This window comes from Thermomonas flagellata, assembly GCF_022419185.1.
Taxonomy (GTDB): domain Bacteria; phylum Pseudomonadota; class Gammaproteobacteria; order Xanthomonadales; family Xanthomonadaceae; genus Thermomonas; species Thermomonas flagellata.
In genome coordinates this window covers 111,300-153,669 of sequence record NZ_JAJOZK010000008.1, presented here as the reverse complement: position 1 = coordinate 153,669, position 42,370 = coordinate 111,300, and the positions used below count along the sequence as shown (strand labels likewise).

Here is a 42,370-nt window from a genome sequence, read left to right as displayed (position 1 = left end):
AGAAGGTTGCCCTCGTGGCTTGCATGCGCAAGCTGCTGACCGTGCTCAATGCCATTGCAAGGCACCGCTCCAGCTGGGACTTGACTCTTCATCACGCTTGACTGCCAAGACGGTTGCTCAGCCGCGCGCCGGCAGCGCGGCGTCGAGCGCGGCCCAGAACCCGGCCGGCAGGCGCGCTTCGACCGGCACCGCGTACCAGTCGGCCGCCGCCAGCGGCGCGCACTTGACCGCATCCTTCTCGGTCATCAGCACCGGCAAGGCGCTGGCGAAGGCGAAGTCCTCGCGCCGGTAGGCATGGTGGTCGGGGAAGGCATGCGGGACCACCAGGATCCCGAGCGCGCGCAGGGCGGCGAAGAACCGCTCGGGGTCGCCGATCCCGGCCACCGCGTGCACCCGCCGCCCGGCGAACGCGGCCAGCGGCAGCGCGCGCCCGCCCGCCAGCGGCAGCGCGTCGCCCAGCACGAGCTCCATCGGCCATTCCTGGCCGGCGCCCGCCGGGATCGCCGGCAGCGGCTCGGTGCCGACGTTCACCACCCGCAACGTGCAGTCCGCAGCGCGCTCGAGTGGCTCGCGCAGAGGCCCGGCCGGCAGCAGGCGGCCATTGCCGTAGCGGCGACGGGCGTCCACCACCTCGATCTCGAGGTCGCGCGCCAGCCGGTAGTGCTGCAGGCCGTCGTCGCACAGCACGATGTCGCAGCCGGCCGCCGCCAGCGCGGCGGCGGCGGCGGCGCGGTCGCGGTCCACCCGCACCGGCATCCCGGTGCGGCGCGCCAGCAGCAGTGGCTCGTCGCCGACCAGGGCGGGATCCGCCTCGGGCGTGACCCAGCGCGCGATCCCGGGCTCACGCCGGCCGTGGCCGCGGCTGGCGATCCCCGGGCGCCAGCCGGCGTCGCGCAGGTGCGCAGCGATCGCCGCCACCAGCGGGGTCTTGCCGCTGCCGCCGGCGACCAGGTTGCCGACCACCAGCACCGGCACGCCGGGATGCCGGACGCGCCGCCAGCCGCGGCGGTAGGCGGCGCGCCGCAACGCCACCAACGCGCCATACAGCGGCGCCAGCAGCCGCGCCCAGCGCGGCACCGGCGCCTCCCCGTACCACCAGGCCGGCGCCTGCGCGAGGCGGCGGCCTGCGCTCATGCCGGCTCCCGGAACTGCATCGCATGCAGGTGCGCATACACCCCGCCGCGCGCCAGCAGCTCGGCATGTGTGCCTTGCTCGACCAGCCGGCCCTCGTCCAGCACCAGCACCTGGTCGGCATGCTCGATGGTGGACAGCCGATGCGCGATGATCAGGGTCGTGCGGTGCGGGATCAGGCGCGCCAGCGCCTCCTGCACCAGCCGCTCGGAGGCATTGTCGAGCGCCGCGGTGGCCTCGTCGAGGATCAGGATCGGCGCATCCTTGAGCATCGCGCGCGCGATCGCCAGGCGCTGGCGCTGGCCGCCGGAGAGCTTGCCGCCCTTGGCCCCGATGTGGCCGTGCAGGCCGCCGGGCAGGCCGGCCACGAACTCGGCGGCGTTGGCGTCCTGCACCGCGGCGGCGATCCGCGCCTCGTCGCTGCCTTCCAGCTCGCCGTAGGCCACGTTCTGCGCCACGCTGCCGTCGAACAGCAGCACGTGCTGGCCGACCATCGCGATCTGCCGGCGCAGATCCGCCAGCGGGTAGTCGGTGAGCGGGTGCCCGTCGAGCAGGATCTGCCCAGCCGCCGGCTCGTAGAAGCGCGGGATCAGCCGCGCCAGGGTGGACTTGCCGCTGCCGGAGCGGCCGACGACCGCGGTCACCGTGCCCGGGCGCGCGACGAAGCTGACGTCGCGCAGCGCCGGCGTCGCGCTGCCCTCGTAGCGCGCGTCCACGTGGCGGAACTCGATCAGCCCCTGCGCGCGCGCCAGCGGGCGGGTGCCGGCGTCGCGCTCGGGCTCGGCGTCGAGCACCGCGAACACGCGGTCGGCCGAGCTGATGCCCCGCTGCAGCATGCTCTGCACGTTGGTCAGCTGGCGCAGCGCCGGCACCAGGCTGACCATCGCGGTCATCAGGGTCATGAAGTCGCCGGCGGTCAGGCGGCCGTGCTGCGCCTCGCGCCCGGCCACCACCAGCATCACCGCCACCCCGATCGCGCCGAGCACCTGCACCAGCATCGACAGGGTGCCACGGGTGACCTCGATCTTCAGCGCCAGCCGCAGGTTGCGCCAGGTCTCCGCGGCGTAGCGCGCCAGCTCCGCCGCCTGCGCGCCGTAGGCCTTGACGTCCTGCTGCGCGTGCAGGGCCTGGTCCGCGCCCTGCAGCATGCGCGCCGATGACTCCTGGATCTCGTGGTTGAGCATGCGGTAGCGCTGCCCCACCCGGCTCATCATCCACGCCAGCGCCGGCGCCAGCAGCAGCAGCACCAGCGATACCCGCCAGCTGGTCCAGACCATCACCGCGAGGGTGGCGAGGATGCCCAGCACGTTGCTGACCATCACCTTGAGCGCGTCCACCGCGGCCTGCGCGACCTGCTCGCTGTCGGTGCCGAGCCGGGTCAGCATCGACGGCACCGGCTCGGCGTCGAAGCGCGCGCCCGGCAGGCGCAGGTACTGCGCCATCAGGCGCAGGCGCAGGTCGCGCGCAACCCCGCGCCCGGCGCGCGCGATGGTGTAGTCCGAGACCAGCCCGAACAACCCGCGCGCCAGCAGCAGCAGCACCAGCCCGCCCGGCAGCCAGTAGCTGAACACGTGACGGACGAAGATGTCGTCCACGATCGGCCCGAGCAGCTTCAGGGTGCCGGCGCTGGCGCCCGCCTCCAGCGCCATCGCCAGCATGCCGGCAGCGATCAGCCCCCAATACGGGCGTGCGTAGCCGCGCAGGCGGCGGTAGGTGGCGGACGGTGCGGCGCTGCTCACGGCGCGGCGGCATCCCGCGGCGACGGCGCGGTCGCGATCGCGACCTCGCGGAAGCCGAGCTGGCCGAGTGCCTCCAGCGCGGTGACCACCGCCTGGTGCGGGGTGCGCGCGTCCGCGCGCAGCAGTACCGGGCGCGCGCGGTCGTCGCCGGCGACCTCCTGCAGGGTGGCCTTGAGCGAGGCCAGGTCGGGCCGCAGCGCCTCGCGGTCGCTGACGAAGTAGCGGCCCTGCGCGTTGACCAGCACGCTCAGCGGCTGCACCTTCGGCTCCGCCGGCTGGCCGTCGGCACGCGGCAGCTCCAGCTTGAGCACCGAGCGCGCGTCGAAGGTGGTGGTGACCACGAAGAAGATCAGCAGGCACAGCATCACGTCGATCAACGGCACCAGGTTGATGTCCGGCACGTCGTCCTGGCGGAAGTCCTGGATGCGCATGCGCGCCGCCTCAGCCCGCCCGCGGCGCGCGCGCGGCCAGCACGTCGGACAGGCGCATCGCCTCGTGCTCCATGTCGACGATGTAGGCCGCGATGCGGCCGCGGAAGTAGCGGTGGAAGATCAGCGCCGGCACCGCCACCACCATCCCGGTGGCGGTGCAGATCAGCGCCTTGCCGATCCCGCCGGCGAGCTGGCTGGCGTCGCCGATGCCGTGGTCGAGGATGCCGAGGAACATCTCGATCATGCCGACCACGGTGCCGAACAGGCCGAGCAGCGGGCCGACCGCGGCGATCGTACCGAGGGTGTTGAGGTAGCGCTCCATGCGGTGCACCAGGTGGCGGCCGACGTCCTCCACCCGCTCGCGGATCACCTCGCGGCCGCGGTCGCGCACGTCCAGTTCCGCCGCCAGCAGCGCCCCGAGCGGAGAGTTGGCGCGCAGGGTCTCGATGTGCGCCGGCTCCAGCGCGTCGCCGCGCGCGGCCACCCACTCGCGCACTTCCTGCCCCAGCCCGGGCGGGAGCACGCGGTCGCGGCGCAGGCTCCAGAAGCGTTCGACGATGATCGCCAGGGCCACCGCCGACAGCAGCAGCAGCGGGATCATGGGCCAACCGCCGGCCCGCACCAGTTCCAGCACTTCGATCCTCCGGCCCGGCGGGCCGTGGCCAATCCGGCGCGTAGCATAGCCCAGCCTCCCTGCCGCGACGGCGCACGCCATCCCACAACCGCGGCTGCGCCATGCGTTGCTCGCGCACGTGCACCCCGCCGGCATCCAGCCACACCCGCAGCGCGCCGCTGCGCGCGGTGTCCAGCACCTCCGCGCCGGCCGCGCACCAGCGCGCGACCACGGCCGGGCGCGGATGCCCGAAGCGGTTGCCGGCACCGGAGGACACCAGCGCCAGGCGCGCGCCGGTGGCGGCGACGAACGCCGGGTCGGAGGAGCCGGCGCTGCCGTGGTGCGGCACCAGCACTACGTCGCTGCGCAGCACACGCGGATCGGTCCGCAGCAGGCGGCGCTCCACGTACTGGCCGATGTCCCCGCTCAGCAGCGCGCTGGCGCGGGCCGTCTCGATCCGCAGCACGCAGCCGGCCTCGTTGCCGAGATAGGGGAAGTCCGGCGGCGGATGCAGCAGGCGGAACACCACCCCGTCCCAGCGCCACGCCTGCCCGACGCGGCAATCCTGCAGCCCCGGAGCCGGGCTCCCGGCCGGCGCCAGCAGCGCCAGCACCGGCACGGCGCGCGCGACCGCGGCGAACCCGCCGGCATGGTCGCCGTCGCCGTGGCTGAGCACCACCGCGTCCAGGCGGCCGATGCCGAGCGCGCGCAGCACCGGCAACACCGCGCGCGCGCCTGCGTCGTAGCCGTCCGCCTGCGCCGGCCCGGCATCGAACAGCAGCACGTGGCGGGCAGTGCGCACCACCACCGCCAGGCCCTGGCCGACGTCCACCACGACCAGTTCCGCCGCGCCCACCGCCGGCGCCGCGCGCGCCGGGTGCAGCAGCGGCAGCCACAGGCACAGCGCAAGCGAACGCCCGGGAATCCCGCGCGGCAGTAGCAGCCAGACCGTGCCGGCCAGCGCCAGCGGCAGCGCGTACCAGGCCGGCTGCGGGAGCCAGACCATGGCCAGCGGGCCGTCGGCCAGCCGCTCCAGCAGCGGCCACGCCAGATCGAACGCGCGCGCCGCCAGCCACCATGGCCAGGCGCCGGCGCCCGGCCACAGGGTCTCGGCCAGCACCCCAAGCAGCGCCAGCGGGATCACCACCAGGCTCCACCACGGCACCGCCAGCAGATTGGCCAGCGGCCCCACCAGCGAAGCCTGGCCGAACAGGACCACGGTCAGCGGCAGCAGGCCGAGGCTGGCCACTGCCTGCGCCGCGAGGAAGCCGTGCAGCCAGCCCCACGGCCCGGGCCAGCGCACGGGCAGGCTCCACAGCAGCCAGGCCACGCCGGCAAAGCTCAGCCAGAACCCCGCGCCGAGCAGCGCCAGCGGATCCAGCAGCACCAGCACGATCGCCCCCAGCGCGAGCGCGTCCCAGCGCCGCAGGTGGCGGCGCAGCACCCGCGCCAGCGCGACCACCGCGATCATCAGCGCGGTGCGCACGGTCGGCACCGCCCAGCCGGTGATGGCCGCGTAGGCGAAGCCACCCGCGGCGGCGGCCAGCGCGACCGCGAACGGCCGCGGCCAGCGCCGCGCCAGGCCAGGCAGCCACCACCACAACGCGCCCGCCAGCAGCGCGAAGAAGCCGGCCACCAGCCCGACATGGAACCCGGAGATCGCCACCAGATGGGTCAGGCCGGCCGCGCGCAGGCGCGCCCAGTCGGCCTCCTCGAGGCCGCGGGTGTCGCCGAGCGCCAGCGCCCGCACGAAGCGCGCCGACGGCCCAGCGACCGCGGCGGCGATCCGTGCCGACATCCGTTCGCGCCAGGCCTGCACGCCGGTCGCGGGTGCCAGTGGCCGCGCCAGCGCCGGCGCCGCGACATGGCCGCTCGCCGCGATGCGGTCGAGCAGGGCGTGCTTCTCGCCGTCGATCCCGCCGGGATTGCGCAGCCCGCGCGGCGCCTGCAGCCGCACCGGCAGGCGCCAGCGGCTGCCGGCCGCCAGTGGCGGCGTCTGTTCGCCGGGAGCGAGGTACCAGGCCAGGCGCAGGCGCCGACCGCGCAGGGCCGGGTTCTGCGTTGCGCCGGCATCGACCTGCAGGTCGAAGCGGATCCGCCGCGGTTCGCGCCGCGGCAGGTCGAGCACCCGCCCGTCCACCCACAGCGTGCGCCCGGCCAGCGCCGGCGGCAGTTGCGCCTCCAGCGCGGACTGTGCCTGCGCCGACGCCAGCGCCGCGCCCAGCAGCACGATCCCCGCCCAGCGCCAGCGCCAACTGCGCGCCAGCAGGCACAGCCCGAGCAGCCCGGCACCGCCCCACAGCGCGGTCGGCGGCAGCCGCGGCAGCGCGAGCAGGCCACCGGCACCGGCCAGCAGGCAAACCGCGGCCAACGGGCCAAACAGCGGTCGCGGCGCTGGCGGGTCGGTGGTCACCGGCGCAGGCTGCGCCGGCGGCGCACGGCCTCCGATCGGCGGTGCGCGCTGCGCGGGGTCGGGGAATCCCGCGTCCGGCCTCAGCCGCGCAGCAGGGCCTCGCCGCGCCGGCGCAGGGTGTCGGCCTTGGCCTCGTCCACCGTCAGCCGCACCACCGAGACGGTCTTGGCCAGCGCTGCGGCAATCTCGCCGGGGGTATCGCCGGCGGTCAGCAGGCGGCGGCCGGCCGCTTCGGCCTGGGCATCGCCGAGCACCTCGCGGCACAGATCGAACAAGGCCTGGCGCAGCGCGGCCGGCCCGGCCGGCCCGGCGGGCCCGGCCTGCGCGCCGCTGGTCACGGCCGCGGGGGCCGGTGCCGCCGCGGGCGCCGGGACGGCGGGCGCGGCGCCGGCGATCGCGATCAAGCCCTCCGCCAGCAAGCGCTCCAGCGACTCGTCGAGGTCGCGGTAGGGCGCACGCGCACGCAGGGCCGCGCCGTCGGAGCGTCCGTCGACCAGGATCAGCACCCGCCGCAGCGCCAGCGACAGGCGATGGTCGTGCTGCGCGAGCGCTGCCTCCCCGGCCGCCGTGCGCAGGAACACGGTGCGCTCGAACATGCCGCCCCCGTCAGTCCGACAGCGCGCGGATGATGGTGTGGATCAGGCGGATGGTGATCACCACGTAGATCGCGCCGCCGAGGAAGATCGCCACCACCACCAGGCGCAGGGTCTCGATCGGCATGCGCCCGAAGAACGGGATCGCGGCATAGCCGACCGCGAACAGCAGCACCAGCCAGGTGAGGATCTTCCATTGCCGGCCGACCACCCCGCCCGGCACCTGCCGCCGCAGCGAGATCGCCTGCCAGAGCCCGTACAGGATGCTCAGGATCGCGAGGATCCCGATGCCGTAGAACAGCGTTTCGTTGCCCATGCCCCCTCCACATGCCTTGCAAGCGCCGACGACGCGTGACGCGCGTCACGATTTTTCTGGCTGATCAGTGGCTTGCACCACCATCCCGGACGGTACGGCGGCGGTCGCCATAGCGTCAAGCCGGCGTCATGCGCGCGTCATCGCGACTTACGGCGCGGGCGGCACGGACCGGCCAGCACGCGGCAGCCCTCCGCGCCCGCGAGGCACACGGCCCGGCTTGCAGGCAGGCATGCGACGCCCGGCGGGGAGCGGCCATGTACGCCGGTGGCCGCGACGCGCGGACCGGCTTACGGATCGAGGCAGGGCCGCAGGCCGCCCTCGTGCAGCTCCAGCACGCGGTCGAGGCGGCGCGCCAGGCCGCGGTCGTGGGTCACCAGCACCAGGCTGGTGCCGTGCGCGCGATTGAGCTGCAGCATCTGCTCGAACACCTGCGCCGCGGTCTTCTCGTCGAGGTTGCCGGTGGGCTCGTCGCCGAGCACGCAGGCCGGGCGGTTGACCAGTGCGCGCGCGACCGCGGTGCGCTGGCGCTCGCCGCCGGACAGTTCGCCCGGCTTGTGGCGCAGGCGGTGGCCGAGGCCGACCGCCTCCAGCAGTGTGCGCGCGCGGTCGCGTGCCTCGTCCACCGCCGCCCCGGCCAGCAGCACCGGCATCATCACGTTCTCCAGCGCGGTGAACTCCGGCAACAGGTGGTGGAACTGGTAGACGAAGCCGAGCGCGCGGTTGCGCAGGCGGCCGCGCGCGGCGTCCGACAGCGCGCTCATCTTCTGCCCGGCCACGTACACCTCGCCGGTGGTCGGCACGTCCAGCCCGCCCAGCAGGTGCAGCAGGGTGCTCTTGCCGGCGCCGGAGGCGCCGAGGATGGCCACCGTCTCGCCGGGCGCGACCGCGAACTCCAGCCCGCCGAACACCGGCGTGCGCAGGCGCCCTTCGGCGTAGGTCTTGCCCAGGTTCTCGGCGCGGATCACCGCGTCGGCCGCGTCATTCATAGCGCAGCGCCTCCGCCGGCGCGGTGCGCGCGGCGCGCCAGGCCGGGTACAGGGTGGCGAGGAACGCCATCGCCAGCGCGACCAGCGCGATCGCAAGCACATCGTGCGCGCGCAGGTCGGTGGGCAGGCCGGTGATGTAGTAGACGTCCTCCGGCAGCAGCTGCACGCCCAGCAGCGCCTCGATCCCGCGCAGGATCGCGTCCAGGTTGAGGGTGAGCAGGATGCCGCCGGCGACCCCGGCGAGGGTGCCGATCACCCCGATCAGGCTGCCCTGGACCATGAACACCTGCATCACCTGGCGCGGGGTCAGCCCGAGCGTGCGCAGGATGGCGATGTCGGCCTGCTTGTCGGTCACCAGCATCACCTGCGAGGACACCAGGTTGAACGCGCCCATTGCGATGATCAGCGACAGCAGGATCGCCATCACCGTCTTCTCCATCTTCAGCGCGCGGAACAGGTTGGCGTTCTCCTGGGTCCAGTCGCTGACCCGGTACGGGCCGCCGAGGCGCAGGGCGAGGTCGCGCGCGACCGCGAACGCCTGGTCCATGTCGTGCAGGCGCAGGCGCACCCCGGTCACGCCCTCGCCCATCCGCAGCAGGCGCTGCAGGTCCTGCAGGTTGACCACCGCCAGGCCCTTGTCGAACTCGTTGTAGCCGGCCTCGAAGATGCCGCTGACGCGGAACCGCTTCATGGTGCCGATCCCGCCGCTGAGCGGGTTGCTGCGCAGGTCGGCCAGGGTCACCACCACGTCGTCGCCGACCCCGACCCCGAGCCACATCGCCAGCTCGCGCCCGAGCACGATGTTGAAGCGCCCGGGCGCGAGGTCCTGCAGCCGGCCCTGCACCATCTTCGCGCCGAGCACCGAGACCTTGCCCTCCTGCGCCGGGTCCACCCCGCGCAGCATCGCCGGCTGGTTGTTGGCGCCGGAGATCAGCGCCTCCTTCTCGATGTAGGGCGCGGCGCCCGCCACCCGCGGGTCGGCCATCGCCACCCGCACCGCGCGCGGCCAGTCCTGCAACGGCGCGTCGTAGCCGCTGACGGTGGCGTGCGCGGCCATCTGCAGCAGGCGGTCGCGGATCTCGCGCTGGAACCCGCTCATCACCGCCAGGGTGGTGATCAGCGCGGTGACCCCGAGCGCGATCCCGAGGATCGACGCCAGCGAGATGAAGGAGATGAAGCCGTTGCGGCGCTTGGCGCGCAGGTAGCGCAGGCCGATGGCGACGGGGACGGGCTTGAACATGCAGGCCGCTCGCGGAGGGAGCGCCATCCTGCCATCGCCGGCCGCGGCGCGACAGCCTCGCCGCGCAGTAGCGCCAGCTTGAGTTCACGCCGTGCCGGCGGCGGCAGGGTGTCCGGCCACCAGGCCAGCGCGACCCGGGCGCCGTCCGGCATGCGCCCGCGCAGGACCGCCAGCGGTCCGCGCCAAGCCAGCGTCGGCGCCTGCAGCGGCTCACCGTCGATCCGCAGCGGCCCGCCGGGCGACCATTGCACCCGGCGCGGCGGCATGCACCGGTGGCGCCGCCACAGGCGCAGGCCGTGGCCGAACGCGAGCAGCGACAACGGCCAGGCGAGCGCGCGCGGCAGGCCGGAGCCCAGCACTGCTGCCGGCGCGAACACGGCCAGCAGCGCGAGCGCGGCCGCGTGCCAGCGCGAGGGCCGCCAACGCAGGTCCAGTTCAGCCGGGAGGCAGGGCGCGGATGGCGTGGACGAGCGCGGCGAGGTCGGCATCGGCGGGCGTCTCGTGGTCGAGGAACCAGCGCCATAGCCTGTCGTCCTCGCAGTCCAGCAGGCGCAGGAAAACCGCGCGCTCGCTGCTCGGACTTTGCCGCCAGCAGCGGTCGAGCCAGCGTTCCAGCAGTTGGTCGAGCTCGCGCATGCCGCGCCGGCAGCGCCAGCGCAGGCGGCGCAGCTCGGCACCGTCGTCCGCCGGCCGATCATCCATCGATGCCACCGCCGTCACCCGCCGCGGTTCACAGCCCGGCGTCGCCCTGCTTGATGCGGTAGTGCAGGCCGAGCGCGATCAGCGTGCTCACCGCCCCGGACAGCACGTAGGCGCCGAGGAAGGCCAGCCCGAAGTTGGCGCACAGCCACAGCGCCACCAGCGGCGCGAACGCGGCGCCGATCAGCCATGCCAGGTCGGTGGTCAGCGCCGCGCCGGTGTAGCGGTAGCGGTTGCCGAAGTTGCGGGTGACCGCGCCGGAGGCCTGCCCGTAGGACAGCCCCAGCAGCAAGAAGCCCAGCAGCAGGAACACGTCCTGCGCCAGCTCGCCGCCGCCGAGCAGGGTCGGCGCGAAGCCGCTGAACATTGCGATCGCCAGCGCCAGCCCGCCCAGGGTGCGCATCCGCCCGTAGCGGTCGGCGATCACGCCGGAGGCCAGCACCCCGCCGATCGCGAGGAAGCCGCCGACCACCTGCACCCACAGCAGGCCGACGATCGACTGGTCGCTGTAGAGCAGCAGCCACGACAGCGGGAAGATGGTGACGATGTGGAACAGGGCGTAGCTGGCCAGCGGCGCGAACGCCCCGATCACCACGTGCTTGCCCTTGACCTGGACCAGCTCGCGCAGCGGGACCGGCTCCAGCTCGCGCTGGCGCAGTTCGGTCTCGTATTCCTGGGTCACCACTAGGCGCAGGCGCGCGAACAGGGCGACCACGTTGATCGCGAAGGCGACGTAGAACGGGTAGCGCCAGCCCCAGTCGTAGAAATCCTCGGACGACAGGTTGGCGATCAGGTAGGCGAACAGCGCGGCGGCGACGATGAAGCCGACCGGCGCGCCGAGCTGGCCGAGCATCGCGTACCAGCCGCGCTTCTCCTTGGGGGCATTGATCGCCAGCAGCGAGGGCAAGCCGTCCCAGGAGCCGCCAACCGCCGCTCCCTGCAGCAGGCGGAACGCCGCCAGCAGCCAGATCGCGCCCGCACCGAGCACTTCGTAGCCGGGCAGGAACGCGATCCCGGCGGTGGCGATGCCGAGCATGAACAGGGCGACTGTGAGCTTGGTCCCCCGCCCCCAGCGGCGCTGCACCTGCATCGACAGCATGGTGCCGAACGGCCGGGTGAGGAACGCCAGGGCGAAGATGGCGAACGAATACAGCGCGCCGGTCAGCGGATCGGCGAACGGGAAGAACACCCGCGGGAACACCAGCGCCGAGGCGATGCCGTAGACGAAGAAATCGAAGTTCTCCGAGGCGCGCCCGATCACCACGCCGACCGCGATCTCGCCCGGGGCGACCTCGTGGCTGGCCTTGCGGCCATGGTCGTGGGACGTCGCGGCGGCGGGGATCTGGGCGGACATCGGTGGCTCCGGGGGTGCGGCCGCGTATGGAGTGCGGCGATTGCAGCATAGTCCAGCCCCGGCCGCCTTGCGATAGGACAAAACGTCCAATCGCCGGGCGCGGCCCGCGGGCGTACCCTATGCGCATTCCCCCGCGTTCCCGATGCCCATGCCCAAGCTCCCACGCCTCACGTGGCTGCTGCCCGCGCTGCTCTTGACCGGCTGCGACCGGCTGGTCGTGCTCGATCCCAGCGGCGACATCGCCCGCCAGCAGGGCCACCTGATCGTGATCGCCACCGTGCTGATGCTGCTGGTGATCGTGCCGGTGATCGCCCTGACCCTGTACTTCGCCTGGCGCTACCGCGCCTCCAACCGGGCGGCCAGGTACACCCCGGACTGGGACCACTCGACCCAGCTGGAGCTGGTGATCTGGGGCGGCCCGCTGCTGATCATCCTGGCCCTGGGGGCGATCACCTGGATCACCACCCACACCCTGGACCCCTACCGCCCGCTCGACCGCATCGCCCCCGGCAAGCCGGTGCCGGCCGGGGTCAAACCGCTCGAGGTGCAGGTCGTCTCGCTGGACTGGAAGTGGCTGTTCATCTACCCCGAGCAGGGCGTGGCCACGGTCAACGAACTGGCCCTGCCGGTGGACCGCCCGGTCCGCTTCAAGCTCACCTCCTCGAACGTGATGAATGCGTTCTACGTGCCGGAGCTGGCCGGGATGATCTACACCATGCCCGGCATGCAGACCGAGCTGAACGCGGTCGCCAACGCGCCCGGCCGCTTCCGCGGCAAGTCCTCCAACTACAGCGGCGCCGGCTTCTCGTGGATGCAGTTCGACGTGCTGGCGCTGGACGAGCCGGGCTTCGAACGCTGGGTCGCGCAGACCCGCGCGGCCGGCGGCGAGCTGTCGCGCAGCGCCTACCTCGCCCTGGAGCAGCCGAGCCGGCAGGTGCCGGTGCAACGCTACGGCCGGGTCGATCCCGGCCTGTACGACGCCGTGCTCAACCGCTGCGTGGACCCGCGCCGGATGTGCATGCACCACATGATGGCGATCGACGCCGCCGGCGGCCGCAGCGCCGCCCGGGCGGGCCTGGCCAGCCTGCAGCCGCGCACCCGCGGCGACCTGCGCGGGCGGCCGTACGTGCCCGACGATGCCACCTGCACCACCGAACCGGCCCCGGCCGTGTTCGACCTGGCGCGCCGCGCGCCGTGACCTGACGTTCCCGGACCGCCCATGATCTCCGCCCTCTCCCCCGATTCCGGCGCCTACGCGCACTGGTCGCCCTGGCTGGGCAAGCTCAGCCTGGCCGTCATCCCCTACCACGAGCCGATCCTGGTCGGCACCTTCATCGGCGTGGCCGTGATCGGCCTGGCGGTGCTGGCGCTGGTCACCAAGTACCGCCTGTGGGGCCCGTTCTGGCGCGACTGGGCCACCAGCATCGACCACAAGAGGATCGGCATCATGTACATGGTGCTGGGGCTGGTGATGCTGCTGCGCGGCTTCGCCGACGCGATCATGATGCGTTCGCAGCAGGCCATCGCCTTCGGCGACAACATGGGCTACCTGCCGCCGCACCACTACGACCAGATCTTCACCGCGCACGGCGTGATCATGATCTTCTTCGTGGCCATGCCGTTCATCACCGGGCTGATGAACTACGTGGTGCCGATGCAGATCGGCGCGCGCGACGTCGCCTTCCCGTTCCTCAACAACTTCAGCTTCTGGATGACGACCGCCGGGGCCATGCTGATCATGGTCTCGCTGTTCGTGGGCGAGTTCTCCAAGGCGGGCTGGCTGGCGATGGCGCCGCTGTCGGGGATCGACTACAGCCCGGACGTGGGGGTGGACTACTACATCTGGGGGCTGCAGATCGCAGGCGTCGGCACCACGCTCTCAGGCATCAACCTGATCGTGACCATCATCAAGATGCGCGCGCCGGGCATGAGCCTGATGAAGATGCCGGTGTTCACCTGGACCGCGCTGTGCTCGAACATCCTGATCGTGGCCAGCTTCCCGGTGTTCACCGCGGTGCTGGCGATGCTGGCGATGGACCGCTACCTGGGCACCAACTTCTTCACCAACGACCTCGGGGGCAACCCGATGTTGTACGTGAACCTGATCTGGATCTGGGGCCACCCGGAGGTGTACATCCTGATCCTGCCGTTGTTCGGGGTGTTCTCGGAGGTGGTGTCCACCTTCAGCGGCAAGCGCCTGTTCGGCTACACCTCGATGGTGTACGCCACCGTGTGCATCACCATCCTGTCCTACCTGGTGTGGCTGCACCACTTCTTCACCATGGGCTCGGGCGCCAGCGTGAACTCGTTCTTCGGGATCACCACGATGATCATCTCGATCCCGACCGGCGCGAAGATGTTCAACTGGCTGTTCACCATGTACCGCGGCCGCATCCGCATGGAAGTGCCGATGCTGTGGACGATCGGCTTCATGGTCACCTTCACCGTCGGCGGCATGACCGGCGTGCTGCTGGCGGTGCCGCCGGCCGACTTCGTGCTGCACAACTCGCTGTTCCTGATCGCGCACTTCCACAACGTGATCATCGGCGGCGTGGTGTTCGGCTCGTTCGCCGGCATGACCTTCTGGTTCCCGAAGGCGTTCGGCTACAAGCTCGATCCGTTCTGGGGGAAGATGTCGTTCTGGTTCTGGTTCCTCGGCTACTGGTTCGCGTTCACCCCGCTGTACGTGCTCGGGCTGATGGGCGTGACCCGCCGCATGAGCCACTTCGACGACCCCAGCCTGCAGCCGTGGTTCATCGTGGCGGCGTTCGGCGCGCTGCTGATCGCGGTCGGGATCGCCTCGTTCATCGTCAACCTGGTGGTCAGCTACCGCCGCCGCGAGCAGCTGCGCGACGTCAGCGGCGACCCGTGGGACGGGCGCACCCTGGAGTGGTCCACCTCCTCGCCGCCGCCGGCCTACAACTTCGCCTTCACCCCGGTGGTGCGCGACATCGACGCCTGGTGGGACATGAAGCAGAACGGCTTCGTCCGCCCGCAGTCCGGGTTCCTGCCGATCCACATGCCGAAGAACACCGCCGCCGGCGTGGTCCTGGCCGGGATCAGCCTGGTGCTGGGCTTCGCCCTGGTCTGGCACATCTGGTGGCTGGCGATCGCCGGGTTCGTCGGCCTGGTCGGCGCCGCCATCGTGCACACCTTCAACTACAAGCGCGACTACTACATCCCGGCCGCCGAGGTGGCCGCGACCGAAGCCGCGCGCACCCAGCAACTGGCCTCCGCCCATGTCTGACGCGATCGCCCTGCCCGCCAGCGGCCGCCCGGCCGACCCCACCGCGGCCTTCCTCGACCTGAAGGGCCGCCACCATCCGGAGAACGGCACCCTGCTGGGCTTCTGGATCTACCTGATGAGCGACCTGCTCATCTTCGCCTGCCTGTTCGCCACCCACGCGGTGTTCTCGCGCAGCTACGCCGCCGGGCCGTCCGGGGCCGAGCTGTTCGACCTCACCCTGGTCGCGGTCAACACCGCGCTGCTGCTGCTGTCCTCGCTGACCTACGGCCTGGCCATGATCGCGATGCAGGGGGGGCACAAGCGCGGGGTGCTGGCGTGGCTGGCGGTGACCGGCATCCTCGGCGCCGCGTTCGTGAGCCTGGAGATCTACGAGTTCCTGCACCTGATCCACGAGGGCGCCGGCCCGCAGCGCAGCGCGTTTTTGACCTCGTTCTTCGCGCTGGTCGGCACCCACGGCCTGCACGTGAGCTTCGGCATCGTCTGGCTGCTGACGCTGATGGTGCAGGTCGCCCGCCACGGCCTGAACCCGGCCAACCGCCGCCGCCTGCTGTGCCTGTCGATGTTCTGGCACTTCCTGGACCTGGTCTGGATCGGCGTGTTCACCTTCGTCTACCTGATGGGCGTGCTGTCATGAGCCAACACCTGCACTCCACCCACGACGCCGGCACGCCCGACGGGCACGCCGCCCACGGCGACGGCCACCACCACGACGATCACCACGGCGGCAGCCAGGTGCACTTCAGCCTGCGCGGCTACCTCGCCGGGTTCGCGCTGTCGGTGGTGCTGACCGCGATCCCGTTCTGGCTGGTGATGGGCAAGGTCATCCCCAGCGCCGCGCTCACCGGCGTGGTGCTGGTGGTGTTCGCGGCGATCCAGATCCTGGTGCACATGGTTTACTTCCTGCACCTGGACGCGCGCTCCGAGGGCGGCTGGAACCTGCTGTCGATCCTGTTCACCGTGATCCTGGTGGTGATCCTGCTGGCCGGCACCCTGTGGGTGATGTACCACATGAACGCCAACATGATGCCGACGCATTCCTACGATGCGCGCATGATGGAGTGAGCCGGCGCCGCCGCGCATGCGTCCGCGCCGCCGCCCCGCGACCTACGCCCTGCTGGCGCTGCTGGCGCTGGCGGCGGCGGGCTTCACCGCGCTCGGGGTGTGGCAGCTGGAGCGACTGCAGTGGAAGCGCGCGCTGATCGCGCGGGTCGAGGCCCGCCTGCAGGCCGCCCCGCAGCCGCCGCCCGGCCCCGCGCAGTGGCCGACGGTCAACGCCGAGCGCGACGAGTACCGGCGGGTGGTGCTGAGCGGACGCTACCTGCCGGTGCCGGACACGCTGACCCAGGCGGTGACCGACTTCGGCGCCGGGCACTGGGTGCTGTCCGCCCTGCGCGACGCGGACGGCCGCGTGGTGCTGGTCAACCGCGGCTTCGTGCCGGCCGGCACCCGCCCGGCGCCGCCTGCGGCCGGCGCCGTGCAGGTGCGTGGGCTGCTGCGCATGAGCGAGCCGGGCGGCGGCTTCCTGCGCGCCAACCGGCCCGCCGAGGGGCGCTGGTACTCGCGCGACGTGGCCGCGATCGCGCGGGCGCGCGGCCTGCCTGACGCCGCCCCGTTCTTCGTGGATGCCGAGGCCGCGCCCGGCGATCCGCCGTGGCCGCGCGCGGGCCTGACGGTGGTGCGCTTCCGCAACCAGCACCTGCAGTACGCGCTGACCTGGTTCGCGCTCGCGGCCCTGGCGCTGTGGGGCCTCTGGCGCGTGCTGTCCGAGGCGCGGCGTTTGCGGCACCATGCCGCCGATGCCGACGCCTGAGCCACCGCCGCCCGCCCGCCCGCCGCGGCGCTCCCGCTGGCGCCGCGACTGGCGCGACAGCGCGCGCGGCAAGAACATGCAGCAGCTCTCGCAGCTGCGCTGGATCGCGATCGCCGGCCAGCTGACCACCGTCCTGGTGGTGCACTTCGCGATGGGCATCGCGCTGCCGCTGGCGCCGATGCTGCTGGTGCTGGCCGCGCTGTGCCTGTTCAACCTGCTCGGGCCGCTGTACTGGCGGCGCCTGCACCACGTGCGCGAGCGCCACCTGCTGCTGGCGCTGTTGGTGGACGTCGGCGCGCTGACCGCGCTGCTGCACCTGGCCGGCGGGATCGCCAATCCCTTCGTGTTCCTGTACCTGCTGCAGGTGGTGCTGGCGGCGGTGCTGCTGCGCCCGCGCGCGCGCTGGCTGCTGGTGGCCGTCACCAGCGCCTGCCTGCTGTGGCTGGCGCTGGTGCCGAGCCCGGTCCTGCTGCCGGCCGATCCCGAGCGCGGCCTGGCCGACCGCTACGTGCAGGGCCTGCTGCTGTGCTTCGTGCTGATCGCGGTGCTGCTGGTGGTGTTCATGGGCCGCATCGGCGAGGTTCTGCGCCAGCGCGACGCGCGCCTGGCAGCGCTGCGCCAGCGCGCGGTGGAGGAGGAGCACATCGTGCGCATGGGCCTGCTGGCGACCGGCGCCGCGCACGAGCTGGGCACCCCGCTGGCGACCCTGGCGGTGATCCTGGGCGACTGGCAGCACCTGCCGCACTTCACCTCGGACCCGGAGCTGCTGCAGGACGTGACCGAGATGCAGGCGCAGGTGCTGCGCTGCAAGGCGATCGTGCGCGGCATCCTGCAGAGCGCCGGCGAGCCGCGCGGCGAGGCCCCGCACCTGACCGGGCTGCGCGCGTTCGTCGACGGCATGGCCGCCGAATGGCAGCGCAGCCGCGCCCAGGCCGGCTTCGACTACCGCAACAAGATCGCGCAGGACCCGACCATCGTCGCCGATGCCGGCCTGCGCCAGATGCTGTTCAACATCCTCGACAACGCGCACGAAGCCTCGCCCGGCGCGGTCGCGCTGGAGGCGCGCACGCGCAACGGCTGGCTCGAGCTGGAGGTGGACGATGCCGGCCCCGGCTTCGCGCCGGAGATGCTGCGCCACTTCGGCACGCCCTACCGCAGCAGCAAGCAGGCGCCGGGCCGCGGCCTCGGCCTGTTCCTCGCGGTTAACGTGGCGCGCATGCTCGGCGGTACCATTGAGGCCAGCAACCGCCCGCACGGCGGCGCCCGCGTCTGCGTGCGCATCCCGCTGCAGGCACTGCGCCCGTACGAGGCCGACCGCGATGACGCCCCCGCCCCGCCGCCTGCTGATCGTCGAGGATGACGCCGCCTTCGCGCGCACCCTGGCGCGCTCGTTCGAACGCCGCGGCTACGCGGTGTCCACCGTCAACGGCCTGGATCCGCTGCAGGCCGCGCTTGCGGAGGGCGCCGCCCCGACCCATGCGGTGGTCGACCTCAAGCTGGCCGGCGGCAGTTCCGGGCTGGCCTGCGTGAAGGCGCTGCACGCGCACGACCCGGCGATCGTGATCGTGGTGCTCACCGGCTACGCCAGCATCGCCACCGCGGTCGAGGCGATCAAGCTCGGCGCCCGCCACTACCTGGCCAAGCCCTCCAACACCGACGACATCGAGGCCGCGTTCGAGCGTGCCGGCGGCGATGCCGACGTCGCCCTCGGCCAGCGCCAGAGCTCGATCAAGACGCTGGAGTGGGAGCACATCCACGAGGCGCTGGCCGCGGCCGACTTCAACATCTCCGAGGCCGCGCGCCAGCTCGGCATGCACCGGCGCACGCTGGCGCGCAAGCTGGAGAAGCGGCGGGTCAAGTGAGGCCGCAGCGCCCATGAACGCGAAGGCCGCCGCCCCGGAGGGCGACGGCCTGGTGCGGGCACGGCACGGCGCCGTCAGGCCTTGCGCGCGAGCATCAGCTGCTTGATCTCGGCGATCGCCTTGGCCGGGTTCAGGCCCTTCGGGCAGGTGCGCGCGCAGTTCATGATGGTGTGGCAGCGGTAGAGCTTGAACGGGTCCTCCAGCTCGTCCAGGCGGGTGCCGGTGTCCTCGTCGCGGCTGTCCACGATCCAGCGGTAGGCCTGCAGCAGAATCGCCGGGCCGAGGTAGCGCTCGCCGTTCCACCAGTAGCTCGGGCAGGAGGTGCTGCAGCAGGCGCACAGGATGCACTCGTACAGCCCGTCCAGCTTGGCGCGGTCCTGCTTGCTCTGCAGGCGCTCGCGGGTGGGCGCCGCGGTCTGCGTGCGCAGCCACGGGCGGATGCTCGCGTACTGCGCGTAGAAGTGGGTCAGGTCCGGCACCAGGTCCTTGACCACCTGCATGTGCGGCAGCGGGTAGATCGCCACCACGTCGCGGCCGTTGCCGCAGTCCTCGATCGCGCGCGTGCAGGCGAGGGTGTTGGTGCCGTCGATGTTCATCGCGCACGACCCGCAGATGCCCTCGCGGCAGGAGCGGCGGAAGGTCAGGGTCGGGTCGATCTCGTTCTTGATCTTGATCAGCGCGTCCAGGACCATCGGCCCGCAGCGGTCGAGGTCGACCTCGTAGGTGTCGGTGCGCGGGTTGCTGCCGTCGTCCGGGTTCCAGCGGTAGATCTTGAACGTGCGCGTGCGCTTGGCGCCGTCGGCGGCCGGGAAGTGCCGGCCCTTGCCGATGGTGGAGTTCTTCGGGAGGGTGAATTGGGCCATGGCGGTCTCGTCTCCCGTGCTCAGTACACGCGGGCCTTGGGCGGCACCACGTCCACCGCGCCGGAGGTGGTCATGTGCACCGGGCGGTAGTCGAAGCGCACGCTGCCGTCCTCGCCCACCCAGCACACGGTGTGCTTCTGCCAGTTGACGTCGTCGCGCTCGGGGTAGTCCTCGCGCGCGTGGGCGCCGCGCGACTCGGTGCGGTTGGCGGCGGAATGCACCGTGGCCAGCGCCTGCCCGAGCAGGTTCTGCAGTTCCAGGGTCTCGATCAGGTCGGTGTTGAACACCAGCGAGCGGTCGGACACGCGCACGTCGGCGAAGCCGGCGTGGATCTCGGAGATGCGCTTGATGCCGCTGGCCAGGGTCGGCCCGTCGCGGAACACCGCCGCGTCCTCCTGCATCGCGCGCTGCATGGCCAGCCGCAGCTCCGCGGTGGGGGTGCTGCCGTTGGCGTGACGCAGGCGGTCGAGGTTGTCCAGGCTGCGCTCGCAGGCATCCGCCGGCAGCGGCGGCAGGAAGGCCTCCGCGTCCACGCTGGCGGCGATGTGATTGGCCGCGGCGCGCCCGAACACCACCAGGTCGAGCAGCGAGTTCGAGCCGAGGCGGTTGGCGCCGTGCACCGACACGCAGGCGGCCTCGCCGATCGCGTACAGGCCCGGCACCACCGCGTCGGGGTCGCCCGCGCGCGGCTGCACCACCTGGCCGTGGATGTTGGTCGGGATGCCGCCCATGTTGTAGTGCACGGTCGGGATCACCGGGATCGGCTGCCGGGTCACGTCCACCCCGGCGAAGATGCGCGCGCTCTCCGCGATGCCCGGCAGCTTCTCGTGGATGACCGCCGGGTCGAGGTGGGTGAGGTCGAGCAGGATGTGGTCCTTGCGCTCGCCCACGCCGCGGCCCTCGCGGATCTCGACGATCATCGAGCGGCTGACCACGTCGCGGCTGGCCAGGTCCTTCGCGTTCGGGGCGTAGCGCTCCATGAAGCGCTCGCCGTTGGCGTTGCGCAGGATGCCGCCCTCGCCGCGCACGCCCTCGGTGATCAGGCAGCCGGCGCCGTAGATGCCGGTCGGGTGGAACTGCACGAACTCCATGTCCTGCAGGCCCAAGCCCGCGCGCAGCGCCATGCCGCCGCCGTCGCCGGTGCAGGTGTGCGCCGAGGTGGCGCTGAAGTAGGCGCGGCCGTAGCCGCCGGTGGCCAGCACCACCGCCTTGGCGCGGAACAGGTGCAGGCTGCCCTCGGCCATGTCCAGCGCGAGCACGCCGCGGCAGGCGCCGTCGGCGTCCATGATCAGATCGAGCGCGAAGTACTCGATGAAGAACTGCGCCTGGTGCGCCAGCGACTGCTGGTACAGGGTGTGCAGGATGGCGTGGCCGGTGCGGTCGGCGGCGGCGCAGGTGCGCTGGGCGATGCCTTTGCCGTAGTGGGTGGTCATGCCGCCGAACGGGCGCTGGTAGATCTTGCCCTCCTCGGTGCGGCTGAACGGAACGCCTTGGTGCTCCAGCTCGAGGATGGCCGGGATCGCCTCGCGGCACATGTACTCGATCGCGTCCTGGTCGCCCAGCCAGTCGCTGCCCTTGACGGTGTCGTAGAAGTGGAAGCGCCAGTCGTCCTCGCCCATGTTGCCGAGCGCGGCCGAGATCCCGCCCTGCGCCGCCACGGTGTGGCTGCGGGTGGGGAACACCTTGGTCAGGCAGGCGGTGTTCAGGCCCTTCTGGGCGAGGCCGAAGGTGGCGCGCAGCCCGGCACCGCCGGCGCCGACCACCACCACGTCGTAGCTGTGTTCCTGGATCTTGTAGGCGGTCACGCGCTCACACTCCCAGCACGGCGATGCGCAGCACCGCCACCACGCCGACGATCGCCGCCAGCGCACACACGAGGATGTTGGCCACGTGCGCCAGCGCGGCCAGCGCCGGCGCGTGCACGTAGTCCTCGATGATCACCTGCAGGCCGAGCCGCGCATGCCAGAACGCCGCCAGCAGGAACAGCAGCAGCACGCCGGCGTTCAGCGGATCCGACAGCAGCCCGCGCGCCATGTCGTAGTCGGCGCCGCGCAGCGCGAACAGGATGCCGAGCAGGTACAGCCCGGCCAGCAGCACCGCGACCGCGGTCAGCCGCTGCCACAGGAAGTGCCCGGTGCCGTCCTTGGCCGTGCCGAGGCCGGCGGCGCGCTTGAACGGGGTGCGCATGTCGTTGCGGTTGGCGTTCATGCGATCCCCCAGCGCAGCAGCACCACGGCCCAGGCCAGCACCACCAGGACCACGCTGCCCAGCAGCGAGATCCAGCTGCTGCGCACGAAGTCGCGCACCGCAAAGCCGTGCCCGGCGTCCTGCACCAGGTGGCGCACGCCGTTGATCAGGTGGTAGGCCAGCGCCCAACTGAAGGCGAACAGCAGCACCCTGCCCGGCAACGAGCCGGCGCCGGCGGTGAAGTGGCCCCAGGCCTCGCGCCCCGAAGCGAGCGCAACCAGCGCCCAGACCACGCCGAGCAGGCCGACTACCAGCGCCATGCCGGTCGCGCGGTGGAGGATGGAACTGAGCATCTGCACCTGCCACTTGTAGATCTGCAGGTGCGGCGACAACGGACGCGCCGGCGGGCGCGGATCAGGAGCGGCCATGGGGCACGTGCTCTCCGGGCTGGGCGGCGGTGGCCGCGTGGCGGTGGATCAGAAGTCGATGCATCGGCCGTCCTTCTCCCAGTCGCCGTAGCGGGTCGGCTCCGGGCCGTCGCGGCCGCCGATCTCGGCGGGAGCCGTCGGCACAGGCGGCGCGGCGGGACCGGCGGGCACCTCGGTGGCCGGACCGGTGACCGGGGTGGAAGCGGGTTGGCCTATCATCGGCATGTTCACGGCCCGCGCATTCTACGTCTCGCCTCCAATGCCCGACAACCCGCATTCCAGCGCCCTTTGCGAGACCGCGTTACCCCATCGGGTATTGCAATTGGAGGGCCGCGATGCCCTCGCCTTCGCCCAGGCACAGACCATGAACGACGTGCGCGCGCTGGCCGACGGGCAGTGGCAGTGGAACGGCTGGCTCAATCCGAAGGGGCGCGTGCTGGCGCTGTTCGCCCTGCTGCGCATCGATGCGCAGACCCTGTGGCTGCTGCTGCCGGATGCCGATGCCGGCGCGCTCGCCGCGCAGCTGCAGCGCTTCGTCCTGCGCAGCAAGCTCGCGCTGCAGGTGCGCGACGACCTGCACGCCGCCGGGGCGCTGGCGGCGCCGCAGCAGGCGGCAGGCAACCAGAGCGCAGACGTCGGCGGCACGATCGAACTCGACATGGGCGGGGACGGCGGGCCGCGCCGGTTGCGGATAGGCACGGCCACGGCACCGGTCAGTACGGAGGCTACGCTGGCATGGATGCAGGCCGACCTCGCACACGGATTGCCCTACCTCGGCGCGACCGGGACCGGCGAGTGGACGCCGCAGCAACTGTCGCTGGAGCGGCTGCGCGCCTTCAGCCTGAAGAAGGGCTGCTACCCCGGGCAGGAGATCGTCGCGCGCACCCACTACCTCGGCCAGGCCAAGCGCGGCCTGGCACTGTGCGAGGCGGACGCCCCGCTCGCCGCCGGCAGCGAGGTCCGCTGCGACGGCGACGCCTGCGGCCGCCTGGTCAGCGCGGCGGGCGCGCTCGCGCTGGCGGTGCTGCCGCTCGGACGCGACGCGGGCGCGCTGGAGGCGGGTGCGCAGCCGCTGCGCGTGCGTCCGCTGCTGGGCGGGCTGGCGCGCTGAGGGCTCAGCCCGCCAGCGCGTCCGCGGCCGCGACGATGTCCTCGTCCTTCGGGATCACCAGGAACGCGGCCCCCGCCAGCGGCGTGTAGGTGTCCGCGCCGACCACGCGCTTGAGCGGCTTGCCGCCGAAACCGGCCTCGGTGATCGCGGTGATCACGCCCTCGCCGATGCCGGCGCTGAAGCGGCCTTCGTCGACGACGAGGATGCGCGCGCACTCGCCGGCATGCCTGGCGATCGCGGCGTGGTTGAGCGGCACCAGCCAGCGCAGATCCACCACGCGCACCGTCCAGCCGTGCTTCTTCTCGATCTCGCGCGCGGCGCGCAGGCTCATCGGCACGCCGTTGCCGAAGGTGAAGATCACGCAGTCGGTGGCGTCTGCGCCGTACACGCGCTCCTCGCCCAGCACCAGCGCCTGGTCGGGCGCCGGGTAGGCGGTCAGCCACTCCCCGTCGCCGGGCGCGTACAGGTCCTTGGTCATGTACAGCGCGATCGGCTCGAGGAACACGCTCACCCGCCCGTCCACCCGCGCCAGCGCCGCCAGCGTGCGCAGCATCATCGCGGCGTCGTCGCCGCGCGACGGGCAGCCCACCACCAGCCCCGGGATGTCGCGCAGCGCGGTCACCGAGTTGTCGTTGTGGAAGTGGCCGCCGAAGCCGCGCTGGTAGCCCAGGCCGGCGATGCGCACCACCATCGGATTGGCGTACTGGCCATCGCTGAAGAACTGCAGCGAGCAGGCCTCGCCGCGCAGCTGGTCGATGGCGTTGTGCAGGTAGGCCAGGTACTGGATCTCGGGGATCGGCAGCAGCCCCATGTTGGCGAAGCCCTGGGCCAGGCCCAGGATCGTGGTCTCGTCCAGCAGGGTGTTGAACACGCGGCGGCCGCCGAAGGCCTTGAACAGGCCCTTGGTGACGGTATACACGCCGCCCTTCTGGGCCACGTCCTCGCCGAACAGCAGCGCCTGCGGATACTTGGCCAGCAGGTCGTGCAGGGCCTGGTTGATCTGGATGGCCAGGTGCCGCGGCGCCTGCTTCTCGGGCAGCTTGTCCTCGCCGCCGAAGGCCTTGATGCGGGCCTCGAGCGACGGCGCGCGGGTGGCCTCCGCCTGCACCTTGTCCGGGGTGTAGGGCGCCAGCGGGGCCATCACCTGCGCGAGCGTGGTCAGGCGCGGGCGGCGGTCGGCCTCCTCCGCGGCGGCGAAGCAGCGCCGGCGGATGTCCTCGTACAGCGCGAGGATCTCCTCCTGCGTCATCAGCCCCGATTCCAGCGCGATCGCCGCGCTGCGCAGCAGCGGGTCGCTGGCCTCGACTGCGCAGATCTCCTCCAGGCTGCGCCACTCGATCTCGAAGTCGGTGCCGGCGTGGCCCATGATGCGGGTGGTGCGCAGGTGCAGGAAAGTCGGCCGGCGGGTGCGGCGGCAGTGCTCCACCGCGCGCTGCACGTCGCCATAGCCGGCGGCGAGGTCGAGGCCGTCGGCGAAGAAATAGTCGAGGTCGCGGCGGTGGCGGAAGCTCTCCGCGATCCAGCCGCTCGGCGTCTTCACCGAGATGCCGATGCCGTTGTCCTCGCACACGTACAGCACCGGCGCCGGCAGCTGCTGGTAGGCGGTCCAGCTGGCCGCGTTGAACGCGGCCTGCGCGGTGGCGTGGTTGGCGGAGGCGTCGCCGAACGAGCAGATCACGATGGAATCGTCCGGCACCGGCAGCCCGGTGCCGAGGCGCTTGCCGGCCTCGATCGCGATCGCGGTGCCGAGCGCCTTCGGCAGGTGCGAGGCGATGGTGGAGGTCTGCGGCAGCACCCACAGCGGCTTGCTTCCCCACACCTTGTGGCGGCCGCCGCTGGCCGGGTCCTCGGCGCTGGCGGCGAAGCTCAGCGCCGAATCCATGATCGGGTCCATGCCCGGCAGCTTGCGGAAGCGCTCGGCCATGAACCCGCCGCTGCGGTAGTGCAGGAACGCCGGGTCGGTGTGGCGGGTGAGACGCGCGACCATCGCGTTGCCTTCGTGGCCGCTGCTGCCGATGGTGTAGAAGACCTTGTTCTGCACCCGCAGCACGCGCGCCATCAGGTCGAGGTGGCGGGAGATCAGCTGCGATTCGAACAGCTCGCGGAACCCGCGGGCATCCAGCGCGCTGCCGTCGAGGATCGGCTCGTCCGGCGCCGGCGTGGGCAGCGCCCGGCCGCTCCAGTCGCGCACGAACGCCTGGAAGTTGGCGTCGCACACCTCGGCGCGGTTGACGCCCTTCATGCGGGCCGGGATCGGGTGCGGGACGGGCACGAACATGCGCGGCGGCTCGGCGGCAGGGACGGGACGGAGGGCCGCGGCGGCGGCCGCGGCCGGTGGCTCAGAACGCGTTGAGGCCGGTCAGCTCGCGGCCGACCACCAGCTGGTGCACGGTCTCGGTGCCTTCGTAGGTGATGACCGACTCCAGGTTCAGCGCGTGCCGGATCGGCGCATGCTCGGTGGTGATGCCGGCACCGCCCAGCAGGTCGCGCGCCTCGCGGGCGACGTCGAGGGCCATGCGCACGTTGTTCCACTTGGCCAGCGAGACCTGGGTGGGCTGCATGCGGCCGGCGTCCTTCAGCCGTCCCAACTGCAGCGACAGCAGCTGGGCCGTGGTGATCCGGCGCGCCATGTCGGCCAACTTCAGCTGCGCGGCCTGGGTGGCGGCCACCGGGCGCCCGAACAGGATGCGCTCCTTGCTGTAGCGCAGCGCCTCGTCGAGGCAGGCGATGGCGGCGCCGATCGGGCCCCAGGTGATGCCGTAGCGGGCCTGGGTGAGGCAGCCCAGCGGGCCCTTCAGGCCCTTCACGTTGGGCAGGCGGTTGGCGTCCGGCACGCGCACGTTGTCGAGGAACAGCGCGCTGGTGACCGAGGCGCGCAGGCTCATCTTGTGCTTGATCTCCTGCGCGGCGAAGCCGGGCATGCCCTTCTCGACGATGAAGCCCTGGATGCCCGCGTCGGTCTGCGCCCACACGATGGCGATGTCGGCCAGGTTGCCGTTGGTGATCCACATCTTGGCGCCGTTGAGCACCCAGTCGCCGCCGTCGCGGCGCGCGTGGGTCTTCATGTTGGCCGGATCGGAGCCGCCGTGCGGCTCTGTCAGGCCGAAGCAGCCGATCACCTTGCCCGCGGCCATCTCCGGCAGCCAGCGCTGGCGCTGCTCCTCGCTGCCGTAGGCGTAGATCGGGTACATGCACAGCGAGCTCTGCACGGACACGAAGCTGCGGATGCCGGAATCACCGCGCTCCAGCTCCTGGCAGATCAGGCCGTAGCTGACCGAGTTCAGGCCGGCGCAGCCGTACTGCTCCGGCAGCGACGAGCCGAGCAGGCCGAGACTTGCGATCTCCGGAATCAGCTCCTTGGGGAAGCGGCCGGCGTCGAAGCACTCGCCGATGATCGGCAGCACTTTCTCGTCGGTGAAGCGCGCCACGCTGTCCTGCACCGCGCGCTCCTCCTCGCTGAGCAGCGCACGCACGTCGTAGAGGTCGTAGGGATGCAGGGCCATGGTCTTCGGCGCGAGGTGGACGATCCGCAAATTGTACCGAGGCAGGGCGCCGAGCCGACACCTGCGAAGCGCAAGGAAAAGGCCGACATTCCGCCGGCCTTTTCCGTTCCGGGCCTGCGTTTCGTCGCGTCAGCGGCGGCTGGTGGCGGCGTCCGTGGCCGCGACCTGGGTCACCACCTGGCCATCGACCACCGGCAGGCGGTCGCCGGGGCGCTGGTCCATGCGCACCGTGTGGCGCTGGCCATCGAGCACGTAGGTCACGTCGTAGCCGACGGTGCGGGTCTCCTGGCCGAGCGCGATGCGGCTGCCCGGCTTCTTGTCGGTGCGCATGCTGGCGGTCTTGCCGTCCGGGGTGCGGTAGGTGACGTTCCAGGCCACGGTGCGGGTGTTGCTGACGCTGTCGCTGACCGTGCGGCACTGGCGCTCGGTGCGGTTCACGACCCGGCCGCCCTCGTGGCGCTTGTCGATCTCGTGCCCGGCATAGCCGCCGGCCACCGCGCCGGCCACGGTCGCCAGCTTGCGCCCGTCGCCCTTGCCGATCTGGTTGCCGAGCAGGCCGCCGACCACCGCGCCGACCACGGTGCCGCCCACGTTGCCGTCGCGCTCGGGCAGGCGCTCCTGCACCACCACGTCCTCGCACACCTCACGCGGCACGCTGCTGGTGCTGGTCTCGCGCACCGGCTCGGTGCCGATCACCGTGGCGTAGAGAGGCTGCTTCTCGGTGACCGGGCGCACGTCCACGACCTCGGCATAGGCCGGCGCGGGCGGCAGCGGCGTGGCCGGGATCGCGGCATCGGCCGGGCCCGGCTCGCTGGGCGAGGCAGGCGGCGGCGCGAGCGGCGTGCCGATCGCCGGCGCCTCGGCGCTGGCGGCGGCGGGCTTGCCGCTGAACTTCAGGTAGCCGGCGGTGGCGACGCCGCCGACGATCAGGGCCGCGATGGCCACGAAGAGCATGTTCCTGTTCATCCCTCATCCTCCCGTCTGTGGATTGCGCCGATTCGTCCGGCGACCCCTGCGGCCCGGATTGCAGCACGCCCAAACTGAACGGGTACCGGCCCGGATCGCCCCCTGCCAGCACCCGTTCATGTGGCCGCCGGCCACGGCCATGCTAGCGTCAAGCGCCCCCGGGAGGAGGCCTGCCATGGCCAATCCGCTACTCGCGCCGCTGCTGCGCTGGTTCGACCGCCTGAGCTTCCCGCGGCTGTTCCTGCTCAGCGCCGCCCTGTTCCTGCTGGACCTGGTGCTGCCGGATTTCATTCCGTTCGCGGACGAACTGCTGCTGGGCCTGGCCACCCTGCTGCTGGCGCGCTGGAAGAAGCCCGCCGCGACAGACAAGGTGCCGGCCGCGGGCGATCCGGGGCGCTGAGCATGTGGCTGGTCGATAGCCACAGCCATTTCGATGCGGCCGAATTCGACGCCGACCGCGATGCCGCCTGGCAGCGCGCGCGCGCGGCCGGGGTGGTGATGCAGGTGGTGCCGGCGGTCGCCGCCGACGGCTGGCCGGCGCTGCGCGCGATCTGCGCGGCCCGCCCCGGGCTGTTCCCGGCCTACGGCCTGCACCCGATGTTCCTCGACCGCCACCGCCCCGAGCACCTGCCGTTGCTGCGCGACTGGATCGCGCGCGAACGCCCGCACGCGGTGGGCGAATGCGGGCTGGATTTCTTCGTCCCCGGCCTGGACGCGCAGGCACAGCAGGCCTATTTCGAGGGCCAGCTGCGACTGGCGCGGGAGTTCGATCTGCCGGTGATCGTGCACGCGCGGCGCGCGCTGGACGCGGTGATCGCCACGCTGCGCCGCATCGGCAGGCTGCGCGGTGTGGTGCACAGCTTTTCCGGCAGCCCCGAGCAGGCCGCGCAACTGCACCGGCTCGGCTTCCTGCTCGGCATCGGTGGGCCGGTGACCTACGCGCGCGCGCAGCGCCTGCGCCGGATCGTGGCGAACATGCCGCTGGAGCAGCTGCTGCTGGAAACCGACAGCCCCGACCAGCCGGGCGCCGCGCACCGCGGCCAGCGCAACGAGCCGGCGTTCCTGCCGGAGGTACTGGCGCAGGTCGCACAGCTGCGCGGGATGGCGCCGGAGGCGGTGGCCGCGGCGACCCGCGAGAACGCCGTGCGCCTGTTCAATCTGCCCGCCAACCTGCCCGTCAGCCTGCCCGCTTCGGCTTGAGCAACAGTTCGATCGCCTTGCCCACCGCCGCGAACGCGAACGCGCCGGTGACGTGGGTGGCCGCGCCCAGCCCGGCGCCGCAATCGAGCTTGAGCGCCTCCTCCTTGCCGAGCTGCGGACGGATGCCGCAGACGCGGCCATCGGCCTGCGGGTAGCGCACGTTCTCCAGCGAATACACCGCCGGCACCCCGAAGTAGCGGTCGTGGTTCCTGGGGAAGTTGAACTCGCCGCGCAGCTTCTTGCGGATCAGCGAGAGCATGGCGTCGTGCTCGGTGCGCGACAGGTCGCGCACGCGGATCTGGGTGACGTCGCTGCGGCCGCCGGCGGCGCCGACGGTGATGATGGGCTGCTTGCGGCGGCGGCACCAGGCAATCGCCTCGACCTTGGTGCGGAAGCTGTCGCAGGCATCCAGCACCAGATCGCCCGGCGCCTGCAGCAGCTCGGCCATGTTCGCCGGGGTGAGGAAGCGCGGCTCCAGCTGCAGCCGGATGTGCGGATTGATCGCGCGGCAGCGCTCGGCCATCGCCTCGATCTTGGCGCGCCCGTACTGGCCGTCCAGCGCCGGCAGCTGGCGGTTGGTGTTGGAGACGCACAGCTCGTCCGCATCGACCAGGGTCAGCGCGCCGACGCCGCTGCGCGCCAGCGCCTCCACCGCCCACGAACCCACGCCGCCGATCCCGACCACGGTGACGTGGCTGGCGGCCAGGCGCGCCAGCGCGCCGCGTCCGTACAGGCGGTCGATGCCGGAAAAGCGCTCCTGCCACTCGCGTTGCATGGCGGAAGTCTAAGCGACCGGGGGCTGTGCTATCGTCCGGGCACCTTCGCCACGCCGGGACCGAAGCCATGTCGAACGTCGCCCCCACTCCGCCTTCCGCCGACGCCCCGCGGCGCGCCTCCAACGCCGGCCGCTACCTGTTCCTGCTGATCCTCGGGCTGGTGCTCGGGGTGATCGCCACGGTGATGGTCATGCGCGCCATCAATGCCCGCAAGGACCACTTCCCGGAGGCGCTGATGCACGTGCAGCAGTGGCACATGGCCCAGCTGAAGGCGGACATGGAGCAGAACCGCTGCAACGCCACCGACGTGCTGCCGCACCTGCAGGCGCTGCGCCTGAGCGCCAACGACCTGGAGGCCGCGTTCCCCGACCTGCGCGACGACGAGCGCTTCAAGAACGCGGCCTCGCAGATGCGCGCCGCCGCCGACCGCGCGATCGCCAGCCCGCCGCTGACCTGCCCGGGCGTGGGGGACGCGCTGCAGTCGATCGGCCGGGCGTGCAAGGCCTGCCACCAGGACTTCCGCAACTGAGCCGCGCCACGCGCGGCCCCTGACCGGCCTTTTGCTCCGAGCCCGATGAGCGCCGCCCTGCTGTGGCAGCTGCTGGCGGCGCTGCTGGTTCTGGCGGGTCTGGCCGGCACCGTGCTGCCGGCCCTGCCCGGGGTGCCGCTGGTGTTCGCCGGCCTGCTGCTGGCGGCGTGGGCGGACGGCTTCGCGCACGTGCACTGGGGCTGGCTGGTGGCGTTCGGCCTGCTCACCCTGCTATCGCAGGCGGTCGACCTGTGGGCTGGCGCGCACGGCGCGCGCCGGGTCGGGGCCAGCGGGCTGGCGGTCGCCGGCGCTATGCTCGGCACCCTGGTCGGGCTGTTCTTCGGCCTGCCCGGGCTGCTGACCGGACCGTTCCTCGGGGCGCTGGCCGGGGAACTGCTGCACCGGCGCAGCCTGCATCCGGACGACCTCGGCGCCGCCGGCAGGATCGGGCTCGGGACCTGGCTCGGGCTGCTGGTGGGCGGCGCGCTGAAACTGGCGATCGCGTTCGCGATGGTCGGCCTGTTCCTGCTGGCCTGGTGGTTCTAGCGCGCGCGCCGGTCGCATCCGCCGCGATCGGTGCACGCGGCGGCCGGCGCCCGCATCACTCGCCGTAGACCAGCCACAGCCGCGCGGACTCCTCGTCCGCGAACACCCGCACCGGCAGGCCGAGCTCGCGGCACAGGATCTCGCCGTGCTCGTTTTCCCCGGCATGGTCGCGCAGGTCCACGAAGGCGGTGCGGATGCGGTCGAAGCCGGCCGCCTGCATCGCCTGCGCCAGCGGGCCGAGCGCCTCGGCGGGCACGTGCCCGGCCAAATCCTCGATCACCAGCAGGCGCGCGCAGCCCGCGGCATGGCAGGCCGCGCCCAGCTGCCGCCACATGGCGCAGGAAAGCGCGACCGAATCCACCCCGCCGTGCACATGCGCGCGCAGGTGGGTCGGCAGCTGCTGGTAGTCGATCTGGAACCCCTCGCCGGCCTCGCTCCAGGCACGGCTCACGCCACCACCACCGGGATCTTGCCGATCCGCGCCTGCCATTCGCGCGGGCCGGTGGCGTGCACCGAGGTGCCGCGGCTGTCCACCGCCACCGTCACCGGCATGTCCTGGACCTCGAACTCGTAGATCGCCTCCATGCCGAGGTCCGCGAACGCGACCACGCGCGCGGCGCGGATCGCCTTCGAGACCAGGTAGGCGGCGCCGCCGACCGCCATCAGGTACACCGACTGGTGGCGGCGGATCGCCTCGATCGCGGCCGGGCCGCGCTCGGCCTTGCCGATCATGCCGAGCAGGCCGGTCGCGCCGAGCACCTGCTCGGTGAACTTGTCCATGCGGGTGGCGGTGGTCGGGCCGGCCGGGCCGACCACCTCGTCGCGCACCGGATCGACCGGGCCGACGTAGTAGATGAAACGGCCGCGGAAATCGACCGGCAGCGGCTCGCCGCGGTCGAGCATGTCCACGATCCGCTTGTGCGCGGCATCGCGGCCGGTCAGCAGCTTGCCGTTGAGCAGCAGCACCTCGCCCGGCTGGAAGCGGGCAACCTCCTCGCGGGTGAGGGTGTCCAGGTCCACCCGGCGCGCGCTGCGCGGGCCGTAGTCGAGATCCGGCCAGTCCTCCAGCGCGGGCGGCGCGAGTGCGACCGGCCCGCTGCCATCGAGCACGAAATGGGCATGCCGGGTGGCGGCGCAGTTGGGGATCATCGCCACCGGCAGATTGGCGGCGTGGGTCGGGTAGTCCTTGATCTTCACGTCGAGCACGGTGGTCAGGCCGCCCAGGCCCTGGGCACCGATGCCGAGCGCGTTGACCTTCTCGTACAACTCCAGGCGCAACTCCTCCAGGCGGTTGGCGGGGCCGCGCGCGATCAGGTCCTGGATGTCGATCGGCTCCATCAGCGACTCCTTGGCCAGCAGCATCGCCTTCTCGGCGGTGCCGCCGATGCCGATCCCGAGCATGCCGGGCGGGCACCAGCCGGCGCCCATGGTCGGCACGGTCTTGAGCACCCAGTCGACGATGGAGTCGGACGGGTTGAGCATCGCGAACTTGCTCTTGGCCTCCGAGCCGCCGCCCTTGGCGGCGACGATCACCTCCAGCGTGTTGCCCGGCACGATCGAGACGTTGACCACCGCCGGGGTGTTGTCGCGGGTGTTCACGCGCCTGCCGGCCGGATCCGCCAGCACGCTGGCGCGCAGGGGGTTGTCCGGATGGGTGTAGGCACGACGCACGCCCGCGTTCACCGCGTCCTCGAGCGAACCGGGGAAGCCCTCCCAGCGCACGTCCATGCCCACCTTCAGGAACACGGTCACGATCCCGGTGTCTTGGCAGATCGGGCGGTGGCCCTCCGCGCACATGCGCGAGTTGACCAGGATCTGCGCCATTGCGTCCTTGGCCGCCGGCGACTGCTCGCGCTGCCAGGCCGCGGTCAGGCTCTTGATGTAGTCGACCGGATGGTAGTAGCTGATGTACTGCAGGGCGTCGGCGATCGAGTCGACCAGGTCCTGGTAGCGGATGGCGGCGGAGGCGGATGCAGGGGACGCGGACGGAAGCATGGCGGCTCGCAGGCAACGGACGCGGCATTCTAGGCGCTCCGCGCCGGCCTGCGGCCGTGCCCAAGCACCCTTGCCCGTCCCTGCGCGTGCGGCTAAGGTCGGCCGCGACGGCTGTGGAGACCGCCATGCGCCCGAGCGCCGTTGTCCTCGCCCTGCTGCTGGCCTGTGCCGCCCTGCCCGCCTGCGCGCGCCCGCCGCAGGCCGACGCGCCGCAAGCGCCGGCTCCCGCGGCCGTGGTGGAGACCCTCGCCTCGGGGCTGGAACACCCCTGGGCGGTGGCACTGCTGCCGGACGGCGGCTTCCTGGTCACGGAGCGCCCCGGGCGGCTGCGCCGGATCGCCCCCGACGGCACGCTCTCCCCGCCGCTGGCCGGGGTGCCGGCGGTGCATGCGCGCGGCCAGGGCGGCCTGCTCGACGTGGTGCTCGATCCCGGCTTCGCGCGCAACCGGCGGATCTGGCTCAGCTACGCCGAACCCGGGCCGGACGGCAGCGCCAGCACCGCGGTCGCCCACGCCCGCCTCGACGACGGCGGCCTGTCCGACCTGCGCGTGGTCTACCGCCAGCAGCCCAAGCTGCATGGCGACCAGCACTTCGGCGCGCGCATCGCGTTCGACGGCCGCGGCCACGTCTTCATCAGCCAGGGCGACCGCAACCAGAAGGCGCTGGCGCAGGACCTCGGCGTGCTGCCGGGCAAGCTGGTGCGGTTGCAGTTGGACGGCGGCATCCCGGCTGACAACCCGTTCGTCGGGCGCGCCGGCGCGCGCCCGGAGATCTGGAGCCTCGGCCACCGCAACAGCCAGGGCCTGGCGATCGACCCGGCCAGCGGGCGGCTGTGGGAAAGCGAGCACGGCCCGCGCGGCGGCGACGAGCTCAACCTGCCCGAACCCGGCCGCAACTACGGCTGGCCGCTGGCCAGCGACGGGGTGGACTATGCCAGCGGGCGCCCATACCCGGAGACCCGCGGGCGCCGCCTGCCCGGGATGGAGCCGCCGCACCATGTCTGGGCGGTGTCGCCGGCACTGTCGGGGATGGCCTTCCTGCGCGGGCATCCGGGCCATCCCTGGAACGACAGCCTGTTCCTCGGCGCGCTGGCCGGGCGCAGCCTGATCCGCCTGCGCCTGGACGGCGACCGCGTCGTCGGCGAGGAGCGCCTGCTCGGTGAGCGCGGGGCGCGCATCCGCGACGTGCGGGTCGGCCCGGACGCCAGCGTGTACGTGCTGACCGACGCCGACGACGGCCAGCTGCTGCGCCTGCGCCCGCCCGCGCCGACGCGCTGACGCGCGCGGCCGGCGGCGCGGGGGATCGCCGCGCCCGGGGTTTGCGCCCGATCAAGCGACCCCGGGCGGCGCCGCGTAGAATGCGCGCCGACACGCCACCTACCCCCACGCGCATGGCCTCACCGTTCGGCACCGAGACGGTGCTCGACGTCCGCCACTGGACGGACGCCTACTTCAGCTTCACCACCACCCGCGACGACGGCTTCCGCTTCGACAACGGCCAGTTCGTGATGATCGGCCTGGAGGTCGAGGGCAAGCCGCTGCTGCGCGCCTACTCGATCGCCAGCGCGAACTGGGAGGAGGAGCTGGAGTTTTTCAGCATCAAGGTGCCGAACGGCCCGCTGACCTCGCGCCTGCAGCACATCCGCCCCGGCGACACCCTGCTGATCGGGCGCAAGCCGACCGGCACCCTGCTGATCTCCGACCTGCACCCCGGCCGCCATCTCTACCTGCTGGCGACCGGCACTGGTCTTGCGCCGTGGCTGGCGGTGATCAAGGACCCGGCCACCTACGAACGCTTCGAGAAAGTGATCGTGGTGCACGGCGTGCGCGGCGAGCAGGACCTGGCCTACCGCGACTACATCAGCCGCGGCCTGCGCTGCCACGAGTACCTGGGCGAGGAGGTCCGCGCCAAGCTGCTGTACTACCCGGCGGTCAGCCGCGAGGACTTCTATTGGCAGGGCCGGCTGCAGCGCGGGCGCATCACCGACCTCTTGGACAGAGGGCGGATCGCGGCCGACCTCGGCCTGCCCGCGCTGGATCCGGCGCACGACCGCGCCATGATCTGCGGCAGCCCGCAGATGCTGGCCGACTTCCGCGCCATCCTCGACCGTCGCGGCTTCACCGCCTCGCCGCGCATCGGCAGCCCAGGCGAATACGTGTTCGAGCGCGCCTTCGTCGAGAAATAAGCCCCCTCGCACAAACGCGCGGCCCGCTCAGGCCCCGCCATAGTGCAGCCAGAGCCTGGCTTCCGGCTCGTTGGCGAAGGCCCGCACCCGATAGCCGCGCTCCTGCGCCAGCAGCTGTGCATATTCGATTCGCGCCACCTGGTCGAGTCGCGCCTCGACATAGGCGATCTGCGCCTTCTCCAGGCCAAGCCCTGCCAGGCTGTCGAAGAAGCGCTGCAGCTCTGCATCAGTCATGACCTCACCCGGCAATTCATCCAGCACGAGCAACTGCTCGGCACCGAGCTCGCGCACGACACGGGCGATTTGCTGCCAGTATTCGGTCGTCACCGCCAGATTCTCGTCCGGCGCTACCGCACCGCGTAGATGCACGCTCAGCAGCGGCGGCTGGTACTCGAACTCGAGCCGATAGCCGTTGCCATCGATCGGGGCCGGATTCATGCCAGCGCCGCCTCGATGTCGCCCACCAATGCCTCGGGCCTGTCGGTCGGCGCATAGCGCTTGAGCACCCGGCCGTCGCGGCCGACCAGGAACTTGGTGAAGTTCCACTTGATCGCCTCGGTCCCGAGCAGCCCGCCCTTCTGGGACTTCAGCCACTTCCACAGCGGGTGGGCGTCGGCGCCGTTGACCTCGACCTTGGCGAACAGCGGGAAGGTCACGTCGTAGGTCAGCGAGCAGAAGCGGCGGATCTCGTCGGCATCGCCCGGCTCCTGGTGGCCGAACTGGTCGCAGGGGAAGCCCAGCACCACCAGCCCGCGCGGGCCGTACTGGCGCCACAGCGCCTCCAGCCCGGCGTACTGCGGGGTGAACCCGCAGCGGCTGGCGGTATTGACGATCAGCAGCACCTGGCCGCGCCACTGCGACAGCGGCTGCGGCCGGCCGTCCAGACCGAGGGCGTCGAAATCGAAGGCGGTGGTGGGCATGGCAGGACCGGCGCGGGAAGACCGAGCGTATTCTCGCCGGATCCGATGACGGCCGTCAGTCCGGGCAACGCGGGCGGGCCGCCGCGCCGGACAGACCGGGGCATGCCGTTCGGCACGCGCGCCGGGCTTGCCTGCCGGTCATGCTGGCCCCATAACCGCTGAAACCATCGTCCACCCATGCCCATGCCCAAGCTCGCCGCCCTCGCCCTTGCCATCGCCACCGCGCTCGGCAGCGCCGCCGCCGACGCCGCCGACCGCAGCCCCACCCGCACCGGCAAGGGCACTCCGCCCGCCACCGCCCCGACCGCCATGCCCGCCTACCACGGCCCGTTCGCCGCGCCCAGCCCGCTCGATCTCAACTACCCGCAGTTCGACAAGATCCAGGACAGCGACTTCGCGCCCGCGTTCGACGCCGGCATGGCCGAGCAGCTGCGCGAGATCGCCGCCATCGCCGACAACCCGGCGCCGCCGACCTTCCAGAACACCATCGTGGCGATGGAGAAGAGCGGCTGGCTGCTGGATCGCGCCAGCAACGTGTTCTTCAACCTGGTGGCGACCGACAAGAACCCGGCGCGCGAGCAGATCCAGCGCGACTACGCGCCGAAGTTCGCCGCCCACCGCGACGCGATCATGCTCAACCCGAAGCTGTTCGCGCGGGTGAAGGCGCTGTACGACGCCCGCGACACGCTGGGGCTGGATGCGGTCGACCGCCGCCTGCTGGAGAAGCGCTACGAGGACTTCGTGCGCGCCGGCGCCGCCCTCACCGACGCGCAGAAGGCGCGCATCCGCGCGATCAACACCGAGCTGTCGCAGCTGTCCACCCAGTTCGACCAGAACGTGCTGGCCGAGGTCAACGACTCGGCGGTGGTGGTGGACGACCGCGCCCAGCTCAAGGGCCTGAGCGAGGCGCAGATCGCCGCCGCCGCGGAGGCCGCGCGCGCGCGCGGGCTGGACGGCAAGTACCTGATCACCCTGCTCAACACCACCGGGCAGCCGGTCGAGACCCAGCTCGAGGACCGCGCGCTGCGCCAGCGCGTGCACGAGGCCTCGGTCGCGCGCGGCAGCCGCGGCAACCAGTGGGACAACACCGGGGTGGTGGCGCAGGTGCTCAAGCTGCGCGCCGAGCGCGCGCGCCTGCTCGGCTACCCGACCACCGCCGACTACGTGCTGGCCGACGAGACCGCTGCCAACCCGGCGACCGTCAACCGCATGCTCGGCGCGCTCGCCCCGAAGGCGGTGGCCAACGCCCGCCGCGAGGGCGCGGACCTGCAGGCGATGATCGACGCCGAGCAGAAGGCCGCCGGGCAACCGAGCTTCCAGCTGCAGCCGTGGGACTGGGCCTACTACACCGAGAAGGTGCGCAAGGCGCGCTACGACTTCGACGAGAACCAGCTCAAGCCGTACTTCGAGATGCGCAGCGTGCTCGAGAACGGGGTGTTCTACGCCGCCAACAAGCTCTACGGGCTGACCTTCAAGGAACGCACCGACCTGCCCAAGTACCATCCGGACACCTGGACCTACGACGTGTTCGACGCCGACGGCAAGCGCCTGGCGATCTTCATCTTCGACCCGTACGCGCGCCCGTCCAAGCGCGGCGGCGCATGGATGAACACCTACGTCGCGCAGTCCGCGCTGACCGGCGAGAAGCCGGTGGTGGCCAACCACCTTAACGTCCCCAAGCCGCCGGCCGGGGAGCCGACCCTGCTGACCTGGGACGAGGTCACCACCGCCTTCCATGAGTTCGGCCATGCCCTGCACGGCTTCTTCCAGGACGTGCGCTACCCGTACTTCTCGATGAACGTGCCGCGCGACTTCGTGGAATACCCGTCGCAGGTCAACGAGATGTGGGCGGACTGGCCGGAAGTGCTGGCGCACTACGCCAAGCACTACCAGACCGGCGCGCCGATGCCCAAGGAGCTGTTGGACAAGGTGATCGCGGCGTCCAAGTTCAACCAGGGCTTCGCCACCACCGAATACCTGCAAGCGGCGATGCTCGACCAGCGCCTGCACCAGCTGCCGCTGGAGCAGATCCCGGCCGGCAAGGACGTGATGGCGTTCGAGGCCAAGGCGCTCAAGGCCGACGGCTTCGACTACCCGCCGGTGCCGCCGCGCTACCGCACGCCCTATTTCAGCCACATCATGGGCGGCTACGCGGCCGGCTACTACGCCTACATCTGGTCGGAGGTGCTGGATGCCAACACCCAGCAGTGGATCCGCGAACACGGCGGGCTGACCCGCGCCAACGGCGACCGCCTGCGCCAATACGTGCTCGCGCCCGGCGGGCAGATCGAGGCCGGCAAGCTGTTCCCGGCGTTCGCCGGCCACGAGGCGCGGATCGAGCCGCTGCTGGAGAAGCGCGGGCTGGACAGCCAGTAAGCCGCGCGCCCGCCAGCGCCCCCACGAACGCCACCTGCGGGCGGCGTTCGTGCATCGATATCCGCCAAACGCGGCGTGGCGGCAAGCACGCGGCTGCCCGCCGCCGCCCTTCAGCGATGCAGGCCGAGCGGATCCGCCTGCAGGCGCGCGCCCGGCGGCAACGGCTGCGGCTCGCCCGGCGCGCGCCGCAGCGCGTGGCGCGCCGCCTCCAGCGCGTCCGCCGCCAGCGCCTCGCGCGCGGCGAACACGCCGCCGACCTGGGTGGCGATCACCACGCCGTCGCGCAGCAGCAGCCGTGCGCCCGGCTGGCGCGGCACCTTCTCGCCGGCCAGCAGCAGCCCGGCCAGGTTCAGCGGGTCGGCCGCCGACACCACCAGCAGCGCGCCGTCCGGCGCCCGCGCGCGCACCGCGCGCAGCCCGGCCACCGCCTCCGCCAGCGCGAACTGCGGCCCGGCCACCCCGGCCAGGAAGCGCCCGCCGCGGATCTCGCCGCGCGCCTCCAGCCGCTGGTACACCCGCAACAGCTCGCGCCACGGCGGCAGCCACGGCGCCTCGCGCGCCAGCAGCGGCCAGCACACCACGCCCCAGCGGCGCAGCAGCACGCGCGCGACGTGTTCGCGGTCGGCCTGCGCCTGCTGCGGGTCCAGGTCCTGCAGCCCGGCCAGCGCCGGCCCCACCCGCGCCCAGCGCCCGGCATCGGCGATCCCGCGCAGCGCGGCGCGGCGGCCGTGGCGGGCGAAGCGCGGTGCGCGCCGGCTGGCCGGCTGCAGCAGGGCGCGCAGGCCGGCGAAGCTGTCGCAGCCCACCCGCCCGCGCGCCACCAGTTCGCCCAGCGCCTCCTCCAGCTCCACCTCCAGCAGGCCGCTGGCCTGGCGCAGCTCCTCGAAGAACAGCGCCCCGTGCGCCTGCAGCGCGGCCTCCACCCGCTGCGCGCGCGAGGACGGCGGCGACTCCGGCTCCGGCTGCGCCGCCGCCAGCCGCATCCAGCCGGCCAGCTGCGGGCGCGGCAGCAGCACCAGCGGCGCCGCCCGCACCAAGGCCTCGCCGCCGGCGCGCAGCCGCGCCCAGGCGATCCGCCCGCTGCCGCACAGCGCATCCAGCCAGTCCAGCGCGTAGTCCTGCACCCGCGCCGGCAGCAGCTCCGCTTCCCACGCCTGCGCCGCGGCCTCGAACCCCTCCAGCTGCGACAGCACCCCTGCCAGCGCCTCCGGCCCGCGCACGCGGGTGGCGGCGGAGAGGTGCTGCCAGTCGCACAGGAAGCGCACGTAGTCGCGCACCGCGACCGGCTCGATCTCGCGCCGCAGCCGCGCCACGGTGTGCCGGTGGATGCGCGCCAGCAGGGTGCGCTCGCACCACTGTTCGGCCGGCGCCTGCGGCGCGAAGCGGCCGCGCAGGGCATAGCCTTCCTGCTCCAGCGCCAGCAGCGCGAGCGCCACCTCGGCCACCGGCACCGCCAGTCCCGCCGCCAATTCCTGCGCGTCGGTCACCGCCAGCGCCGACAGCCGCGCGCGCACCAGCTCGCGCAGCGCCTCCTCGCGCGACCAGTCGCGCGCCAACGCGGGCGGCAGCGCCAGCGGCGGGGTGCAGGCGGCCTGCGGATGCAGCGCGCGCAGCAGCGGAAGGCGCTCGGCGGCCACCCAGCGCACGCCGTCCGGGGTGGCCAGCGCGGTCGCCCGCCCCTGCGCGGCCAGCGCCTGCAGCAGCGACGGCCAGCCGCTGGCTACGGCCTCGTCCGCGGTGAGCACGCCGAGGTCGCACAGCGCGGCGTGCAGTTCGTCCGCATGCGCGGCCTGCGGCCAGGCATCCTCGCGCGCGGCGGCGATCGCACCCGGATCCAGCCGGCCGAGGTCGTCCGCCTGCTCCGGCAGGCCGAAGCGGCGTGCGGCCACCGCGCGGGTGCGGCGCTCCTCCAGCGGGGCGTCGTCGAGGAAGGCATACGGGCGCGCGCCCAGCACCTCGGCGGCGAACGGGGACGGCCCGGTCAGGTCGCGCGCAGTCGCCCGCACCCGGCCCTCCGCCAGCGCGCGCAGCAGGTCCAGCCAGCCGTCCACGTCCATCGCCTCGGTCAGGCAGTCCTCCAGCGTCTGCGCCACCAGCGGGTGGTCGGGCACCTGGCGCTCGCCGACGATGTTCTCCAGGCACGCCACCTGGTCGGGGAAGACCGTGGCCATCAGGTCCTCGGCGCGCATCCGCTGCAGCTGCGGCATCACCCGCCGGCCGCCGGCATGCCGCGGCAGCGCCAGCGCGGTGCTGGCGTTCCAGCGGAAGCGCGCGGGGAACAGCGGCGCGTCCAGCAGCGCCTGCACCAGCACCTCGCGCGCGCTGGCCGGATGCAGGTAGTCGAGCACCTCGGCCAGCGGGAAGCTGTGGCTGGTGGAGAGCGAGAGCAGGATGCAGTCCTCGGTCGCCGCCGCCTGCAGCTCGAAGTTGAACTTGCGGCAGAAGCGTTTGCGCAGGGCCAGGCCCCAGGCCTTGTTGATGCGGCTGCCGTAGGGCGCGTGGATGATGAGCTGGGTGCCGCCGGATTCGTCGAAGAACCGCTCCAGCGCGATGTGCTCGCGGGTCGGCAGCATCCCGAACCCCATCCACTGCGCCGCCGCGTAGTCGGCGATCTGCTGCGCCGCCTCCGCCGGCAATTGCAGCGCCGCGCGCAGCCAGGCCGCCGCCTGCGCCGCCCCGCCCTGCGCCAGCTGCGCCTGCAGGCCGGCGCGCAGGCGCGACAGCGCGATCGACAGCTCGTCGGTGCGCCCCGGCGCCTCGCCGACCCAGAACGGGATGCTCGGCGGCTGGCCCTGCGCATCCTCCACCCGCAGCACGCCGGCCTCGACCCGCAGCACGCGGTAGCTGGCATTGCCGAGCTGGAACACGTCGCCGCCGAGGCTTTCGATCGCGAAGTCCTCGGTGACGCTGCCGATGGTGATCGCCTGCGGCTCCAGCACCACGCTGTAGTCGCCGAGGTCGGGGATGGTGCCGCCGGACTGGGTGGCGACCAGGCGCGCGCCCTTGCGCGCGCGCAGCACCCGCTGCACGGCGTCGCGGTGCAGGTAGCGCGCGCGGGGGCCGAAGCGGCTGGCGAAGCCCTCGTCCAGCATGCGCACGACCGCATCGAAGCGTTCGCGCGGCAGGTCCGCGTACGGATAGGCGCTGCACAGGCAGGCGTACAGCGCGTCCTCGTCCCAGTCGCGCGCGGCCACCTCGGCCACGATCTGCTGCGCCAGCACGTCCAGCGGCGCCCGCGGCATGCGCAGGGCGTCCAGCTCGCCACGCCGCACCGCGTCCAGCAGCGCCGCGCATTCCAGCAGTTCGTCGCGGCTGGTCGGGAACAGGCGGCCCTTGGGGACGCCGCCGACGTGGTGGCCGGAGCGCCCCACCCGCTGCAGGAAGGCGGCGATGCTGCGCGGCGAGCCGATCTGGCAGACCAGCTCGACGTCGCCGATGTCGATCCCCAGCTCCAGCGAGGCGGTCGCCACCAGCACCTTCAGCTCCCCGCGCTTGAGCCGCTGCTCGGCGTCCAGCCGCAGCTCGCGGGACAGCGAGCCGTGGTGCGCGGCCACCTGCGGCTCGCCCAAGAGTTCGGCCAGCTGGCGCGCGGTGCGCTCGGCCATGCGCCGGGTGTTGACGAACACCAGGGTGGTGGCGTGCGCGGCGGCCAGCTCGGCGATGCGCGCATACACCTGCGCCCACTGCGGGTGCGACATCACCGGTTCCAGCGGCGTCGGCGGCAGCTCCAGCGCGAGATCGCGCGGGCGGTCGTGGCCGATGTCGATGACCGTCGGCAGCGGCGCCGCCCCGGCGAGGAAGCGCGCCACCGCTTCCACCGGCTTCTGGGTGGCCGACAGCCCGATCCGCTGCGGACGGCGGCCGCAGAGCGCCTCCAGCCGCGCCAGCGACAGCGCCAGGTGGCTGCCGCGCTTGCTCTGTACCAGTGCGTGGATCTCGTCCACGATCACCGTGCGCACCCCGCCCAGCATCGCCCGGCCCGAAGCCGAGTTGAGCAGGATGTACAGCGACTCCGGGGTGGTCACCAGCACGTGCGGCGGCTGCCGGCGCAGCGCCGCGCGCGCGCCGGCCGGGGTGTCGCCGGTGCGCACCGCGGTGCGGATCGCAATCTCCGGCAGGCCCAGCCGCGCCAGCTCCTCGGCGATCCCGGCCAGCGGCGCCTCCAGGTTGAGGTGGATGTCGTTGGACAGCGCCTTCAGCGGCGAGACGTAGAGCACGCAGGTGGCGTCCGGCAGCCCGTGCGCGAGGCCTTCGCGCACCAGCGCATCCAGCGCGGCGAGGAAGCCGGTCAGGGTCTTGCCGGCGCCGGTGGGGGCCGCCACCAGCACGTCCCCGCCGCTGCGGATCGCCG

General features: G+C 72.5%; 39 protein-coding genes and 1 pseudogene (1 of these 40 running past the window's edge). 15 read left to right on the top strand and 25 right to left on the bottom strand.

Going from position 1 to position 42,370, the window contains the following annotated elements; translation table 11 throughout:
- Window positions 1-117 precede the first annotated feature (117 nt).
- From lpxK to ML340_RS09115, 11 genes and pseudogenes are all read right to left on the bottom strand, one after another.
- On the bottom strand, window positions 118-1,134 hold the full coding sequence (lpxK, locus tag ML340_RS09165; protein WP_240098904.1) for a tetraacyldisaccharide 4'-kinase: 1,017 nt from the start codon (window positions 1,132-1,134) through the stop codon (window positions 118-120).
- Complete coding sequence (gene msbA, locus ML340_RS09160; protein ID WP_338064427.1) at window positions 1,131-2,870, bottom strand: lipid A export permease/ATP-binding protein MsbA; 1,740 nt, start codon at window positions 2,868-2,870, stop codon at window positions 1,131-1,133. The genes lpxK and msbA overlap by 4 nt, the downstream gene beginning before the upstream one ends.
- Window positions 2,867-3,301 carry an ExbD/TolR family protein gene (locus ML340_RS09155; RefSeq protein WP_240098903.1) on the bottom strand — a complete coding sequence of 145 codons (435 nt, stop codon included), beginning with the start codon at window positions 3,299-3,301 and terminating at the stop codon, window positions 2,867-2,869. The genes msbA and ML340_RS09155 overlap by 4 nt, the downstream gene beginning before the upstream one ends.
- Window positions 3,302-3,311: 10 nt before the next feature.
- Window positions 3,312-3,935, bottom strand: coding sequence for a MotA/TolQ/ExbB proton channel family protein (locus ML340_RS09150; RefSeq protein WP_338064428.1), 624 nt, complete (start codon window positions 3,933-3,935; stop codon window positions 3,312-3,314).
- Window positions 3,829-6,327: pseudogene (locus ML340_RS09145) on the bottom strand (DNA internalization-related competence protein ComEC/Rec2); the annotation flags it as partial. The pseudogene ML340_RS09145 and the gene ML340_RS09150, both read right to left, overlap by 107 nt.
- A gap of 80 nt (window positions 6,328-6,407) precedes the next feature.
- Window positions 6,408-6,923 carry a hypothetical protein gene (locus ML340_RS09140; protein WP_240098902.1) on the bottom strand — a complete coding sequence of 172 codons (516 nt, stop codon included), beginning with the start codon at window positions 6,921-6,923 and terminating at the stop codon, window positions 6,408-6,410.
- Window positions 6,924-6,933: 10 nt separating this feature from the next.
- A complete protein-coding gene (locus ML340_RS09135) occupies window positions 6,934-7,236 on the bottom strand; it encodes a hypothetical protein (protein ID WP_240098901.1) in 303 nt (100 codons plus the stop codon).
- Window positions 7,237-7,523: 287 nt separating this feature from the next.
- A complete protein-coding gene (gene lolD, locus ML340_RS09130) occupies window positions 7,524-8,222 on the bottom strand; it encodes a lipoprotein-releasing ABC transporter ATP-binding protein LolD (RefSeq protein WP_240098900.1) in 699 nt (232 codons plus the stop codon).
- Window positions 8,215-9,462, bottom strand: a complete 1,248-nt coding sequence (locus tag ML340_RS09125; RefSeq protein WP_240098899.1) for a lipoprotein-releasing ABC transporter permease subunit — start codon at window positions 9,460-9,462, stop codon at window positions 8,215-8,217. The genes lolD and ML340_RS09125 overlap by 8 nt, the downstream gene beginning before the upstream one ends.
- Before the next feature lie 435 nt (window positions 9,463-9,897).
- Window positions 9,898-10,164, bottom strand: a complete 267-nt coding sequence (locus ML340_RS09120; protein WP_240098898.1) for an FAD assembly factor SdhE — start codon at window positions 10,162-10,164, stop codon at window positions 9,898-9,900.
- Between the two features lie 28 nt (window positions 10,165-10,192).
- Complete coding sequence (locus tag ML340_RS09115; protein WP_240098897.1) at window positions 10,193-11,515, bottom strand: MFS transporter; 1,323 nt, start codon at window positions 11,513-11,515, stop codon at window positions 10,193-10,195.
- 148 nt (window positions 11,516-11,663) lie between these two features.
- Between ML340_RS09115 and cyoA the strand changes: the two genes are divergently transcribed.
- The 7 genes from cyoA to ML340_RS09080 are packed head-to-tail and all read left to right on the top strand — an operon-like array spanning window position 11,664 to window position 18,434.
- Entirely contained in the window at window positions 11,664-12,713 is a 1,050-nt protein-coding gene (cyoA, locus tag ML340_RS09110) for a ubiquinol oxidase subunit II (protein WP_240098896.1), read from the top strand.
- A gap of 21 nt (window positions 12,714-12,734) precedes the next feature.
- Window positions 12,735-14,762, top strand: coding sequence for a cytochrome o ubiquinol oxidase subunit I (cyoB, locus tag ML340_RS09105; protein WP_240098895.1), 2,028 nt, complete (start codon window positions 12,735-12,737; stop codon window positions 14,760-14,762).
- Window positions 14,755-15,396, top strand: a complete 642-nt coding sequence (gene cyoC / locus ML340_RS09100) for a cytochrome o ubiquinol oxidase subunit III (RefSeq protein WP_240098894.1) — start codon at window positions 14,755-14,757, stop codon at window positions 15,394-15,396. The genes cyoB and cyoC overlap by 8 nt, the downstream gene beginning before the upstream one ends.
- Window positions 15,393-15,824 carry a cytochrome o ubiquinol oxidase subunit IV gene (cyoD, locus tag ML340_RS09095; protein WP_240098893.1) on the top strand — a complete coding sequence of 144 codons (432 nt, stop codon included), beginning with the start codon at window positions 15,393-15,395 and terminating at the stop codon, window positions 15,822-15,824. The genes cyoC and cyoD overlap by 4 nt, the downstream gene beginning before the upstream one ends.
- Before the next feature lie 16 nt (window positions 15,825-15,840).
- Window positions 15,841-16,572 (top strand): SURF1 family protein, encoded by a 732-nt coding sequence (locus tag ML340_RS09090; RefSeq protein ID WP_240098892.1) that lies wholly within the window; start codon window positions 15,841-15,843, stop codon window positions 16,570-16,572.
- Window positions 16,559-17,932 (top strand): ATP-binding protein, encoded by a 1,374-nt coding sequence (locus tag ML340_RS09085; protein ID WP_240098891.1) that lies wholly within the window; start codon window positions 16,559-16,561, stop codon window positions 17,930-17,932. Before ML340_RS09090 ends, ML340_RS09085 begins: the two co-directional genes overlap by 14 nt.
- On the top strand, window positions 17,892-18,434 hold the full coding sequence (locus ML340_RS09080; protein ID WP_240098890.1) for a response regulator transcription factor: 543 nt from the start codon (window positions 17,892-17,894) through the stop codon (window positions 18,432-18,434). The genes ML340_RS09085 and ML340_RS09080 overlap by 41 nt, the downstream gene beginning before the upstream one ends.
- Before the next feature lie 74 nt (window positions 18,435-18,508).
- On the opposite strand, the gene ML340_RS09075 is transcribed toward ML340_RS09080, so the two are convergent.
- From ML340_RS09075 to ML340_RS09055, 5 genes are read right to left on the bottom strand one after another with little or no spacing between them, the layout of a single operon-like run.
- Complete coding sequence (locus tag ML340_RS09075) at window positions 18,509-19,297, bottom strand: succinate dehydrogenase iron-sulfur subunit (protein WP_240098889.1); 789 nt, start codon at window positions 19,295-19,297, stop codon at window positions 18,509-18,511.
- Window positions 19,298-19,317: 20 nt separating this feature from the next.
- On the bottom strand, window positions 19,318-21,102 hold the full coding sequence (sdhA, locus tag ML340_RS09070) for a succinate dehydrogenase flavoprotein subunit (RefSeq protein WP_240098887.1): 1,785 nt from the start codon (window positions 21,100-21,102) through the stop codon (window positions 19,318-19,320).
- Window positions 21,103-21,106: 4 nt separating this feature from the next.
- Window positions 21,107-21,505, bottom strand: coding sequence for a succinate dehydrogenase, hydrophobic membrane anchor protein (gene sdhD, locus ML340_RS09065; RefSeq protein ID WP_240098886.1), 399 nt, complete (start codon window positions 21,503-21,505; stop codon window positions 21,107-21,109).
- The gene (sdhC, locus tag ML340_RS09060) at window positions 21,502-21,912 is read right to left on the bottom strand and encodes a succinate dehydrogenase, cytochrome b556 subunit (RefSeq protein WP_240098884.1); all 411 of its coding nucleotides are present in this window, start codon (window positions 21,910-21,912) and stop codon (window positions 21,502-21,504) included. Before sdhC ends, sdhD begins: the two co-directional genes overlap by 4 nt.
- A 48-nt stretch (window positions 21,913-21,960) precedes the next feature.
- Window positions 21,961-22,131, bottom strand: coding sequence for a DUF1674 domain-containing protein (locus ML340_RS09055; RefSeq protein WP_240098883.1), 171 nt, complete (start codon window positions 22,129-22,131; stop codon window positions 21,961-21,963).
- A 40-nt stretch (window positions 22,132-22,171) separates the two neighbouring features.
- On the opposite strand from ML340_RS09055, the gene ygfZ reads away from it, so the two are divergent.
- Window positions 22,172-23,023 carry a CAF17-like 4Fe-4S cluster assembly/insertion protein YgfZ gene (gene ygfZ, locus ML340_RS09050; RefSeq protein WP_425608308.1) on the top strand — a complete coding sequence of 284 codons (852 nt, stop codon included), beginning with the start codon at window positions 22,172-22,174 and terminating at the stop codon, window positions 23,021-23,023.
- Between the two features lie 4 nt (window positions 23,024-23,027).
- Here the strand turns inward: ygfZ and ML340_RS09045 are convergent, their stop codons facing one another.
- From ML340_RS09045 to ML340_RS09035, 3 genes are all read right to left on the bottom strand, one after another.
- Window positions 23,028-25,301, bottom strand: a complete 2,274-nt coding sequence (locus ML340_RS09045; protein WP_240098879.1) for a thiamine pyrophosphate-dependent enzyme — start codon at window positions 25,299-25,301, stop codon at window positions 23,028-23,030.
- A gap of 61 nt (window positions 25,302-25,362) precedes the next feature.
- Window positions 25,363-26,526, bottom strand: coding sequence for an acyl-CoA dehydrogenase family protein (locus tag ML340_RS09040; RefSeq protein WP_240098878.1), 1,164 nt, complete (start codon window positions 26,524-26,526; stop codon window positions 25,363-25,365).
- Between the two features lie 129 nt (window positions 26,527-26,655).
- Window positions 26,656-27,480: a glycine zipper 2TM domain-containing protein gene (locus tag ML340_RS09035; protein WP_240098876.1), complete on the bottom strand. Its 825-nt coding sequence runs from the start codon at window positions 27,478-27,480 to the stop codon at window positions 26,656-26,658.
- A 187-nt stretch (window positions 27,481-27,667) separates the two neighbouring features.
- Between ML340_RS09035 and ML340_RS09030 the strand changes: the two genes are divergently transcribed.
- Window positions 27,668-27,892 (top strand): DUF6116 family protein, encoded by a 225-nt coding sequence (locus ML340_RS09030; protein ID WP_240098875.1) that lies wholly within the window; start codon window positions 27,668-27,670, stop codon window positions 27,890-27,892.
- Window positions 27,893-27,894: 2 nt separating this feature from the next.
- Window positions 27,895-28,692, top strand: a complete 798-nt coding sequence (locus tag ML340_RS09025; protein ID WP_240098873.1) for a TatD family hydrolase — start codon at window positions 27,895-27,897, stop codon at window positions 28,690-28,692.
- Here ML340_RS09025 and ML340_RS09020 read toward each other — a convergent pair.
- Window positions 28,670-29,467: a tRNA threonylcarbamoyladenosine dehydratase gene (locus ML340_RS09020; protein ID WP_240098871.1), complete on the bottom strand. Its 798-nt coding sequence runs from the start codon at window positions 29,465-29,467 to the stop codon at window positions 28,670-28,672. The two genes, ML340_RS09025 and ML340_RS09020, sit on opposite strands and share 23 nt — an antisense overlap.
- Before the next feature lie 68 nt (window positions 29,468-29,535).
- Here ML340_RS09020 and ML340_RS09015 point away from each other — a divergent pair, with 68 nt between their 5' ends.
- Both ML340_RS09015 and ML340_RS09010 read left to right on the top strand, forming a co-directional pair.
- A complete protein-coding gene (locus ML340_RS09015; RefSeq protein WP_240098870.1) occupies window positions 29,536-29,997 on the top strand; it encodes a cytochrome c in 462 nt (153 codons plus the stop codon).
- A 45-nt stretch (window positions 29,998-30,042) separates the two neighbouring features.
- Window positions 30,043-30,543, top strand: a complete 501-nt coding sequence (locus ML340_RS09010; protein WP_240098868.1) for a DUF456 domain-containing protein — start codon at window positions 30,043-30,045, stop codon at window positions 30,541-30,543.
- A 55-nt stretch (window positions 30,544-30,598) separates the two neighbouring features.
- Here ML340_RS09010 and ML340_RS09005 read toward each other — a convergent pair whose 3' ends face one another.
- A complete protein-coding gene (locus ML340_RS09005; RefSeq protein WP_240098867.1) occupies window positions 30,599-30,994 on the bottom strand; it encodes a hypothetical protein in 396 nt (131 codons plus the stop codon).
- The gene (locus tag ML340_RS09000) at window positions 30,991-32,538 is read right to left on the bottom strand and encodes a fumarate hydratase (protein WP_240098865.1); all 1,548 of its coding nucleotides are present in this window, start codon (window positions 32,536-32,538) and stop codon (window positions 30,991-30,993) included. The genes ML340_RS09005 and ML340_RS09000 overlap by 4 nt, the downstream gene beginning before the upstream one ends.
- Before the next feature lie 125 nt (window positions 32,539-32,663).
- On the opposite strand from ML340_RS09000, the gene ML340_RS08995 reads away from it, so the two are divergent.
- Window positions 32,664-33,815 (top strand): PQQ-dependent sugar dehydrogenase, encoded by a 1,152-nt coding sequence (locus ML340_RS08995; protein ID WP_240098863.1) that lies wholly within the window; start codon window positions 32,664-32,666, stop codon window positions 33,813-33,815.
- 113 nt (window positions 33,816-33,928) lie between these two features.
- Window positions 33,929-34,723 carry a ferredoxin--NADP reductase gene (locus ML340_RS08990; protein ID WP_240098862.1) on the top strand — a complete coding sequence of 265 codons (795 nt, stop codon included), beginning with the start codon at window positions 33,929-33,931 and terminating at the stop codon, window positions 34,721-34,723.
- 27 nt (window positions 34,724-34,750) lie between these two features.
- Here the strand turns inward: ML340_RS08990 and ML340_RS08985 are convergent, their stop codons facing one another.
- Window positions 34,751-35,161 carry a hypothetical protein gene (locus ML340_RS08985; protein ID WP_240098860.1) on the bottom strand — a complete coding sequence of 137 codons (411 nt, stop codon included), beginning with the start codon at window positions 35,159-35,161 and terminating at the stop codon, window positions 34,751-34,753.
- The gene (locus tag ML340_RS08980; RefSeq protein WP_240098859.1) at window positions 35,158-35,643 is read right to left on the bottom strand and encodes a glutathione peroxidase; all 486 of its coding nucleotides are present in this window, start codon (window positions 35,641-35,643) and stop codon (window positions 35,158-35,160) included. Before ML340_RS08980 ends, ML340_RS08985 begins: the two co-directional genes overlap by 4 nt.
- A 177-nt stretch (window positions 35,644-35,820) precedes the next feature.
- On the opposite strand from ML340_RS08980, the gene ML340_RS08975 reads away from it, so the two are divergent.
- Window positions 35,821-38,019: a M3 family metallopeptidase gene (locus ML340_RS08975; RefSeq protein ID WP_425608307.1), complete on the top strand. Its 2,199-nt coding sequence runs from the start codon at window positions 35,821-35,823 to the stop codon at window positions 38,017-38,019.
- Between the two features lie 110 nt (window positions 38,020-38,129).
- On the opposite strand, the gene ML340_RS08970 is transcribed toward ML340_RS08975, so the two are convergent.
- Window positions 38,130-42,370 carry the 3' portion of a DEAD/DEAH box helicase gene (locus ML340_RS08970; RefSeq protein WP_240098857.1) on the bottom strand. The gene runs 100 nt beyond the window's last position, so only the last 4,241 of its 4,341 coding nucleotides appear in the window; its start codon lies off the right edge, out of view; the stop codon is at window positions 38,130-38,132.

Excerpts from the sequence above, each read along its gene's own strand:
- lpxK (WP_240098904.1), bottom strand. The coding sequence starts at position 1,134 with ATGAGCGCAGGCCGCCGCCTCGCGCAGGCGCCGGCCTGGTGGTACGGG.
- ML340_RS09155 (WP_240098903.1), bottom strand. The coding sequence starts at position 3,301 with ATGCGCATCCAGGACTTCCGCCAGGACGACGTGCCGGACATCAACCTG.
- ML340_RS09140 (WP_240098902.1), bottom strand. The coding sequence starts at position 6,923 with ATGTTCGAGCGCACCGTGTTCCTGCGCACGGCGGCCGGGGAGGCAGCG.
- ML340_RS09135 (WP_240098901.1), bottom strand. The coding sequence starts at position 7,236 with ATGGGCAACGAAACGCTGTTCTACGGCATCGGGATCCTCGCGATCCTG.
- lolD (WP_240098900.1), bottom strand. The coding sequence starts at position 8,222 with ATGAATGACGCGGCCGACGCGGTGATCCGCGCCGAGAACCTGGGCAAG.
- ML340_RS09125 (WP_240098899.1), bottom strand. The coding sequence starts at position 9,462 with ATGTTCAAGCCCGTCCCCGTCGCCATCGGCCTGCGCTACCTGCGCGCC.
- ML340_RS09120 (WP_240098898.1), bottom strand. The coding sequence starts at position 10,164 with ATGGATGATCGGCCGGCGGACGACGGTGCCGAGCTGCGCCGCCTGCGC.
- ML340_RS09115 (WP_240098897.1), bottom strand. The coding sequence starts at position 11,515 with ATGTCCGCCCAGATCCCCGCCGCCGCGACGTCCCACGACCATGGCCGC.
- cyoA (WP_240098896.1), top strand. The coding sequence starts at position 11,664 with ATGCCCAAGCTCCCACGCCTCACGTGGCTGCTGCCCGCGCTGCTCTTG.
- cyoB (WP_240098895.1), top strand. The coding sequence starts at position 12,735 with ATGATCTCCGCCCTCTCCCCCGATTCCGGCGCCTACGCGCACTGGTCG.
- cyoC (WP_240098894.1), top strand. The coding sequence starts at position 14,755 with ATGTCTGACGCGATCGCCCTGCCCGCCAGCGGCCGCCCGGCCGACCCC.
- cyoD (WP_240098893.1), top strand. The coding sequence starts at position 15,393 with ATGAGCCAACACCTGCACTCCACCCACGACGCCGGCACGCCCGACGGG.
- ML340_RS09090 (WP_240098892.1), top strand. The coding sequence starts at position 15,841 with ATGCGTCCGCGCCGCCGCCCCGCGACCTACGCCCTGCTGGCGCTGCTG.
- ML340_RS09085 (WP_240098891.1), top strand. The coding sequence starts at position 16,559 with ATGCCGACGCCTGAGCCACCGCCGCCCGCCCGCCCGCCGCGGCGCTCC.
- ML340_RS09080 (WP_240098890.1), top strand. The coding sequence starts at position 17,892 with ATGACGCCCCCGCCCCGCCGCCTGCTGATCGTCGAGGATGACGCCGCC.
- ML340_RS09075 (WP_240098889.1), bottom strand. The coding sequence starts at position 19,297 with ATGGCCCAATTCACCCTCCCGAAGAACTCCACCATCGGCAAGGGCCGG.
- sdhD (WP_240098886.1), bottom strand. The coding sequence starts at position 21,505 with ATGAACGCCAACCGCAACGACATGCGCACCCCGTTCAAGCGCGCCGCC.
- sdhC (WP_240098884.1), bottom strand. The coding sequence starts at position 21,912 with ATGGCCGCTCCTGATCCGCGCCCGCCGGCGCGTCCGTTGTCGCCGCAC.
- ML340_RS09055 (WP_240098883.1), bottom strand. The coding sequence starts at position 22,131 with ATGATAGGCCAACCCGCTTCCACCCCGGTCACCGGTCCGGCCACCGAG.
- ygfZ (WP_425608308.1), top strand. The coding sequence starts at position 22,172 with ATGCCCGACAACCCGCATTCCAGCGCCCTTTGCGAGACCGCGTTACCC.
- ML340_RS09045 (WP_240098879.1), bottom strand. The coding sequence starts at position 25,301 with ATGTTCGTGCCCGTCCCGCACCCGATCCCGGCCCGCATGAAGGGCGTC.
- ML340_RS09040 (WP_240098878.1), bottom strand. The coding sequence starts at position 26,526 with ATGGCCCTGCATCCCTACGACCTCTACGACGTGCGTGCGCTGCTCAGC.
- ML340_RS09035 (WP_240098876.1), bottom strand. The coding sequence starts at position 27,480 with ATGCTCTTCGTGGCCATCGCGGCCCTGATCGTCGGCGGCGTCGCCACC.
- ML340_RS09030 (WP_240098875.1), top strand. The coding sequence starts at position 27,668 with ATGGCCAATCCGCTACTCGCGCCGCTGCTGCGCTGGTTCGACCGCCTG.
- ML340_RS09025 (WP_240098873.1), top strand. The coding sequence starts at position 27,895 with ATGTGGCTGGTCGATAGCCACAGCCATTTCGATGCGGCCGAATTCGAC.
- ML340_RS09020 (WP_240098871.1), bottom strand. The coding sequence starts at position 29,467 with ATGCAACGCGAGTGGCAGGAGCGCTTTTCCGGCATCGACCGCCTGTAC.
- ML340_RS09015 (WP_240098870.1), top strand. The coding sequence starts at position 29,536 with ATGTCGAACGTCGCCCCCACTCCGCCTTCCGCCGACGCCCCGCGGCGC.
- ML340_RS09010 (WP_240098868.1), top strand. The coding sequence starts at position 30,043 with ATGAGCGCCGCCCTGCTGTGGCAGCTGCTGGCGGCGCTGCTGGTTCTG.
- ML340_RS09000 (WP_240098865.1), bottom strand. The coding sequence starts at position 32,538 with ATGCTTCCGTCCGCGTCCCCTGCATCCGCCTCCGCCGCCATCCGCTAC.
- ML340_RS08995 (WP_240098863.1), top strand. The coding sequence starts at position 32,664 with ATGCGCCCGAGCGCCGTTGTCCTCGCCCTGCTGCTGGCCTGTGCCGCC.
- ML340_RS08990 (WP_240098862.1), top strand. The coding sequence starts at position 33,929 with ATGGCCTCACCGTTCGGCACCGAGACGGTGCTCGACGTCCGCCACTGG.
- ML340_RS08985 (WP_240098860.1), bottom strand. The coding sequence starts at position 35,161 with ATGAATCCGGCCCCGATCGATGGCAACGGCTATCGGCTCGAGTTCGAG.
- ML340_RS08980 (WP_240098859.1), bottom strand. The coding sequence starts at position 35,643 with ATGCCCACCACCGCCTTCGATTTCGACGCCCTCGGTCTGGACGGCCGG.
- ML340_RS08975 (WP_425608307.1), top strand. The coding sequence starts at position 35,821 with ATGCCCATGCCCAAGCTCGCCGCCCTCGCCCTTGCCATCGCCACCGCG.